Consider the following 55492-nt stretch of genomic DNA (forward strand, 5'->3'; position numbering starts at 1 on the left):
CTCATGAGTCTGGCCCTACGGGAGTTTCAGCAGGAGGTGGACCCAGAGGGGCGGAAGGTTCTGGTGCTGCTTTTGGACAACGCAGGCTGGCACCGGGCCAAAGACCTCCAGGTACCGCCCGGTCTGCTGCTGCTGCACTTACCGCCCTACACCCCCGAGCTCTCCCCGGCAGAGCCGGTGGTGCCTTTGCTGCGGGAAGCGGTGGCCAATGAGAGTTTCCCCAGCTTGGAGGCTTTGCAAGAGCGTCTGGCAGAGCGGTGTGTCTATCTCCAGGAGCACCCCGAGGTCATCCGGGGGGTGGCGGGGTTCGGGTGGATTCCTGAAGAATGACTATCTATCTAAGGTTGGTATTACTTATTCGCGAAAGCAGAGGGGCGTTATTCAAGCTGGCAGGGGGAATTTATGCACATTAGCAATGCTCATGAAGAGAAGCTCGAGCAAAAAAAGGGGCAAAGCCTTGGCAAGCTGAACTTGCCTTGGTTTTTGGGCCAGATCAGGCGTCTGGCCCATTTGCTATAGCCCCTGAACAAAAATACCAGTTATAGGCTTGGTGGGCAAAGCCCAAAGACATCAGACATCTCTGGTTGGACTGTCGGTTTGTTTCTAGCAAATCTTTACATTCGAAATACCTGGGAGAGGTATCTATGTCCGAGTTTATTGGGGCAATATTGGTGTTGGTTTGCTTTGGCTATCTTGTTGCCATCTTCGACGACCTGATCTTTGACCTGACCTATCTTTTGCGACGACGTCGTTTTCAAAAGGCCAGTCTCTCGAGAGAAGAACTGGAGAGCGATAACCCCAAGCGCATAGCCGTTATGGTAGCGGCCTGGCAGGAAGCAGGGGTGGTTGCCGAGATGGTGAGGGCTACGCTCCGCCTGATGCACTATCCGGAGGATCGGGTCGAGTTCTTTATTGGGGTCTACCCCAACGACGAGGCCACTTTGCAGGAAGTGCGTGAACTGGCGAGGAGCAACCCCCACGTTCACTGCGTGGTCAATCAAAAGCGGGGGCCAACCAGCAAAAGCCAGAACCTGAATGAGGTTTTTGCCTTTATTCAAGACCTGGAGAATATCCGCAACCGGGAATTTGACATCATCGCCATTCATGACGCTGAAGATGTGATTCATCCCTATGCTTTCCGCTTCTACAGTGCCCTTCTGAGCCACAAAGACATGGTGCAGCTACCCGTCATTGCCATGTTTCCCAAGCTGCCCTGGTGGCGATGGCTCAACCGCATGGTTGCCGGTACCTACGCCGATGAGTTTGCCGAAAACCACCTTCATCACATGCCGGTACGTGAGTCGTTTGGTTTGTTTGTGCCTAGTGCGGGCACCGGTTTTGCTTTACGGCGCGATGTGGTGAGCTTTTTGGCGGCCGAGGGGCCCATTTTTCGCGAGGGTAGCCTGACCGAAGACTACGATATGTCTTTGCGCTTGTGGCAAAAAGGCTTTAAGGTGCACTTCCATGTGCAGCGGCTCAAGCGCATTGATGATCGGGGGCGTATTCGCAACGAGGTTGTGGCCATTAAGGAATACTTTCCCTCGGAAATACGCGCGGCCATTAAGCAAAAAGCTCGCTGGATATACGGCATTACCATGCAAAGCCCCAAGGAGATGGGCAAAAGAAGGCTTTCCTTCAAGGATCGCCTGGTGCTTTGGCGAGACCAGAAGGGGAAATATACCAACCTGATTCATTTCGTGGGGTATCCGCTGGCCCTGTACTCCGTATTGAGCTATTTCCTCGACTGGCCACATGCCGATCCCAGGCTAACGCTGTGGTTGAGCGGAGGCATCTTAGCCATTACCCTCGAGCGCCTCTTAATGCGCTTTGCTGCCATAAAGTCTGTTTACGGGGTTTCCGAGGCTTTGCGAGCGACTTTGGTGCTGCCTTTATTCCCCCTACGCTGGTTTGTGGGCAACATCATTAATGCCCTGGCTACCTTGCGCGCCTGGCGAATGTACTTCTGGCCTGCTCGAGGGGCCCGCAGAGGCACTGCCCCAGCCTGGGACAAAACAGAGCGCAAGAGCTATGTGCCCATGGAGGTGCTCGAATCGGTTCGCCGACGCCTGGGCGATGTTTTGTTGTTTTACGAAGACGTGAGTCCACAGGTGCTGGCTCGAGCCCTGCGCGAAAAGCCACCCGGCACACCATTGGGCGAAGTTTTACTGCGTGAACAGGTGCTCGACCCCTACCGGCTGAGGCTGCGCATTACCGAAACCCAGGAACGCTTGCGCAACGAACCCAACAGGTCGGCCATGGCGATGGATTATAGCGACTGATTTTCGTTTGGATTGACTCGAGTTTGACAAAGGAGTGGTTTTATGAACGCAATAAAGTGGCAGGTGTTCAACCATTACGGTAAGGCTTTGCTATTGCTGGCAGGGCTACTGATTTTTGCGGCCTGTGGTACTTCCTCGAGCCCTCAAGCAGAAGGAAAACAGGGTAGTGGGGTCAATGCACAGGCGGCAACCTCGGTGCTAATCCTCTATCCCGATGGCCCGGGTACTTTTTCTGAATCCAATGGGGTCTCGCTGCAAAGAAAGTCCAAAATTGGCTCTGTGCAGCTTAAACCGGGCCTCGCTTACGATAAATCTACCCGCTCAAAAAAGGGCGGTAAGGACAAGCCTGGCCAGACCGGAGCGCAATCTATGGGCGAGGTTCAAACCCAGGCCTACTCTTACCCCGATGCAGCCCAGATTTATGCGATCATGCTGACCAACCTGCTGGGTCGCTACGCTGATGTGGCCGTAACCCGTAAGGCGGTTTCGGCCTATACAGCCGGAGAAGCCAACCAGTACTACCGCACATTTTACATCGGTAGCACCTACGAAGACCCGATTCCCACCGCCCTGATCAGCGATATTATGGGCGGCGCTAGGGTAACCTGGCTCAACTACAACATTTGGAGGCTGGACAACCCGGCCATGGGGGCCAGCCTGAGCCAGCTGGGCCTGCGCTATGTAGCTTTGTATCCAGAGTATCAGCCGTCCGAGTTCTCGGTGGGCTTTAACAGGATTGACTACCGGGGCTATACCTTCAAGAAGTACATCCCGGGCTTGCTGGAAGTTCCCATCGAGATGATGGAAGTGGCCCCTGAGTCCCCCAGCGTGGTGGTACATGCCTGGGCCAAGAACAGCGCAGGGCGGCAGATTCCATACGCGCTGCAAAGCGGTAATTTCTGGTACATTGCCGACAACCCCTTTACGTATATTCACGAGCAGGATCGCTACCTGATTTTTGCAGATCTGATTGCGCCCATGATGGGGCGTGATGTTACCTGTACCCCCAGGGCCCTGGCCCGCATGGAAGATTTGAGCCCGAACGATGAAGGCGCTGACCTCAAACGGATGCTGGATAGCATTAATCGGGTAGGGATTCCGTTCCTGGCTACTGCAATACCCCTGTATGTGGACAACAATACTGTGCCAGTCACCCAGATCCGATGGACGCAAAACAGTGGGGCCCTGACTCAACTTCGCCGCATACCCAGAATTCGTGGCCGGATATTCCAGCACGGCTACACCCATCAGTTTGAAAACCTCAAGAATCCCTCAGGTATTTCAGGTGATGACTGGGAGTTCTGGCGGGTTGAGCTCGATGCCAATGGTAACCGCATTACCAGCTCACCCATTCCAGGCATGACAGCCAGCAGTGCGCTACAGCGCATTCAGACCGGCCGCTCGATCCTGGTGGGTCTTAGCACCTCGACCGCCAACCTTACACCGGTGGGCTGGACAACGCCCCATTACGAGGCCGACCCTGGTTACTATGCCACGTTTAACCAGGTCTATAGCCGGGTTATGGAGCGGCGCATTTACCGAGTGGGCACGGTAATTGCAGGGCAGTTCTTCCCCTACCCTGTGCGGGATGTGAACGGCACCCTGATGCTCCCTGAAAACCTGGGTAGTGTACAGCCCAACTACCTGCTGCCCATGGTAGAAGAGGCCGCTCGAGCCAACCGGGTGCTGCGCTGTCCCTGGGCGGGCCACTTCTTCCATGCCTACACCATTGACCCTACCTATGACGGCCCCAATGCCTACTCGGCAGCTCAATTTGAGGGTTTTTTGCGCTATGTGCGGAATACCCTGGGTTATACCTATGTAGACCCCACTACCGTAACCACACAGTAGAGATATGGCTCGTTATGAGCAAAAGAAGGTTCTTGTTGGTTTTGCTGGTGCTGGGAGGGTGTCAAAACTTCACCCTCCCGGCTCCACCGGTGGATCCTGGCCCACCCGCTAAGAGGATAGGGGTTCCCCCCCCAGGCGCGTATTATCATGGGGTTTATCCTGGACAGAAAAATTTGGAGGAGTACCAGATTACACCGGCTGCGCTGGATGCTTATGAGCAAGCGGTTGGGCGTAAGGTGGCTTGGGTTTACTTCTCCAACGACTGGTTTGCCAGCCGGGCTTTTCCACTGGCTACAGCCCAGTGGATACGCTCCAGGAACGCAGTCCCGTTCATCCGGTTAATGCTGCGAAGCAGCAGCGAGACCTATGTAGCCGAGCCTTTGTATAGCCTCGAGGCTATTCTTAGGGGCGACTTTGATTCAGACCTCAAGGCATGGGGGCAGGCGGCCAAAGCTTTTGGCACGCCAGTTCTGGTGGAGTGGGGTACAGAGGTTAATGGACAATGGTTTTCCTGGAACGGCAGATGGAACGGAGGCCCGACCCTGGGCCCCCAACGCTTTCGAGATACCTACCGCCACATTGTCCAGACCATTAAATCGGTTGGGGCAGACAACCTGACCTGGGTCTGGCACGTCGATGCCTACGATGACCCCGAGGCCGAGTGGAACCGCCTGGAAAATTACTATCCTGGCCACGACGTGGTGGACTGGATTGGGGTCTCGGTGTATGGTGCCCAGGAACCCGCCGAGAACAATACCCAAACCTTTGCCGATGGAATGAACTCAGTCATGCCCCGTTTGGCACGGCTGGCCCCGGATAAGCCGGTGGTGGTGGCAGAATTTGCGGTGACGGCGGGTAACCCTAGGGTGAATGCTGTGCAGTGGGCCGAGGCCGCTCTAAGCGGAATCCTGTCCAACCAGTGGCCACAGCTACGCGGCTTTGCCTGGTGGAACGAGGCTTTCGACACAACCGAGATGCGAGTTCAGGTGATACCTGGCCTCAAAGAAGTGTTTCGTCAAAAGCTGGCTTCGCCGCAGGTGCTGGATCGCCCTCTGTGAGGCCATCTTTTCCTGCCGGCGCTGCTCAACTGGCGCCGCACCACAGTTCCCACATTTGCCCGGTCAAAACTGCTGCAAGGGGTGACCGTCCCTTTTTGGTGAACAGCCGCGCCAGCGGTCTGTCCCGAAGGGGATCGTCCTGCTGGTGAACAGCCGCGCCAGCGGTCTGTCCCGAAGGGGATCGTCCTGCTGGTGAACAGCCGCGCCAGCGGTCTGTCCCGAAGGGGATCGTCCACTTCTCGGTTTCGTGCAGCGGCAAAAATAGCGAAGACCGCGATAGAGTAGGGTTTATGAAAATAGCGTTCATTGGACTGGGAGCGATGGGTTATCCGATTGCTGGGCACCTGGCCAAAAAATACGAGACCCTGGTTTGGAACCGCACCTTTGAAAAGGCCCTGGCCCATGCCAGAGAGTTTGCTTCAAAGGCGGTTGATCTAGCCGACGTTGCCCAGGCCGATATGGTGTTTACCTGCCTGCCTACCTCCCTCGAGGTGGACGAAATGGCCCGCAGGTTGCTGCCCTACCTGCGCCCCGGGATGCTTTGGGTGGACCACACTTCGGGCGAGCCGGAGATGGCTAAAAAGACCGCCCGGATGCTTCAGGAAAAAGGGGTGTCGTACCTGGATGCTTGCCTGTCTGGGGGGGTAGCTGGCGCTATTCAGGCCAGAGCTACCGTAATGGCCGGGGGTTCTGCAGAGGACTTTGCCAGGGCCAGGCCGGTGATGGAGGCCTTTGCTGCCAAGATTGTTCACGTAGGGCCGCTGGGGTCGGGGCATGCCGTCAAGGCGGTCAACAATGCCCTGCTGGCGGTAAACCTGTGGGCCTTGAGCGAGGGCATGCTGGCCCTGGTTCAGCAGGGGGTCGATGCCAGGCTGGCGCTCGAGGTGATCAACGCTTCCTCGGGGCGCTCGAATGTGAGTGAGAATCTGTTTGGCCAGCGGGTACTTACGCGCCAGTTTCCCAACACCTTTGCCCTGGGTTTGCTGGCTAAGGACATGGGTATCTGTGTCCGGGTGCTCGAGGCCGCCGGAACCCCTGCGCCCATGCTAAAGCAGGTGCGGGAGTTCTTCGAAATAGCCAAACGCGAAGTGGGCAGTGCCGATGTGGATCACACCGCCGTGGCAAAGCTGCTCGAGCGGTGGTCGGGTGTCGAAATTAAATGAAAGCTGCGCTCGTTTTGGGGATGAGAAATTCCGGCTGCAAACGTGGGGCATTCTCAGATTGAACCCAGTATTGCACCATAAAGTAAAGCATGGAACAGCTCAGGCCTGGGTGGCTGCTCAAACCGCTTGCGGTGACGCTGCTGGCGCTGGTTTTGTTTGGTATGGGGTATTGGCTCGGGCTGCGCTCGGCCCTGGTGCAGGTGGTGGCTGGGACGGGGCCGCAGGCGGGGCCGCTGCGATGGGTGCAGTTTGACCCACAACAGCAGCTACAGCCTGCGCCCGACCCCCGCGAACTCATCCCGCTTCAGCCGGGGCCAGGACAGGGCCCAGGGCAGGGCCCGGGCCAGGGGCAGGCTGAGGAATGCCCCCTCCTGATTTACCAGGACGGCCAGTTGTTCCGCTTCGAACTGCCGCAGCCGATGCCAGGGCCGGGTGGCCCTCAACCGGGGCCGGGGATGCCTGGGGGCTCACCCGAGCTTATTCCGCTTGATCCCAGTGTGCCTTCCCTGCCAGCACCGCCTGCACCACCCGATAGCCGGCCCGGTCAATCAACCTAGCTGTGTCTGCCACCCTGGCTTGCCCGATTTCCCAACAAGCCAAAACCCCCAAGTTGCAGAGGTTTATATGAGCGAGATGCAAAAACCCTCCCTCGAGCCCCAGGCCGTTATGGATGCTGCCGCCAAGTTGCGCACCCTCCTGCTGGAAGTCAAGAAGGTCATTGTCGGCCAAGATTTGATGCTGGAGCGAATGGTGGTGGCGCTCCTGGCTCGAGGCCATATCCTGATCGAGGGGGTGCCGGGCCTAGCCAAAACCCTGGCCATCAAAACCATGGCCGAAGCCATTGGGGCCAGTTTCAAGCGCATCCAGTTCACCCCCGACCTGGTACCCGCCGACCTGGTGGGCACCCGCATCTACAACCCCAAAGAAGCCAACTTTGAAGTCGAGCTGGGGCCGATTTTTGCCAACCTGATTCTGGCCGACGAAATTAACCGGGCCCCGGCCAAGATTCAGTCGGCTTTGCTCGAGGCCATGCAGGAGCGCCAGGTGACCATCGGTCACGAGACCTTCAAGCTGCCCGACCCCTTTTTGGTGCTGGCTACGCAGAACCCCATCGAGTCGGAAGGCACCTACTTTTTGCCCGAGGCCCAGGTAGACCGGTTTATGTTCAAGGTCTGGATAGACTACCCCGCCTTCTACGAGGAGATGACGGTGGTGGAGCGGGTCTCGACCAGGTTTGAACCGGTGCACAAGGTGCTCAGCGGCGATGAGCTGCGCCACCTACAGGCCATGGCCGACCAGGTGCATGTACACCAGGCCGTGACCGAGTACGCTGTGCGCCTGACTCGAGCCACCCGCGACCCCGGCGAGGTGGGGCTAGCCAACCTGAAGAAATACATCAGCTTTGGCGGCAGCCCCCGCGCCAGCGTGAACCTGATTTTGGGGGCCAAAGCCCTGGCGATTGTGCGGGGCCGCGAGTATGCCCTGCCCGAAGACGTGCGCGACCTGGCCCCCGAGGTTCTGCGCCACCGCATCATCCTGTCTTACGAGGCCCTGGCCGACGAGGTGAAGCTCGAGGATATGGTGCAGAAGATTATTGCCGCTACCCCACTGCCCAAGGTGCACATCGGCGATCCTTACCGCGATACCAGACCGGCGGCTGCGGAGAACCCATCGGCCTGAGCCTTTGGAGGCTGGTTTATGCCTTGAGCCTGGTGATGCGCCACCCACGGGAGGCCTATGCTGTTTCGAAGATCCAGCAAAAATAAAATCGAAGTGACGCTGGAGGCCGAGCCCCGCCCAGCGATGCCCAGACAGCGCGAACTCCCCGCGGAGTTGTTGCGCAAGCTCGAGTTCCGGGTTTTGAGGCGGCTGGACGGTTTTTTGTTTGGCGACTACACCGGCTTTTTCTATGGCCCCAGCCTGGACCTGGCCGAGGTGCGCGAGTACCAGCCCGGCGACGAGGTACGGCGCATAGATTGGAACGTGACCGCCCGCACCGGCAAAATCCACATCCGCCAGTACCGCGAAGAGAAAGAGGTTACGGTCTGGCTGGTGGTGGACCTTTCCGCCTCGATGCGGTTTGGCACCCGTCGGGTGCTCAAGGCCGAAGAAGCGCTGGAGTTTGTGGGCACGGCGGCGGCCATTGTGGGGCGGCATGGCGATAAGGTGGGCGCGATTGGTTTTTCCGAGGCTGGGATGCGGGTGGTGCCACCTGGTACGGGTCGGCGGCAGGCCTTGCGGGTGCTGCACCAGCTTTATGGCCTGATGTCACAGCCTGAACCCCACGGTAAAAAGGATGGGCAGGGAAAGGCCCACTCGGCCTCGCTTGAATATGCTCTCGAGTACGTCGCCAAAACCCTCAAACACCGGGCTTTGCTGTTCGTGATCTCCGACTTTCTCAACCCCCAGCCCGAGCAGGAGCCCCCCTGGGCCAAACAACTGCGACGGCTGGCCTACCGCCACGACGTGGTGGCGGTGCGCATCTTCGACCCTGCCGAAAAGGAGCTGCCCAACGTGGGTGAGCTGCGTATGCGCGACCCCGAGAGTGGCGAGGAAATCTGGCTGGACACTAGCGACCCCAGGGTGCGCCGGGCCCATGCGCTGCTGGTGCAAGCCCGCGAAGCCATGCTCGAGCGTACCCTGCGGGCGGCCCAGGTGGACGTACTCAATTTGTCCACCGCACAGGAGATTGTCGAACCGCTACTCAAGTTCACCTTGCGCAGAAGGGGGCGAAGATGAGCTTTACCTGGCCGGTATTTTTGTGGCTGATGTTGCTTTTCCCCCTATTTATCGGTTTTCTGGTCTGGGCCAGCCGACGGCGAGAGCGCACGGCCCAGGCCTTTGCCGATGCAAGGCTGCGCGCGGTGGTGGTGCGTCAGCCGCCCAAAGCCCACCTGCGCTGGCCCCTGGCCTTGCAACTGCTGGCCCTGTTTCTGCTCCTGCTTGCTGGAGCCCGGCCGGTAGCCAGCCTACCCCTGCCCAGCAACAAAGCCGCGGTGGTGCTGGCGGTGGATACCTCGCGCTCCATGCTGGCCTCAGATCTCAATCCTAGCCGCCTGGAAGCCGCCAAGGCCACGGCGCGCAAGTTTATCGAACTGGCCCCGGCCACCACCCAGATTGGGCTGGTCAGCTTTTCCGACTCGGCCTCGGCCCTGGTGATGCCCACCACCGACCGAGTAAAGCTGCTGGAAGCCATAGACCGCCTCAAACCAGCCCAGAACACCTCCATCGAGAACGCCATCGTGACTGGGGTGCGAATGCTGCCGGGGCGCCGAGAACTCAAACCCCCTGCCGAGTTGCAACCGCCCGGCCTGAGTCAGTCCGACCCTTTGCAAGGCATACCCGACCTGCCTGTGCCAGAGCAGCGCCAGCCTCCAGCCGACCTACCGCCAGGGAGTGTGGTGATCCTGTCGGATGGGGCCTCCAACGTGAGCACCAACCCTAGCCTTCCCACCCGTAACCGCCTCGAGATCGCCGCGCGTTTTGCTAAAACTGCCAACGTTAAACTTTATACCTTTCCCATGGGCCAGCCAGGCGGAACCGTAATGCAGATTGAGGGCCGCAGCTACTATGTTCCCTTTGAGCCCAGGAACCTCGAGCAACTGGCCCAGGCCACGGGCGGTAAAAACACCTACCCACCCACGGAGGAGGCCCTAAAAGCGATTGTTAAAGAGCTGGGCGTGGTTATTCGCTGGGAGGGCGTCAAGACCGAGATTTCTTCGCTGCTTTCGGCCCTGGCTGCTTTACTCATGATTATGGGTGCTGGCCTGAGCCTGCGCTGGCAGCGGCGGGTGCCGTAGAGAAGGTGGGGTTTCCGATGGCTGTTTTGGCAGAAAACCTTAGTGGTATGACCTGGAGTTGGTAAGAAGACGGTAGGTGGTCTGAATGGTTTTTATGTGGCCTTGGGCGCTGATCTTGCTGATGCTGCTGCTGCTGCTGGTCTGGTGGTACCTGAAGGGCCTGCGCCTGCCAAGCGAGGCTGTGGCGTTTTACCCGGAGCTGGCTTTACTGCGAAAGGCTAGCCGCACAACCCAACGCTGGTACCAACACCTACCGGCCGGGCTCTACCTGCTGGCCTTGCTGGCCGCGCTCTTAGCGCTGGCCCGCCCCAGCCTAATGGTGCCGCAGGCCGACCCCAGGGCGGCGGTGGTTCTGGCGGTGGATATTAGCCGCTCAATGCAAGCCACCGATGTGCAACCAAGCCGTTTTGAAGCAGCCAGAGCGGCCCTGCGTACCTTCATCCGCGAGCTACCGGAAGGTACACGGGTGGCCTTAGTGACCTTTTCCCGCGATGCCCAGCTGGTGGTACCCCTCACCACCGACCGGAGGCGCTTGCTGGAAGCGGTAGATTTCTTAGAGCTCAACCTGGGCACCGCCATAGGCGACGCTATCCTGGAAAGCATTGCGGCCCTGCCCCCCCTTTCTGAGCGGGCCGATGCACCTGACCCCAAGAGTCTGGCTACCATTATTCTGCTAACTGATGGCCGTAGCCTGGCTGGGGTGGATCCGATCGAAGCAGCTTACGAGGCAGCCCGATTGAAGATTCGTGTCCATGCGATAGGAATTGGCCGCACCACAGAAGGCCCGGTTCCGGGACTGCCCGAACATTATGCGCTGGCCGCACAGTTCGATGAAGAAGTGCTCAAGGAGATTGCCCGGGTGGGCGAGGGGGAGTACTTCTATGTGGACTCCGCCAGCAAGCTCAAGGATGCCTACCGCAACCTGACCCGACAGATGACCTGGCGGGTGCGTCAGGACGAGGTGTCCGCGCTGTTTGCTCTGCTGGCAGGGGGCTTCCTGATGCTCAGCCTGGGGCTGTCCCAGCTCCGCCGCAGGGTGAGTTGACCCAAAGGCGGCCTCAGGCCTCTGCGCTGCTACCGGAAAACGAGCCCTGCCGCATGAGGGCCTGGGCCAGCTCGAGCCGCGCGACCAACGAAGGCGCTTCCAGCAACGCCTGCCGGTCTTGAGCGGGAACCCGCAGGTTCACGCACAGAAAAGAAGCCTGGTAGAGGGGATCGTCGGGCAGGTTGGCGATGGCCTCTTCCAGCGCCCCTGGATCGGCGACCCCGGCCATATAGCTGCGGAAAGCGTCCATGGCATCCCAGGCTGCCACAATTTCCTCGCTGCGGGCGTTGCGCTCGAGCGGATAAGGAATATCCAGGGTGGTTTGGTAAAGGTTTTTCTCGAACACGCCTACCCCCTCCACGCGGCAGCGCTCACCCCCTCGACACACGATGTTGAAGGTGCCGTCGGGATTTTCCGAGGCTGCCAGCAAGTCCACGTAGCCCCCCACCTCCCGAATGCCGTCCTGGGTTGCCAGGGTAATCACAAATCGGCGCTGCTCCTCACCCTGGGCCAGCAAGTCCCGTACCATCTGCTTGTAGCGCTCCTCGAAAATATAAAGGGGAATCAAGAGCCCTGGAAACACCACGGTCTCGGGAAGGGGGAAGAGGGGAAGGCGCTTCACGGTATCAGATTAAGGGATGCGAGGCTGGGCTTGCAAAAAACAGGTCTCTAGTTGCGGTGTTGTTGCCAACGCTCCTCGAGCTTCCCGAAAATCCGCAGCAGCTTGGCCTTGGGCAGAATCACCTGCTCGGTGGAGCCCTCGCCAATCCGGTCGCCTAGCTCGTTCCAGGCGGTGCAACGGGCATATACGCGGTTGCCTTCGGTGTGGGTGTGTTCTGCTATGATCCGCACCTTCATGCCCGGCAGGGCCGAGGCCAGATGATCCACGCTCACCTTGGAGCCAATGCCCTCCTCGCCCTCTTCCAAAAAGGGCAGGATGATTTTGCGCCCGGCCAGTTCCATGTGCTTGGCCATCCAGTAGGTGGCATAGACCGGGTGCAGCTTGCCCAGTTGGGGGTCGTCGGGATGCTCGAAGTCTACGGTCATCTCGTCGGTGACCACCGTCTCGAAAGTGGCCTGGTAGCCAGGGGGAATGGGTTTCATAGTTTACGCAGGTCGGCCACCCGCTTGAGCTTGCCGCCCTCGCTGCGGGGGGCCGTGCCGGGGTTGATGAGCGAGACCTTGACCGAGATGCCCACATTGTCCTTGATTTTTTTGGCTACCTTTTCGCGCAGCTGGGCCAGGCGGTGGTCAGCCTCTACAACCGCGTCGGAGAGCACCTGCTGGCCTACTTCCCGGAAGAAAGGCTCGGCCACCTCGAGCTTCAGTTCCACCTCGTCCAGGGTGCCCTCGCGGGTGAGCACAATCTGGTAATGTGGCACCACCTCGGGAATCTCCTTGAGCACGGCCTCGATCTGGGTGGGGTAGACGTTCACCCCCCGCACGATCAGCATGTCGTCGGTGCGGCCCCGGATCTGGGCCATGCGGGCGTGGGTGCGCCCCGAGGGGCCCTTTTCGCGGGTGATGAAGGTCAGGTCGCCCGTCCAGTAGCGCAGGATGGGCATGGCTTTCTTGGTCAGGGTGGTCAGTACCAGCACCCCCACCTCACCCTCGGGCAGGGGGTCGCCGGTCTCGGGGTCTACCACCTCGGGGTAGAAGTGGTCTTCCCAGATGTAGCTGAGCCCCTCGCGCTCCTCTACGTCTTCGTTAGCGACCCCTGGCCCGATGATCTCCGAGAGGCCATAGATGTTGGTGGCCTTGACCCCCAGCCCAGCGTCTACGCTCTGGCGGATGGCCTCGGTCCAGGGCTCCGCGCCCAGGATGGCGTACTGCAGGCTGATTTCCTCCGGGCTAACCCCCCGTTTTTTGAACTCCTCGGCCAGGGTTTGGGCATAGGAGGGTGTGCAGGAAATCATCTCGGGCTTGAAGTCCTGGATGAGCATTATCTGGCGGTCGGTCATGCCGCCGGAGATGGGCACCACCACCATGCCCAGCTTTTCGGCGCCGCCATGCAGACCTAGCCCGCCGGTAAAAAGCCCGTAGCCGTAGGCGTTGTGCAGCATCATGCCAGGCCGACCCCCCGCCGCCGCCAGTGAACGGGCCACCACCTCGGAGAACACTTCCAGGTCGCCCCGGGTGTAGCCCACCACGGTGGGTTTGCCGGTGGTGCCGCTGGAAGCGTGGATGCGGGCCAGCTCTGTGCGCGGCACGGCAAACATCCCAAAGGGATAGGTATCGCGCAGGTCTTTCTTTTTGGTGAAGGGGAGCTTATGCAGGTCTTCTACCCCCCGGATATCGCTGGGTTTGAGCCCCCTTTCGTCCAGGGCCTGGCGGTAGAAAGGAACCCGCTCATACACATAGGCCACCTGCTCGCGCAAACGCTGGTTTTGCAGTTCGGTTAGCTTGGGACGGGGAAGGGTCTCGAGTTCTGGTTGAAACATCGGCATAAGCACCTCGAACTAGAGCTTGAGCTTCATGCCCTCGTGGCTGGAGATGAAGCCCAGGCGTTGATAAAAACGATGGGCGTCGCGGCGCGACTTATGGGTGGTGAGCTGCACCAGGGTACAGCCGCGCTGCCGGGCCTGCTCGATGGCCCATTGCATGACCACCCGGCCCAGGCCCTGGTTGCGCAGGCTGTGGTCAATCCGTACCGCTTCGATCTGGGCCCGCCAGGCACCCTGTAGCGACATGCCGGGAATAAAGCTGAGCTGAAAGGTGCCCACGATGCGGCCCGCCTGCTCCACCACCGCCAAAAACTGGTGGGGGTCAGCCTCGATGGCCTCGAAGGCCTGGTAGTAGCGCTCGGGCAGGGGTTGGGTGAGGGCTTCTCGAGTACGTCCCAGCGGGTCGTCGGCCAGGAGCCGGACGATCTCGGGTACGTCATCCCGTCGGGCCCGGCGAATCAGGCCGTGGCCTTCGGGCAAGGGAAAGACCTCGCTCATAGGGCGGTCATCCCTCCATCTACGGCCAGCACCTGCCCGGTCACATAGTCCGAGGCCGGGCTGCACAGGTACAAAGCGGCGGCAGCCAGCTCACCGGTCTGGCCGATGCGGCCCAGTGGGGTGCGCTCCCGCACCAGCTGCTCGGTGCGGGCCAGCAGCTTCTCGGTCATGCGGGTGGGGAAGAACCCCGGCGCCAGGGCATTAACCCGGATGCCAAAAGGCCCCCACTTGACCGCCAGGTCGCGCGTAAGCGCGATGAGCGCGCCCTTGGAGGCCGAGTAAGCGGCGGCGTCCATTACCTCGCTGGGGCTTCCGGCCAGGCCCGCGACCGAGGCGATGTGGAGGATTTTGCCATAGCCTCGAGCCTTCATACCGCGGGCGGCGATCCTCGAGGCCAAAAAAGCCCCGGTGACGTTGATGTCCAGCACCTCGCGGATTTTTTCCACCGGCACTTCCAGCGCGTCCTGGCCCCAGGTCACCCCGGCGGCGTTGACCAAAATGTCCACCGGGCCCACACGGGCAAAGGCGGCCTCGAGGCTCCCTTCATCCTGTACGTTGCCCACCAGGGGGATGGCGTCGGGGATGAGCTTCAGGGCCTCGGCAAAAAAGCTTTCGCGCCGGGCCAGCAAGGCCACTTTGGCCCCGGCCTCCCGTAGCCCATAGGCGATTTCCAGACCCAGGCCCCTCGAGCCCCCGGTCACGAGGGCGGTTTTACCTTGTAGATTAAACTGCTCCAGGATTTTCATATATTCCGATGATACGCCGTAGGCTGCGTTTTCGGGATGAGGTGTCTGATATGACCCCGCCTGAATCGTTGCGTTAGGGACAGGTCGCGGCACCATCGTTTTTCAGGCTGCTGCTACCCGCGCTTCAGGCGGGGGCCCCAGAAGGAGAATAAACCACATTTCTTACTGACAGGAAATCTGCTTAATTTGTTCTTTTTGCTGGGGTTCATTAGACCTGCTCCACCACCATGGCGATGCCCTGGCCCACCCCGATGCACATGGTGGCCAGGCCAAACTGCACCCCACGCTGCTGCATCTCGTGCACCAGGTTGGCCAGGATGCGGGCCCCCGAGCAGCCCAGGGGGTGTCCGATGGCGATGGCCCCACCGTTCACGTTCAGCCGTTCGTCTTCGGCCTCGAGGCCCCACTCCTGTAGCACGGCCAGGCTCTGGGCGGCAAAGGCTTCGTTGAGCTCGATCAGACCAATCTCGTCCAGGGTGAGACCGGCCCGTTGTAGGGCTTTCTGGGTGGCTGGCACTGGCCCGATGCCCATGATGCGGGGCTCTACCCCCGCGACCGCTATGGCACGTACCCGGGCCATAGGCTTTAGTCCGTGGGCTTCGGCATAGGCGCTGGAGGCCAGCAAAACCGCAGCAGCCCCGTCGTTGAGGGAGGAGGAGTTCCCCGCGGTTACGCTGCCCCCGGCCCTAAAGACCGGTTTGAGCTGGGCTAAGGCCTCGAGGCTGGTATCGGCCCGGGGACCTTCGTCGGTTTGTACGAGGGTGGTCTTGCCCTTGCGGTCTTTGACCTCCACCGGCACCATCTGGCGGGCATAGGCCCCGCTCAGCTGGGCCCGGATGGCTTTTTGATGGGAGTGCAGAGCAAACCTGTCCTGGGCCTCGCGGCTAATTTTGTACTGCTCGGCCAGGTTTTCGGCGGTCTCGCCCATGGAGTCGGTTCCGTAAAGCTCCTTCATCCGGGGGTTCACCAGCCGCCAGCCGAGGGTGGTGTCGTAGAGGGTGACGTTGCCGGTGGCGAAGCCCTTTTCGGCTTTGGGCATCACCCAGGGTGCGCGGCTCATGCTTTCCACCCCGCCCCCCAGGTACACCTGACCCTCCCCGGCCCAGATGGCCCGTGCGGCGCTGGCTACGGCGTCCAGCCCGCTCCCGCACAGGCGGTTGATGGTGGAGCCGCCCACGCTGATAGGCAGCCCGGCCAACAACAAGGCCATGCGGGCCACGTTGCGGTTGTCCTCGCCGGCCTGGTTGGCGCAGCCCATGTACACGTCTTCCACGTCGTCGCCGGGGATGCCGGTGCGCTCGAGCAACGCCTTGAGCGGGATGGCGGCGAGGTCGTCGGGGCGCACCGAAGCTAAAGCGCCGCCGTGCTTACCTACGGGGGTTCGAACAGCGTCCAGAATGTAGGCTTCCATCTTGGTCATGTGTTTTACCTTACTGGATTCTTGTGGGCAAGCGCCTTCTGCGAACGGACTAGCGCTCGGCCACGAAGCGAAAGACCGTGCCGGTAAACAGCGCCACCACGCGCTCTTGGTTGCGAATCTCGATGCGGTAGGTGGCGGTGCGCTGGCCCAGGTTTTCTTCGCTGGCGTGGGCTTCTAAGTGTTCACCCGCTTTTACCGCTTTGAAGTACTGCATCTGGGTGGTAAGGGCTACGGCTGGGGTGCCGTGTGAGTTGGAGGCCAGGGCAAAAGCCGCATCGGCCAGGCTGTAGAGAAAACCGCCGTGGCAGTTGCCGTGGATGTTGAGGTGCTCGGGTTTCACCTGGGCCGTCACCACCGCTCGGCCAGGCTCGAGCAACCGGGTCTGTAGGCCCAGTAACTGCATATAGGGGTCGATAGTTGCGCGCATGGTCAGGCTTCGGTTTTGCTGCGGATGCCCAGGTACGACTCAATTACCCGGGGGTCGTGGAGCAGATCCTGGCCGCGGCCCTCCATGACCAGCTCGCCGGCCTCGAGCACATAGCCCCGGTCGGCCAGCTTGAGAGCCATGCGGGCGTTTTGTTCCACCACCAAAATGGGCGTGCCCTGGGCCTTGAGTTCGCCCAGGATATGAAAAATCTCCTGCACGATCAGGGGGGCCAGTCCCAGGCTGGGCTCGTCGAGCAAGAGCAGTTTGGGCCGGGCCATCAGGGCCCGCCCAATGGCCAGCATCTGCTGCTCCCCCCCGGACATGGTGCCGGCCAGCTGTTTGCGGCGCTCTTTCAAGCGAGGGAAGAGGGTATAGACGCGCTCGAGGTCCTCCCGGATGCCCTTTTCGCGCCGCTGGAAGCGGGTAAAGGCCCCCAGCAGCAGGTTGTCTTCCACCTCCATCGAGGCGAACAGCTCGCGTTTTTCGGGTACCATCACCAGGCCCTGGACGGCCAGGGCCTCGGGGCTGCGACGGGTCAAGCTCTGTCCTTGGTAGCGCACCGTTCCGCTGCTGCTGGCCAGACCCAGAATCCCCTTCAGGGTGCTGCTCTTGCCCGCCCCGTTGGGGCCGATCAGCGTGATGGCCTCGCCGGCACCCACCGAAAGCGAGAGGTGGCGCACGGCTTCCACGGCCCCGTAGCGCACGGTCAGGTTCTGCACTTCCAGCACGCTCATGCGGCCTCCCCTAAGTAGGCCTCGATCACCCTGGGGTTCTTCTGCACTTCGGCGGGGGTGCCTTCGGCCAGCTTTTCCCCATAATGCATCACCACCACCCGGTCTACCAGCCCCATCACCAGGTCCATGTCGTGATCCACCAAAAGCACCGTCACGCCTTCATTCACCAACTTGCGAATCAGGGCGGCAAACTGGCGTTTTTCGCCAGCCCTGAGCCCGGCGGCGGGTTCGTCCAGGAGTAGCACCTCGGGCCTCGAGGCCAGCGCCCGGGCAATTTCCAGCAAGCGCAGCTGACCGATGGCCAGCCCCTCGGCTTTCTGGTGGGCAATCTGGGCCAGGCCTACCCGCTCCAGCGCCCGGTAGGCTTCCGCCAAAGCGGCCTCTTCTTCGGCTCTGGATAGCCCAAACATGGAAGCGGCAATGCCGCTTCTGGTACGCGCGTAGGTGCCCAGGGCTGCGTTCTCCAGCACCGTCATCTCGGGGAAGAGGTGGGGGTGCTGGAAGGTACGGGCGATGCCGAGCCGGTGTACCTCGTAGGGCGTGCGGCTGGAGATGGTCTGGCCCCTAAACCGCACCGTGCCCTTGCTGGGCGCATAGACCGAGGTAATCATGTTAAAGCAGGTGGACTTGCCCGCCCCGTTGGGGCCAATCAGGGCCAGAATCTCGCCCCGGCGAAGCTGAAAGCTCATGCCATTGACGGCCAGCAGGCCGCCGAAACTTTTACTTAAGTTGTCCACCTCGAGCAGCACCTCACCCGGCTGGCCCGAAGCGACCCGAGCGGGAAGACCACTACCGCTTGGGTTTTGTGGTCTTGCGCGAGGCAAGTAACGCTCCAAGAAAGGCCACAGCCCCTTGGGGGCGAACATCAGGATCAGCACCAGGATCAGGCCATAGGCAATGATTTCATAATTGCCGGTGCGCCCAAAGATGCGCGGCAGCAGGCCCTTGAGCACTTCCTCGAGGCCCGTCACCAGCCCCGCACCTAGGATGACCCCCGGAATGCTACCCACCCCCCCGGCCACCGCGGCAATCAGGTATTTGATGGAGGCATCCAGGCTAAACGGTGTGGGGTTGATGAACTTCTGGTAGTGCACGTAAAGCCAGCCCGCCACACCGGCGTAAATGGCCGAGAGCACGAACACCTGTAGCTTGAGTACCGCCGGATTGACGCCAAAACTGGCCGCGGCGATGGCGTCGCCCTTGGAAGCCCGCATGGCCCGCCCAGTTCGACTGTTGGTCAGGTTCCAGGCCACCCAGGCGCCCAGCAGCACAAAAGACCAGGCCAGATAGAAGTAGCTTCTGCTGTCGTTCAAGCTCCAACTAAACACAGAAATGCTTGGAACCCCGCGCAAACCGGTGTGCCCTCCAGTAAGGCCGATCCAGCTCCCCATGACAATATAGAGGGCCATACACCAGGCAATGGTGGAGAGGGGTAGATAGTGCCCCTTGAGGCGGGCTGTAATGCCCCCCAGCACCACCGCACCCAGCACCGCAACCAGCACCCCTAGCGGCAGGGTCAGCCAGGGGTTCCAACCCTGGCCGATGGTCAGAAGGGCGCTGGCGTATGCAGACAACCCCATAAAGGCAGCCTGACCAAAGCTGGTCATGCCCGAAAGGCCCGTTAGCAGATAAAGCCCCAGGGCCACCAGTGCGCCAAAAGCAATGTAGTTGCCCACGGTCAGGTAAAACGAGGTGGCGGGCAGCAACAGCGGTAACAGCAGCAAGATGACAACTGCCGCCAGGGTGAAGGGGGATACCCTAAAGTTCATCACTCCTCCTCCCCAATTTCGTGGCTCTGCAGGCTGCGCCACAGGAGAATGGGCAATAGCAGGGCAAAAACGATGGCGTCTTTGTAGGCGCTGGCCTGGAACGAGGCCCAGGACTCCATGGCGCCCACCAGCAGGGCCCCCACCACGGCCAGCGGGTAGCTGACAAGGCCACCTAGAATGCCGGCCACAAAGCCTTTGAGGCCCAGCAGGAAACCCTGAAAGTAGGCGGGGGAGATCAGGGGTGCTAGCAGCATGCCGCTGATGCAGGCGATGAGGGTAGCAATACCAAAAGAAACATAGCCGGCCTGGCTGGGGCTAATGCCCAGAAGTCTGGCCCCATAGCGGTTTACAGCGCAGGCCCGCAAGGCCTTGCCATAGATGCTCTTGGTAAAAAACAAGTACAGGCCTGCCATGGTAAGAAAGGCAAAGCCATAGACCAGAAAAGCCTGGTTGTTGACCGGCACCAGCCCGATGGTGGTCTGGCCCTGGAGGATGGCAGGCAGGCGGAACTGCTCAGGGCCAAAAAACACCAGCCCCAACCCCATATAGGCAAAGTGCAGGCCTACCGCAATAATCAGATACGTGAGCACGCTTGCATTTTTGGCGGGCTCGAAAAAGAGCCGGTAAGAGGCTGGGCCAATGGGCAGCACCACCAGGATGGCAAAAAGCCAGCCCAACCACATCGGTACCCCCTGGGCACCCCACCAGGCTACGCCCAGGACCCCCAGCGCGCCCAGGGCCAGCAAGCCCGCACGTCTGAGATTTGTTCGGTCTAAAATTGCCCACCACAAGAGCATGGCTGTGGCCAACCAGGCCGTGCCGGGTATCTGGCCTTCCAGGCTGAGCCCGCTTACCTCGCTGGGTAGAAACCATACGTAGGTCAGGGGCGCAAAGACCAAAAACTCGCCCAGTGGAACCATGATTACCCGGGTAACGGCAAAAACCAGCACCAGTGACAGCCCTAGTAGGGCGTAGATAGTGCCGTTTTGTAGGGCATCGGCGGTAAGGAAAGAGAAGATGGTCCAATCCATAAGAAAAGAGCTGGGGGGGAGGGGGTGGGGGAGCTAACTCCCCCCGATTTGTTAAAACCCCTGCCCCCGGCCCGCTACCTGAAGGTTCGCAGAAGCTTCCACTCGAGCTTGCCAGCTGGGTTCTTCACGATCTCAACCATGACCGCAGCCTCGTTGAAGCGCAGGCCCAGGTGGTCGGTGGGGGACATATTGAAGAGGCCGTGGGTGCCTACCACATTGCGGGTGGCCTCGAGCTCATCCCGCAGCGCCCGGCGGAAAGCGGCCAGGTTGCTAGGCTGCTCGCGCCGCAAGGCCCGCTCGAGGGCCGGGCGCAGAATGGCCCAGGCGTCGTAGGCGTGGCCGCCAAAGGTGGAGTAGCTGCCGATGCCAAAGCGGGCCTCATACTGCTGCACATAGCTGGTGGCCACCTGCCGGTTGGGGAAGTCGGGGGGGAGTTGGTCGAAGACCAGCACTGGGCCTGCTGGCAGGCGGGTACCCACCACCACGTCGCCGCCTACCCGCAAAAAGTCGGGGTTGGCCACGCCATGGGTCTGGTAGATGAGGCCCCTATAGCCGCGCTCGCGCAGGGTGCGCTGGGGCAGTACCGGCGCAGTGCCCGAGCCGCCGATCAAGACCGCATCAGGGTTGCGGGCCAGGATGCGCAGCACCTGTCCAGCCACCGAGGTATCGGTACGGGCAAACCGCTCGGAGGCCACCACCTGGATGCCGGCCTCACGAGCGGCTGCCTCGAAGGCCCGGGCCCAGCCCTCGCCGTAGGCATCATTGAAGCCGATGTAGGCCGCCGTCTTGACCCCGGAAGCGGCCATGTCCCGCACGATGGGCTGGCTCATCTGCTGCTCGGTCTGGGGGGTTTTGAACACCCAGCGACGCTTCTCATCCACTGGGAAGACAATCTCGAGGTTGGCCGCCAGAGAGATTTTGGGCACACCCGCCTCGGCTACGGGGTCAATCATCCCCAGGCTGGCGGGGGTGGTGGTGGTGCCGATGATGGCCAGCACCTGGTCTTCTTGAATCAGACGACGGGTGGCGCGTACAGCCTGGGTGGTATCGGAAGCATCGTCAATAATCACAAACTGCACTGGGCGCCCTGCCACCCCGCCGCGGCGGTTGACCTGCTCTTCCAGCAACACCAGGGTGTTGCGCTCGGGGATGCCTAGGCTGGCTGCAGGGCCGGTGGCAGAGACCACCACCCCGATCTTGAGTGGTGCCTGCTGGGCCAGGCCCAGCCCCAGTCCAAGTGCCAGAAGTCCTACCAAAACTTGCTTCATACTGCCTCCTCTTCGCGGGTTTGCAAATCTCCCTTGGTGTAAGGAACCAAGGATAGATTTCCGAAATTTTCCAGACCTGCGGCCACCATGCGCCGCAACAGGGGGTGCGGGCGGTAGCGATCCTCGCCCAGCTCGGCCTGGAGGCCTTCCAGGGCCCGCAGCACCGGCTTGAGCCAGAGCTGTTCGGCCCACTCCAGGGGCCCCAGCGGGTAGCCCGTGCCCAGCCGCATGGCGCGGTTCAGGTCGGGCGGACTGGCTACCCCTTCGGCTATTGCCGACAGGGCCTCGTTGATGAGCAGGGCCAGGATACGGAAGGCTACCCCGCCAGGCTGGTCGGGTAGTATCAGGGTGTTGTACCCGTGGGCTGCGAAATAGCTCTGGGCCAGCTTTAGGGCCTCGTTGCCACCACTTAAGGGCGCATACAACTCGACCACGGTCGCTGGGCTGATGGGCGGCACCAGGCTAAACCCGGCCACCGGGCGCCCCCGGAACTCGGCCTGCACCGCGCTGGCGGAGTGTCCCCAGACCAGCGAGACTACCGGCAGGTTCTCGAAAAAATCGTGCTTGCGCTCGAGCTTGACCCGGCAGTCCAGCACGAACTGGGCCTCAGCCACATTTTCGGTGTGCTTGAAGCGTGCCCGAAGCTCCTGGGCTACTGGATTGGGGCCAATGATGAGGGGGAGGGGGATATCCTTGGTTTGCGCTTTAGGCGGGGTGGGCGGTGGTGGCGGCCCCGGTGGGTAGATGTACCAGCCCTGACCGGTCTTGCGCCCCAGCAGGCCCGCAGCTACCCGCTGGTACTGCAAGGGATGAGGACGGTAGCGGGGTTCGCCATAGAAGGCCTGGTAGACCGAGGTGGAGGCAGCGTAGTTGATATCCAGCCCGATTAAATCCATTAGCTCGAAGGGGCCCATGGGAAAGCCCATGCCCTTCAGAATCCAGTCGATGTGCTCTTTGGCAAGGCCCTCGCCGTAGAGCCTCAGGGCCTCGCCGTAGAAAGGCCGGGCCACCCGGTTGACCAGAAAACCTGGGGAATCCGCTACCTGCACAGGTTCCTTGCCCCAGCTTTGCATCAGGGTCTGCATGCGCTTTAGCAAGCCGGGGTCGGTCTCTAGGCCGCCCACCACCTCGACCAGCTTCATGCGCTGGGCGGGGTTGAAAAAGTGTAGCCCGAGCACACGGGCGGGGTGCTTGACCCTGGACGCAATGGCTGAAACCGAAAAGGTAGAGGTGTTGGTGGCCAGGATGTTGCTCTCGTTGAGTTCACCCAGTTTGCCCAACAGTTCTTGCTTGAGCTCGAGCTTCTCCGGTGCCGCTTCGATGACCAGCCCGGCCTGGGCGCAATCCTCGAGCGAAGCGGTGGTCTGGATGCGGGCTAGAATTTCTTCTATGCCCGTCAAGCGCCCCCGTTCATGCTGCTTTTGCAGGTCGGCGCGAATCTCCCGCAGGGCCTGCTCGAGGGCTTGCGGGTAGGGGTCGTAGAGCCAGACCGCATGACCGGCCACAGCGGCCACCTCGGCGATGCCCCGGCCCATGGTGCCAGCCCCCAAAATCGCCACAGTTTCCTTCACCAAGCCTCCCTATACCAAACAAACACTCGTTTGTTTACCTTTGCGTTGGGTGTCAGTCTAAAGGCAGGTTTTCCTGCTGTCAAGAATGTTGAATAGGGCCGCTGCTCAACCGTTTGGATGTTCTGGGGCCAGCCTTTTGGTGAAGGCAGGCGCAGAAGTGGTGGGCCCCCAGGCAAAGCGCCGGGGGGAGCACCCAAGCCCGGCGGCCTGGCCTCGAGGCATCCTTCGGGTAGGGTTTATATGACGTGCTGGGGCAGCCCCTCGAGCTCCGATTCCTGGGGCGGTACCCAGCCTCCCCCGAAGGCCTCCAGCAGCGAGGCTTCCAGAAACCAGCTTTTGGGGGTCTTGGCGCCCCACAGGGTCTGGCGGCGGGGGTCGTTGAGGCTCCAACGGATGGGTTCGAAGTCGGGGTCTACGGTGCTGTAGTCGGAGGTGTATAGCTCGATGCGGTGGCCGTCGGGGTCGCGCAGGTACAGGAAGAAAGCGTTGGAAACGCCATGACGACCCGGGCCGCGCTCGATGGCCTCGGTCTGTCTGGCACCGGCCAGGATGTCGCAGGCTTTGATGATGCTCATGGTATCGGGCATCCAGTAGGCAAGATGGTGCAGCCGGGGGCCGGTGCCGTTGGTGAGGGCCAGGTCGTGGACGTTGCCCTTGCGGTGAATCCAGGCCGCCCAGATTCTGCCGTCGTCGCCTTCGGTGTACTCCGACATGCGGAAGGCCAGTTTGTCCATGTACCAGCGGGTCATGGCCTCGACCCAAGGGGTCATCACGTTGATGTGGTCAATGCGCTGGAGGCCGGGACCTTTGTGCAGGTCGTAGCGTTGCAAAAGCCAGGGGTATTTCTGGCTCTCGGCGTAGAAGGCCACCGGTACGCCAAAGGGGTCTTGCAGGCGCAACATCTTGGGCCGGTCTTGCTCCTGCTCCCAGCGGTGGGGCAGGCCCAGGGCTTCGGCCAGCTCGACCAATAGCTGCAAATCCAGTTCGCCGGCCACCCGGTAGCCCAGGTGCTTGATGCCGGGTTCTGGGGCCAGCTCGAGCTTAAGGGTCCACTCGCGGTCCTCGGTGCCGCGCAGGTATAAGGCCCCCTGGCTTTCGTGGAGCACGTTCAGGCCCAGCAAATCCACGTAGAAGTGGCGCGAACGCTCGAGGTCGGTCACGTAAAAAACCCCGTGGCCGATGCGGATTATATTGGGAACCTGGGTCATAAAGTTTCACCTCTCTAAGTGCTCTGGTAACTTAATGCCTGGGATGGATTTAGCTCCTCTAATGTCTGGGAGTTGATTTGAGCGCCTCATTTGGGGGACTTCATTGCACATCACCTTTTAACTCACCAGACTACTAAGGCAGTTGCCGGTAGCTTCGGTTCCAGTACACCAACGGCTTGCTTTCCTCGCCCAGGGCTACTTTTTCGACCTCACCCACCACAATCTTGTGAGTGCCCCCCGGATAGACCGCCCAGGTTCGGCAGAAGAGGGTAGCCAGAGCCCCCTCGAGGGCCGGGGGATCCTCGTTGGTCAGGGGCTGGTAACCCTCGATGACTCGCCCGGCAAAATGGTCTGAGATGTGCTCGTGACCCTCGGGCAGGAAGTTTACGGAAAACTGTCCTGCTTGTTCCAGGACGGGCCAGAGCTGGGCGGTTTGGTTGACGCAGACCAGGACTAAAGGGGGCTCGAGGCTCACGCTGGTAAAACTGCTGGCGGTCATGCCTCGAGCCTCCCCCTGAAAGCGGGCGGCGATCACCGTAACCCCGCTGGGCCACAGGCGCATGACCTGACGGAAGGCCTCGGAAAGGGTGGGTTGGGTAGCTTCCATAGCGTTTCACTGGTTGTAGGCGTTAGTCACTCGCGACGACCTCTGGCTGGGCCTGGTTTTGCCAGCCTAGATACGCCCGGATGCGCTGTTTGTAAGGCTCCTTGTCGTAGACCGAGTAAAGGGTCTGGTACATGCGCACCGGGTCGCCGAAGAAGAAGCGCTCGTAGAGGGTCTGGCGTGCGCCGAAGCCGCTCATGGTCATGTCCCAGGCCAGCCGGAAGAGCTGTACCCGCTCGCGTGCGGGCAGGGTGGCCGACTGCAAGAACTTTTCCAGGTGTGGCCCGACGGGCGAGTCAAAGTCGGCCTCGGAGGGTAGGGTGATCATTCCGGAAGCACCAATCTGCTGAACAATCTCGTTGATGCGCGGGTAGAGCCGGGGATAGAGGTTGCGGGCCCCATCAATGGCCCCGCGGTCGGGGCAGAATAGGCCGTATTTGTTGGGTTTTGCGTCCCGCTCGGCCCTGGCCCAGAAACCCTTCATGGCCTCGAGGTACACGATCACCTCGGCGATTTTTTCCTGCACGTGGGGGAAGGTATCGGCCCCGATGGTCTCGCCTATGAGCGAGACCAGACCCAAAAAGGCCTCGGTCTTGGCGTTTTTGAGCACCACCACCTGGTGGGCCATGTGCATCAGGGCCCCGGTCTCGGCATAGGCGGTGTTGCAGCGCTGTAGGTCTTTGTAGATGAAGACCCGCTCCCACGGTACAAATACGTCGTCAAACACCGTCAGGCAGTCCATCTCCTCCAGCCGGCTGCTCAAGGGGTAGTCGAAGCTCGAGTCCCCCACGGCCATGCTCTCGCGGCTGATGAAATGGAGGCCGGGGGTGTTGGTAGGGATGGCGAAGGCGATGGCATACTTGTCGGCCCCCGGGCCTTCCTTAAGGAGGGTGGAGGGGAAGACCAGCAGTTCGTCGGCGGTGGGCAGGGTAGAAAGCATCCGGGCCCCCCGCACCACGATGCCTTTTTCGTTCTCGCTCACTACCCCCAGGGGGATGTAGGGGTCGGGCTGCTCGAGGTTGCTTTTGGCCCGGTTGACCTGGGGGTTGGTGAGGCAGTGGGTGGTGGCGAGGTCCTTTTCGCGCACGTGCTGCACGTAGCGCCGCACGTTGTCGGCATAGGGGCCAAAAAACTCGGCGCTCTCTTGGAAGGCCATCAACACGGCGTTGAGGTAGTCCGGGCTGCGGCCCATCATGCCCAGGTGGGCGTCGGCCCAGAGCTTGTAGGCCGCGCTGCGCCGGGCCAGGTCTTCTTTGCTTTTGGCCGGCAGCAGGCTCATGGCGTAGCGCTGACCATTCTGCTCATAGGTCAGGGTATCGCGGTAGCGCGGGTCGTGCTGCATGTCGTACATCTGCGCCAGCGCGTGGACAATGCCCCTAAAGACCGGGTGGGCGGTGGGGTCTTCGACCTTCTGGCCTTTGTACCAGAGGTTGGGCGGGTTTTCCTTCAGGGCCTGTAGGTATTCCTTGCCGGTTCTAGCCATGGCTGCCTCCTTTACCTGCCAAATTTGGGAATCGGATGCTCGATGAGCGGCACCGCGATATGCTTCAGCTCGGTGTAGAACTCCAGGCTGTGCTCGCCGCCCTCGCGGTGGGTTCCGCTCATCTTGACCCCGCCGAAGGGGGTGGGCAGGTGCCGCACGTTGTGCGAGTTAATCCAGGTCATGCCCGCTTCCAGGTGCAAGGCCATGCGGTGGGCCCGCGCCACGTCCCGGGTCCAGACGTAAGAGGCCAGGCCATATTTGGAGTCGTTGGCTTTTTGCAGCGCGTCGGCTTCGTCCTTGAAGGGGATGACGGTCAGAATGGGGCCAAAAATCTCTTCCTGGGCGATGCGGTGGTGGTTTTCCGCCACAAACAGGCCAGGCCGAACGTAGTTGCCCTCGGTGCCTACCCGCTCGCCGCCGAAGATGTGCTGGGACTCCTGCTTGCCAATCTCCACATAGCCCAGCACGCGCTTTAGGTGCTCGGGGTGAATAAGGGGCCCCACCTCGGTCTCAGGGTCAAGGGGGTGTCCCACCCTGACCCTGGCGGCCCGCTCGGCCAGGCGACTTACAAAAGCCTCAAAGATGCTTTCCTGCACCAGCGCGCGGGAGTTAGCGGTGCAGCGCTCGCCGTTGAAGCTGTAAATCTGGAACACCGTGGCGTCCAGGGCCCGCTCGAGGTCGGCGTCTTCGAAGATGATGGCGGGGGACTTGCCCCCGAGCTCGAGGGAAAGCCGCTTGAGGTGCTCTGCACTGTTTCGCGTAATGATGCTGCCGGTGGTGGTCTCGCCGGTGAAGGCAATCAGGGGAATATCCGGGTGCCGCACCACGGCATCGCCGGCCTCCTCGCCGAAGCCCTGCACCACATTGAACACCCCTGGGGGCAGGTCGGCTTCCTGAATAATTTCGGCCAGCTTCCAGGCGGTGAGGGGCGACCACTCGGCGGGCTTCAAGACCACCGTGTTGCCAAAGGCCAGGGCCGGGGCAATGCGCCAGGTGGAGAGCATCATGGGGGCATTCCAGGGGGTGATGATGCCGCAAACCCCCACCGGAACCCGGATGCTGTAATTGAGCCACTCGCCGTCCACCGGGTAGCTTCGCCCGTCCATTGAGCGCTCGGCGTACTCGGCATAAAAGCTAAAGTTCTCGGCGGCCCGGGCCACCTGGGCCCGCACAATCCGCAGGGCCTGCCCGGCGTCCAGGCACTCCATCACGGCCAGTTCGTCGCCGTGTTTCTCCAGCACCTCGGCGATCTTCAAGAGGTACTTCTTGCGGGCTTTGGCGCTTAGCCTCCACTTGGCGAAAGCGGCCTTGGCGGCCTTAGCAGCCTTGTCCACGTCCTCGGCGTGGCCTTTGTAGGCCCTGGCCAGCACCTGGTTGTTGGAGGGCTCGAGGCTTTCGAACAACTCGCCCCGCACCCCCGCCACAAACTTTCCGCTGATAAAGTGCATCACCGTACTTTTGGCAATTTTCTGCCGTACCAGAGCGATGAACTCCGGTCTGATGGCTTGGGCTTTCTCGAAAGCTTTCACGTTTACTCCCCAACGGCTTCACCTGGTTGTGAAAGGCCTTGCACAAAAGCTGCGTAGAACGCCCTGCAAATTGCGAATTGGTAGGCTTTGGCAAAGGTTTCGGTGCTCATAGTTGTACCTGATACAATGAGGTTATGGCTGTGGTGCTGCCTGACCTGGTTGCCAAGCGCGAGGCGATTCTCGAGCTTGCACGTAAGCATGGCGCTTCAGAGGTACGCGTTATTGGGTCGGTGGCACGTGGAGAGGCTGACGAGCGCAGCGATATCGATTTTCTAGTTCGTCTCGAGTCGGGCCGAAGCCTTTGGGATTTGGGCGGATTAATTGCTGACCTCGAGGATTTACTGGGTTGTAAAGTAGATGTCGTGCCAGAGGACTGGCTACGCCCACAAGTGCGAGAGCGAGCATTAGAAGATGCAAGACCGATATGAGGGATGATCGTCTGCGGTATCAGGATGTACTGGATGCAGTTGGTCAGATTCGCAAATATGCCTCGGTCAGTCAAGAGACCTTTTTTGCCGATGAGATGCTGCAGGTCTGGGTGATTCACCATTTGCAAATCGTGGGCGAAGCCTTGGCCGGCTTGTCTGAGATGGAACGTGCCAACAATGAGAGCTGGGCCAGGCCGGTTATTGCTACCCGCAACGTGCTGGTGCACCGATACTTTAAGGTGAAGCCGGAAGTGATCTGGAACATTGTCAAGAATCACCTTGACGACCTCGAGGCTCAAGTTCGGGCCGCGATGGCCAAGCTGCCACCAGAATAGACTCATAACACTAAACTCCTATCGCCCTCTTCAGAGATTAGTGGCTCGGCTTCCTCGGTCTCCCACTCGATGGGGTTTTCCAGCGCGCCCAGCCCCTCGATTTCCATCCGCATCACGTCGCCTGGATGTACCTGGGAGATGCCCTTGGGGGTCCCGGTCAGGAGGACGTCGCCTGGCTCCAGGGTCATGAAGCGGCTGATAAACTCGATGATCTCCGGAATCGAGAAAATCATGCCCTGGGTGCTGGCCTCCTGGCGCAGCTCATTGTTGACGTAAGCCCGCATCTTCAGGTTGTGGGGTTCGGGAACCTCGTCGGCGGTAACGTAATAAGGCCCCAGCGGGCCAAAGGTATCCCAGCCCTTGCCCCGGATGGGCGGGCGGAAGGTGTTGGTGACGTAGTCCCGCACCACCAGGTCGTTGGCGATGGTGTAGCCGCCCACGTAGTCCAGGGCGTCTTTGGCCTTAACCCGGCGGGCATGGCGCCCCATAATCACGGCCAGCTCGCACTCGAAGTGCATGAAGCGGGCCCCCTGGGGGTAGATCACCGTGCCCTTATGGGGCAGCAGGCTGGTGTTGGGCTTCCAGAACAAAGCCGGTTCGCTGGGGCGCTTGAGGCCAAATTCGTCGGCGTGCTCGGCAAAGTTGAGCGCCAGGGCCATCACTTTTCCGGGCTGTACCGGTAGCAGCCACTGTACCGCCTCGGGGTGGTGGGCTTCACCGGCATGGTCTACCAGCATGCCGTCCTGCAAACGCCCTTGCAGAAGGCGGCCTTGGGAGAGAAAACGGGCGAGTTTCATAGTGTGCTAGACATACTGCTTTCCAGAGGGGTCGGGAAGCACGGGCGGGTGTCCTTCCTTGGCAGGAATCAGGCCATACGACTCGGCCATGCGGCGCAACCGGGCCTCGATCTCGGGGGTGGTGGGGCCCAGGGGTTCGCGCCACTCCTTCTGGCACAGGCCCATCCAGGACAACACGGTTTTGAGGGGGATGGGGTTGGTGTCCCAGAAGACTGCGTCGTTGGCCTCGAGGCCGTAGTAGTGGAGCTCGAGGGCCTCCTTATAGCGGCCCTCCAGGGTGAGCTGGCACATCTGAGCGGTTTCCTTGGGCAGCCAGTTGGCCGTAGCGGCGATGGTCCCCACCGCCCCCACGCACATCATGGGGAAGGTCAGGGCCTCGAGGCCGCAGTACACGCTAAAGTCCCGCCCCACCCGGCGCAAAAGCTCCGAAACATACTCCACGTCCTTGGAGGAGTGCTTGAGGCCCACTACGTTTTTGAAATCCCGCCGCAGGCGGGCCACTGTCTCGACCTTGATCTCGATGCCGGCCCGGCCCGGAATGTTGTAGAGCACGATGGGCATCTGGGGCACGGCCTGGGCCACCTGACCAAAAAAGCGGTAGAGCCCTTCCTGGTTGGGCTTGATGTAGTAGGGGGTGATGACCAACGCACCCTGCGCCCCCATCTTGTAGGCTGCGGTGGTGATGTCCAGGGTCTCGTCGAGGCGCAGGGTTCCGGTGCCAGCCAAGAGGGGTACGCGCCCCCGGATGAAGCGCAGCGCCAGCTCAATCAGGTACTTGCGCTCCTCCACGCTCAAAGTACCGGGCTCGCCGGTGGTACCGCCCACGCTCAGGGCGTGGGAGCCGGCCTCAATCTGCCGCTCGATGAGCCGCTCGAACGCGGCCTCGTCGATTACACCGTTTCTAAACGGTGTTACCAGGGGTACGATGCTGCCTTTGAACTCGACCATTGCACTCCTTTATGGATATGTAGCCCAGGTTGCTTACTGCCCGACTTCAGATAGTTAATATGTTAAGTAAAACTATAGCATAGTTTGCAAGCCCCGGTACACCGGTACAATTGTCCCTTCCAACGATTATGGCCACGATTCTTCCCCCAGACCCCTCCACCCGACTGCTGCGCGACCTCACACACTCGCTGCCGATGGCCCTGTTGCGTACCCGCGAGGCGGTGGTGCAGCGCTTTCGCTCCGTGCTCAGCCGCCACGGTCTGACCGAGCAACAGTGGCGCATCCTGCGGGCGCTGGATGGGCGCGATGGACTCGAGGTATCCCTCCTGGCCGAGCAATGCCGGATTCTACTGCCCAGCATGACCGGCATTTTGAAGCGTATGGAAAGCCGGGGTCTGGTTCGGCGGGATGCCAACCAGGCCGATGGTCGCAGCACGCTGGTGCGCCTTACCGAGGCATCGCAGGCCCTGGTAGAGGGGATCAAGCCCGAGGTGGTAGAGGTTTATAAAGAGATCGAGCGCATCCTGGGTAAACGCAAGCTCGAGCAGCTCTACGCCCTGCTGGAAAAGCTCGAGGCGGGTCTGCTCGAGGGCCAGCGCTAACTGCGGCCCCTAAGACTGTGAAGTGAAGGCCAAGAGCCAGGCTTCATCGCGTGGCGGCTGGAACTCTCCCTTTAGCATGCCAAACAGGTGCACATCCTCTTTGATGCCCTGCCGGGTTTCGTGCTGGCGCAAAACCCCTTCCCGCTTGAAGCCCAGTTTCTCTACCAGGCCCAGCATCCGGCTGTTGGAGCTGTGGACTTCGGCGGTGATGCGCTCCAGGCCCAGCTCGCTAAAGCCGTGCTCGAGCATCTGTAAGCCAGCAGCATACCCCACCCCCTGCCCCCGGTGGGTTTCGTCGCCGATGGCAATACGCAGGCGGGCCCGTTTTTCCAAGGGGTTGAGTTCGCGCAGATCCACAAACCCCACCAGATGGCCTTCGGGGTGCTCGGGGGTCGCGACCACGATGCCCTTGCGCACCAGGTCTACGGGGGGGTTGTTGAGCAGCCGCACGAACCAGTCCTGCAACTGTTCGGCGGGGAGACCCACCGGCCAGCCGTTGGCCAGGCAAAAAGCCTCGTCGCGGCTCCACTCGAGCACACGCGGCAGGTCGCTCATGACCAGGGGGCGCAGGTGCACTTCTAGCATAGTTCCTCTACCTTACACTGCCCGGCGTCGTTCTAGGGTGAACCTTACCAGTATTTACGCCAAGTCCCGTGGTTTTATGTTGAGGTTACGCCAATTCTAGCTTTTTAGAAACGCCACCCGAAAGCGGCTTTGACCTTTGGCCCAGCCCGCGCTAGGCTTGAGGGGTTGTGTCGCGACCTCGAGTCCTGTTGCGCTTACACCAAGCCGAGAAGGCCTATGGCGAGCGGGTTTTGTTCAAAAAGGCCGATTTCTGGCTGACCTCGCTCGAGCGGGCGGCCCTGGTGGGGCCTAACGGGGCGGGGAAGAGCACCCTGTTTCAAATCCTGAGCGGGGGTCAGCCCCTGGATCAGGGGCGGTTACTGCGTCTGTCGGATGTGCGGGTGTTCTACCTGCCCCAGGACTTTCGCCCCCCTGCGGGAACCGTCTATGGCCTGGCTTATGCCACAACCCCTTTGCACCGGGCCGAACTGGAACTTCAGCACACGCCACCCGAATACGCGGGCGAGGCCTGGAGCCGTATCCGGGAGCTGTCTTTCTGGAAAGGCCGGGTGGCCCGTACCCTGGCCGAGTTTGGCCTTAGCGAACTGTGGGATCAATCCACCGAAAAGCTATCTGGCGGCGAGGCGGTGCGGCTGGGCCTGGCCATGGCCTTTCTCTCCGGGGCCGAGGTGCTATTGCTTGACGAGCCAACCACCCACCTGGACTTGCGTATGCGGTTGCGCCTGGAAGAGCTGCTGCTGGCCTATCCTGGGGCCGTAGGGCTGATTTCCCACGACCGGGCCCTCTTGCGCCGGGTGGCTTCCACGGTCTACCACCTGGAGGCCGGTCAGCTGCTTCGCTTGCCGGGCGGCTACCGGGCCTATCTGCAGGAGCGCGAGCGTATCCGGCGAACCCTGGAAAAAGCCCGCTACGAGGCAGAAAAAGAGCGCGAACGGCTGCTGCAAGTGCTGCCCGACCAGAGGCGTCCCGGTGTGGATCGTCGCAAGAGCGAAAAGGCGGTGTTGCAAACCCGGGCCGAGCGCATACAAGTACCCGAGCCGCTTCCCCCCGAGCGCCGCTGGAGCCTGGAAATGGCCGCCGAGGGAACCCCCAGACTGGTGCTCGAGGCCAGAGGATTGACGAAATCGTATCCGAGCCGCGGGGTGGTGATCCGCCAGGCCACCCTGCGCATCTTCCGGGGCGACCGGATCGCCTTAGTAGGGGCCAACGGGGCGGGCAAGACCACCCTGCTACGCTTGCTGCTTTCCCGAGAATTCCCGGATGCAGGAGAGCGGACGCTGGGCTATGGGGTGAGCACCGCCTACCTCGATCAGCTCTACCACGGCCTGGAGCCCGACCTTCCGCTTTTTGAGCAGTTTGCCGCGCGATTTGGCGAGGCGCGCGCGGCGGCCTTGCTGGGCCGCATGGGCTTCAGGCCGCCTCACTGGCACGACATACCCCGAAGTTTTTCTGGGGGCGAGCGGGCCAGGGCCGGCCTGGCCTTGCTGGGGGCTTTGCGGATCGGTTTGCTGGTGATGGACGAGCCCACCAACCATATCGAGCTCGAGCTCCTAGAGGCCCTCGAGCGGGCCCTGGCCGACTACCCCGGTACGCTGGTTTTTGTCTCCCATGACCGGGAGCTCGTCCAAAAAGTAGCCACCCGCTTCTGGGGCCTCGAGGACGGGGTGCTGGTGGAGTACCCCACCTACACCGAGGCCGAGGCGGCCATGCTGGGCAAGCCCGCTGTGCGGCTAAACCCCTTCGGCGAGATGGCCCTGGAAGAAGAGCCGCCCATCGAGGAACAGGACCTCGAGCAAGCGCGCGTGGCTTTGATGGAGCGCCTTTATGAGCCTGGCCTGACCGAGCGCACCCGCGCTCGGCTGCGCGCCGACCTGCTGGCGCTGGAAGAGATCCTCTTTCAGCAGTATGCCCGCGACTATTTTCGGCCCTACCCCTACCGCCACCGTGCACGGCAGGAGGGCCTGGAGGTGTTTGCCGAGGAAGAGTTGGGTCTGTGGCAGTTTTGGAGCCGCGAAGAGGTCTGCTGGGGCCAGCTTTCCCAGGGCGTGCTGCTGCTGGAAGACCTGCCCAGCCCTAGGCTCTTACGGTCGGTGTTACGGATAGCCTTTGAGCTCGAGGACATCCAGGTGGTGCGTGTGGGCCGTCGGAGCTTTGGCCGGAGTGGCTACCTGAAGCAGTGGGCCGAACAGGGCTCGCCTGTTCCGAATAAGCCGAGCCCAGCAAACAAGCTGCGCACTCCTCGCAGAAGGCGGAAGGGCCACAAGCCCTAGCTCTGCGCTTCGCGCACCTGACGTTTGATGCGGGTCAGCACAGCCTGCAAACCTCTGAGCCGCAGGGGGGTGATGATCTCCTCAAGCCGGGCCAGGGTATAGAAGTCCTCCGGCACGCCCAGCACGGCCTCGGGGCTTTCGCCCTCCAGCCCTTCGGCCAGCAGCCCAGCAAAAGCCCGCACGGTGGGGGCTTCTTTGGGGGCGTCAAAAAACAGGTGCACCTGGTTGTCCTTTAGCTCGGCGTGTACAAAAAAGGGTGTGGTGCACTCGTGCACCTGCTCGAGCTTGCCCTGCATCCCTTCCGGCAAGGAGGGCATCTTCTTAGCAAACTCCAGCAGCATCTCGGTTTTGATGACCTTCGGGACACTTCCCAGCATCTGCACGACGCTTTGAAGTTTGGGGGGCAACTGCGCCAGGCGCTCTTCAGCAGTCATAGGTATCAGGCTATCGGATGGGGGATAAAGGGTCTAGGGTTTTGTGCACGAAGCAGGGGTTATACGCTCTGCTGCACCAGCTTGAACAAATCCCGGCCCAGGTCGGCATAGTTGCGCACGTGCCCGGCCTGGCTGCCATAAGCCAGGTATAGGACACGGTGAATGGCGGCGGCAGCCTCCTCAGCGGAATGTACAAGAGCGAGCTGCTCTACCACCTCGGCCACCACCGGCCCATATAACTGCTCGAGCGGGGCCAGCTCCCCTAAGCCCAGGGGGTCGTAGATTTGCAGATAGGTCTGAACCTGCGCGGCCAAGTCTGGCATGGCTGGATACCTCTGACCCTATGGTGCGGGGCTGACGGAAAAGTTGGCGCTCTCGCCCAGCGCCATGTTGAACTTGCCCCCAGGAACCACAGGGGGATCGGCGGCGATGTTGCTGCTGGCAGCATAAACTTCCACCCCGTATTGGTCGCTAGGATTCAAGTTCAGGCTGCTAAAGGTGGTGCTGAGCGAGGTCACCCTGGCACTGGCGACCACGGCGTTGGTGGTGCGGTTGACCAGCCGCACCAAAAACCCGCTGGCCCCCAAAACCGCGTTCCAGGAGGCCGTTACCGACTTGGTGGTGGGATTAGGGACGATGCTTACGGTGGGCTGCGCTAAAGTGCTGTTGGCGTCTACATTCACCGAGACCTGTTCGGTCTGGCCGTCAATAACTGCAGAAATCATATAGGTTCCGCTGGTTAGGGTTTGAGCGGCATTCCATCCCATCTCCCACCAGACCCCCGAGGGGGTGCGGGCTGAGGCGCTTTGCAGGGTGATGCTCTCGCTGTAACCGCCTGGACCGCTTACATTTACGGTGATGCTCGTAGGCTGCTGCTGGGGCCGTAGAACCAGCACATACGAGCGCCCCGTGGTAGCGGCTTGGTAGGTTCCGATAGAGGCCTGAAGCTTAGCCTGGGGGGCGCTCGAGCACCCGCTCAATAAACCCAACGCTGTGATTCCGGCGAGCAGATAATGTTTCACGCGACACCTCGAGCTCGTAGACTAAAACATTATTGTGAGAGCTGCCAAACAATGCGCTCACATCGTGGGAAATCTCTGGCGATCAATCCAGGAAGTCCCGCAGCTTGCGGGTGCGCGACTCGTGGTATTTGAGCTTGCGCAGGGCCTTGTTTTCAATCTGGCGGATGCGCTCGCGGGTCACGCCGAAGTAGGCACCCACCTCTTCCAGGGTGTGCTCGCGCCCGTCAATCAGGCCTTTGCGTAGCTTCAAGACCATAGCCTCGCGCTCGGAGAGCTTGCCCAGGGCTTTTTCCAGCTCTTCCGAGAGCATGCTCTGGGCGGCGGAGTCTACCGGCGAGGCCATGTGCTCGTCGGGGATGAAGTCGCCGTAGAAGCTGTCTTTTTCGTCGCCGATGGGGGTTTCCAGGCTTACCGGCTCCTGGGCAATCTTGAAGGTTTCCTCCACCTTTTTGGCGTCCCAGCCGGGCCCCATGGCTTCGGCAATTTCTTCGTAGGCCGGTTCGCGGCCCAGTTCCTGCTGCATCTGGCGGGCGGTGCGGGTCAGCTTGTTGATGGTCTCCACCATGTGCACCGGGATGCGGATGGTGCGGGCCTGGTCGGCGATGGCCCGGTTGATGGCCTGCCGAATCCACCAGGTGGCATAGGTGGAAAACTTGAAGCGGCGCTTGAATTCGAACTTCTCCACTGCCCGGATCAGGCCCTGGTTGCCTTCCTGGATCAAATCGAGAAAGCTAAGGCCACGACCGGTGTATTTCTTGGCGATGCTCACCACCAGCCGCAGGTTGGCTTCGATGAGGTGCTGGCGGCAAATTTCCCCGTCCCGTGCAATGTGCAAATAGCGCTTGGCCTCGCGGGGTAACGCCCGCAAGCGGGCATCCACTGCCGCTACGGTTTCGGGGTCGATGCGCAACTCGGTGCCGGGAATGTTGGTGACGCGGCTGCTGCCCTGCACCTGGCTACGCAGCACATGCCGAATCAACTCGGCGTCCAGACCTGTTTCCTCGGCCAGACGTTGCGCAGCCGCCACCCCCTCCTCGACCCGGCGGGCCAGGTCAATCTCTTCTTCCAGGGTCAGCAAGGGCACCTGGCCAATCTCGTGCAGGTACTGCCGAACGGGGTCGGAAGTCGAGATGCGGGGGAGGGGGAGGTCTTCCTCGATCTCCTCCTCGGCCTCCTCGATGGGCAGGGTGCCGAGTTCAAAGTCTGGCTCGAGGATCTCGATGTCCTCGAGGTCGGCCTCGAGAATCTCCTCGGCGATCTCGTCGTCGGCAAGAGCAACTGCTGCCAGAGCGCCCACTTTGGGGGTCGGCGCAACCAGATCGTCGAGGTCGGGCCCGACCTCCAGGTCTTCTACCTCGACAATTGCCAGATCGGGGGCCTCGAGTTCATCGGCGCCAATGGCCAGCTCCTCATCCAGCTGAACCTCGTCGTGCTCCAGGATCGCAGCACCTTTGGCCTGGGCCTTTGAACTCGCTGCGCTCTGGGCCTTGGGCTTGGAGTCTGCTGGCTTCTTGGCAGGCTCTTTGCGCTTCGGCTCGCCTGCCCGCTTAGCCTCGGGCTGGGCTGACTCGGTTTTTCCCATGCTTTTTTTAGCCTTGGCGGCTTTTCCCCCGGTTTCGGGCTTATTGGAGGTTGCGGTCGGTTTGCTGGTGGGCTGCGACGACTTTTTAGACATAGATTTGGTAGCAGGTGGGGTAGGTGCCTTTTCTGGAAGGGTTTTGGCCGATGAACCGCTGGCTTTATCGGACTTTGGGGCAGGCTGGGCTTGTGTCTTGGGGGGTTTGGCCTGGCTTTTGCTGGTAGCGGCCTTGCTTTTTGAGGATGCAACAGATTTGTCTTTGCTTTTATCTGCCTTTTGGGCCTGGGTAACCCGGGAAGCGCTTTTCTCCCTGGGCGCAGGGGACGCGCTCGGTTCTAGAGGGGTCTTGCTGCTTGCGGCATTTTTTCTTTTGCTCAAGCTGTTCACCTCCCAGTGAAGGGCCCTAAGCCCCCGGCAATGCCGGTACTACGGATGGGTTTAGCCCAACTTATGGGCCATCAGAACTTTGTGGCTGTTCACGGCCACGGTGCGCACGGTGGCAAAGCGCGCTTCGAGAAGGGGTTCGTAGGGGAGAAAGCGGTTTGCCACGAGATAAAATTTCCCGCCCCTCTCCAGGCGGGCGTAGGCGGCTTCGATAAATGCGGCGGCGGTTTCTAACACGACAAGCCCCCCCACGTGAAACGGGGGGTTCGAGACAATAGTAGCGAAAGTCTGGCCTGGTGTCAATGCGCTGTCCACATCGGAGTGCAGCACGGTGGCCTGTTCACCCAGATTCCTTTGGGCGCACAGCACGCTGGCCCAATCGTCCTCGAGGAGGGTCAGGCTCTGGGCCCGGTCTACCAGGGGGCGGCTGAGGGCGCCATAACCCCCGCCGATATCCAGCACGTGGCCGAGATCATGGGGTAGCTCGCGCAGCAGCATGGCGCTACCGGGGTCAATGTGTCCACCCGAAAAAACGCCTGGCAGGTAGTAAAAATGCCAGGTTTTGCCCGAGAATTGCCATTCAAAAGACTGCCAGACCGGCGGCAGGTCTGGGGCAGGTTTTTCTTTTTCCAGCACGGCCAGGCGAAAAGCCCCCTCGCGGCGAACGAGGACACCATAGCCCAGCCATTCCTGGGCCAGCTTGAAGTAGTGCTCGAAGCCCTTATCTTTGCTACCGGCAATCCACAGTCGCCCTCCAGTACGCAGGGCTCGAGCTGCACCCAGTAAGGATAGTTCCACATAGCGGGTGCCCCGATTGGCAGGAAGAACCAGGGCCACCAGGTCTGCCGAGTGGGGCTCGGTTTCCCAGGGCAGGCCGCGCGTCACCCGCACGGAAGCCCCAAAACTGGCTTCCAGGCAGCGCAGGGAAGCCCTCGAGGTCTCGATGGCCTGTACTGTGAGCTCCTGCCGACGCAGGGCATGAGCAACTAGCCCGATGCCCGGATTGAGGTCGAGGGCGGTCTGGCCGTGGGGCTCCAGGTGGCCTGCCAGCAGCTCATAGGCAGGCTCCTGGGTGCCCCGTGCACCGGCTTTGGTATACAGGAAGCCACCTTTTACAGGGGTTTTGTGCAGGGTGTGGTAGACCTCGAGGCTCATAAATACAAAGGTTCAACCTGAACACGCCCGCTCTGCAGGGCAGCCTGGCCCAGCCTGGCCAGGGCCAGGCCGGAAGGGGGTTCGTCCACCACCAGCAATCCGTCCGGCTGTAGCTCGCCCAGCCGGGCACGCTTGGGAGACTGCAAGACTGCAAGCTGTTTGCCCTCGATGCGGTAACTGCCCGTGTAGCAAAGCTCGTTGCGGGTGCGGTGGACTACCGTAACCGGCCCCTGGTAGCGCAGCGCCACGGCTTCCAGCGTGTCGACACCTGTTACCGGAATGCCCAGGCCTCGAGCCAGCCCCAGCCCGGCGGCAATGCCCACCCGCAGCCCGGTATACGAGCCCGGCCCCCGCCCTACCGCAATGCCGCCGAGTTCCTTGAGCCCGACCCCAGCCTGCTTCAAGAAGACCTCGAGCTCCTGCCACAGCACCTCGGCATGGCGGCGTTCCAGACGGATGGCGCGCTCGGCATGGGGTAAACCCAGCACCAGGTAGGGGGTGGCGGTGTCCAGCGCAAGTACCAGCACCACAGGAGTATAGCAATATGCCGCAGCTTCAGCACGGCTTCCCCCTGTCCCGTTGGGTCAGCTTGCTGCTAAACTTGGGGCCATGAAATTGGCCATTGTGGGTGTGGGCAAGATGGGCAAGAGCATTTTGGAGGGCTTGTTGCGGGCCGAGATACTCGAGCCCAGCGATATTGGCATCCTCGATACCCCCGCGCGCATGCAGGAGGTGGCCCACGCGACCGGGGTCAACCCCCTGCGCCTGGAGGACTTGCGCCGCTGTGAGCGAATTCTGCTTAGCGTGCAACCCAAAGACCTGGCGGCCCTGGCGCCCCAGGTGGCCCACCCCAACGTGGGGTACATCTCCATTATGGCCGGGGTTTCCACGGCGGTACTGTCCCGCCGTCTGGGTACCCGGCGGGTGGTACGCTGCATGCCCAACCTGGCGGCCACCATAGGCAAAAGCTCCACCGCCATTACCGGCCCCCGCGAGGCCGAGGAGGCCGGCGACTTAGAGTTCACGCGGGCTTTGTTTGCAACTGTCGGCGATGTCTACGAGCTGCCGGAGCGTCTGTTCGATGCCTTTACTGGGATGTCGGCCTCGGCCCCGGCTTATGTGGCGCTGGTAGCGGAAGCCCTGGCCGATGGGGGGGTCAAGCAGGGCATCCCGCGGGCCCAGGCGCTGCAGCTTGCAGCCGATGTGCTGATTGCGACCGGGGAGCTTCTACGGAGAAAACACCCCGCGGTGCTTAAAGATGAGGTCAGCAGCCCTGGCGGAACCACCATATACGGTCTGGCGGCCCTCGAGGCCCGCGGTGTCCGTGCAGCCCTGATGGAGGCCGTAGAAGCCGCCACCCTGAGAGGGCACGAGCTGGGGAAAGACGAGTAACGGTTCCCCTGACTAGAAGTCAGGGGCTTTCAGGAGCCCTGAAGATGCACGAGAGCAACTCCGAGCCACGAGGCTGCGTTACGGTCAGCCCCACCAGACGAATCACCTGAGCGCCATTATGGTCAGCATCCCCCACCCACCCACAGTTCCCACAGGCAAAGCGCTTGCCCTGCCGCTTGCCGATGTGCAGGCAGTGGTGGCAGGTCTGCGAGGTGTAGGCGGGGGGTATGGGAATGACCCGCACCCCGGCCAAAGCCGCCTTGTACTCCACAAACCCGCGCAGTTGGTGGAAAGCCCAACTGTTGCTGCGGCGGCGCTCCGTGGAGTTCCTGGGCTGGGTGTTGGTGCGCTCCCGGATGCCCGTCAGGTCTTCCAGCGCGATGGCCGCACCCAAAGCCTGAGCTTCCGAGACGACGGCCTTGCTGACCACGTGGTTCACGTGCTTCTGAAAACGCTTTTCTTTGCCCGACAGCCGTCTCAGCAGCGCCCCAGCCCTGCGGCGGGTGCTGCGCGTGCCTTTCGAGCGGTTCTTCTGCACCATCTGGCGGGTACGGGCGTAGCGGTCGCGCACTTTTGTTACCGCCTGGCCCGACCAGCTTTTGCCGGTGCTGGTTACGGCGATGTCAGTTCTCCCCAGGTCCACCCCGATTACGTCCTGGGGTTCAGCCGCCGGGGGAACCTCCCGCTTGACCTGCACATGAAGCCACAACTTGCCTTTGGAGTCCACCAGCGTGGCGCTGGTGGGTTGAGCGCCTTGCAGCTTTTGCAGGTGGTATTTGGAGAGTCGAAGGTCAACCCGAAGCCGACCCTTGACCGTGGTCAGGCTGGCCGTCTCATCCCGCAAACGGAGGTCAAAGATGCGCGCGTCGTAGTCCACCGATGTGGGCTTGAAGGCCTTGACTTTGCTGCCCAACTCCTTTGCCGCCTTGCGGTTCATGGAAACGCGGGCAATGGCCCTTACCGCGAGGTTGGCGCTCAACCCGAACCTCTGCCTTACCTCTTTGTAGGTCAACTGCTGTATCCGGGCGCTGTTGCGGATGTTCTCAGGCACAGTCGTATGGATGTGGTTGCAGGCGTCCGCGAAGGCGACCAGCGTAGACCTCAGAGCCCTTTCCTGCTCCGGGGTCGGAGCCAGCCTGATTCTCACGGTAAGTGCCTGCTGCACGAGAGGAGTACACCATAAAATGCCACTTTATACAACCAATAGCTCGCGGGGATTCCAGCGGCGTATTCACGCCGCCCTTGGGTTCCTCCCCGCTCTGAAGAGACGGGGCATCCCCGAAGGAGTTTTGTGAAATTAACCCCGTGGATGCTTGGCGCATTAATGCACCACACATCCCGTGAAGAGGACGTAGCATAAAAACGATGAAGCGTAACCTGACCCTTGGGCTGCTGCTGGCTATGGTGCTGGCAGCGCCTACCGCCTACTACCCCAACGGCATCGGTTACTCCTGGACTTACTCCTCTGGCATGGAGCAGGTGTTTACCCGCGAGCAAAACGGCCTGCTGGTATTCGAGCGGCGGCTGGCCAAGCAGCCGGTGAGCGCCGATCTGCTCCGCTATACAGAAAATGGTGTGTTTTTGGAGGGCTTGATTATCGGGCAAGCAGTGCAGCGCTACACCCCGCCCTTGCAGCTATACCCTGCTCCGCCGCTGGTGCTTGGTCAGGAATGGGGGGGCCGCAGCAGCTTTGGGGGGCAGAGCGTGGCCTTAATTGGGAAGGTTTTGCGCATCGAGGGCGTAAACGTCCCGGCAGGGCGCTTCAACGCCTATGTGATTCGCACCTCTACCGTGACCAGCGCCGGTGGTAGCCAGGTGATGGAGATTTACTTCGTGCCGGGGGTGGGCATTGTGCGCTACGCCACCCCCGATGGGGCAACAGTTGACCTGGTGAAGTTTAGTGTGCCTAAATAGGGTATGGAGCTTCAAATTGTCAAGGTGGAAAAACCGGAAAACCTGAACGTTATCCTGGGCATGAGCCACTTCATCAAGACGGTGGAAGACCTGCATGAAGCCCTGGTTACGGCGGTGCCGGGTATTAAGTTTGGCCTGGCTTTTTGCGAGGCTTCGGGCAAGCGGCTCATCCGCAAAACTGGCACTTCGGATGAACTGATTAATCTGGCTGTTAAGAATGCCCAGGCCATCGGGGCGGGCCACTCCTTTCTGATTGTGCTGGGCGAGGGTTATTTCCCTATCAATGTGCTTCATGCCGTCAAGGCCTGCCCGGAGGTGGTTCGGATTTTTGCCGCAACGGCCAATCCGCTCTCGGTGATTGTGGCCGAGCAAGACGATCAGCGCGGAATTTTAGGTGTTCTGGACGGCCACAAGCCCCTGGGGGTGGAGGCCGAAGAAGACATCCAGTGGCGCAAAGACATCCTGCGTAAGTTTGGCTATAAAGCTGGCTAGAAGCACAGCAGACTTATTTGCCCTACACGTCTCCATAAGCGAAATACAAGATGCCGTATCGAAAGTTCGCTTTGGGAATTGCGCCAGGTATGCATTGATACCGGATTCAAAAAGATAATCTTCAAATAAAAAGCGCTAAGAGGCTATCTTTTTGAATCCTAGAGCACTCCCTTCGGTCGGGTTAGTTCGACACCGTTCGGTGACGAACTAACCGAATCTGGTATGACTCATCTCGCTGGTTTTGCCAATCTGCCCTGGCGCAACTTGCATGGCGCTGGCAAGGGGCTTGCAATATAGACAACATTGACCCGGGGGGCTGTGGGTTATCATCCGGCTGCTATGCTTAAAGTTGGCGATATTGCTCCAAACTTCACCCTACCGGATCAGGAAGGCAAGCTGCACACCCTCGAGGACTACCGGGGTAAGTGGGTGGTGCTTTATTTTTACCCCAAAGATGATACGCCGGGCTGCACCAAGGAGGCCTGTAATTTTCGTGACGAAAAAGGCCGCCTGGAGGAACTCGGAGCAGTGGTGCTGGGGGTGTCGGCCGACGATGTGAACAGCCACGGGAGGTTTCACAGCAAGTATGGCCTCAATTTTCCCCTGCTGTCCAACCCCGATAAGGACATGATTCGCGCCTACGGGGCCTGGGGCACCAAGACCATGTACGGCAAAGAATATGAGGGGGTCTTCCGCTACACCTATCTGATTGACCCCCAGGGCAGGGTGGCCCGGGTGTGGGAGAAGGTTAAGCCCGACGAGCACGCACACGAGGTAGCGGAAGCGCTAATCGAGTTACGACAACAAGCGGTATAAAGCCGTGCCCAGCGCTGGGGCAAATTCGGTAAGCTTATAGAGCCTTGATCTGGGGCGCCACTACTTATGAACAGCCAGGATAACTTCAAACAACAAGCGGCCCTCGAGGCCGTCAAATATGTGCAGTCGGGTATGGTGGTGGGCCTTGGCACGGGCTCTACCGCCCGGTATGCGGTGCTGGAGCTGGGCCGCCGTTTGCGCGAGGGCGAGCTTTCGGAGGTGGTGGCTGTGCCCACCTCGGAGGCTACCGCCATGCTGGCGCATGACCTGGGGATTCCTCTGGCCGAGTTAGGGCCCCAGGGGGTTGACCTGGCCATAGACGGCGCCGACGAAATTGCCCCCGATCTTTCCCTAGTTAAAGGCTTGGGGGGAGCCTTGCTGCGCGAAAAAATTGTGGAGGCCTGCGCGCGCCAGTTTATTGTGATTGCCGACCACACCAAGAAAGTGAGCCAGCTAGGGCGTGGGGTGGTTCCGGTGGAGATTGTCCGCTTTGGCTATCGCGCCACCCTGCATGCGCTGGGGCGAATGGGGCAGCCTACCTTGCGTATGGATGGCGATGAATTTTTCTATAGCGATGGGGGCAACCTGATTGTGGATGTCAACTTTGGCCCAATTGCCAACCCCGAGCAGCTCGAGGTCGCGCTAAAACGCATCCCAGGCGTGGTGGAAAGCGGATTATTTGTGGGCCTGGCCAACTTTGCCATTGTGGCAGGCCCCGAGGGGCTGGAGTATCTGGGAACACGCCCCAACTAGCCTTGAGTGCCAGACCCTGCTCAAACAGAGCCTTGTTCGGCGCGGGTGCGGCCTTTTCGTGCTCGATGACGAACAGGATGGGTCTGGTATAAAATGCTGGTTGTGGTTGGGCGCTTTACCCGAATGATGCGAATGCCCCGACGGTAGCGGCAAGAAGCTATCGGCGGGGCGCGTTGCGCCCCCTTTTTTTGCCATAAACCAGCTTTGAACCAGTTTGAGGAGTTACCCGTGAGCAAAGTTTTCTACGAAACCGCCGCCATTGACTACGCCAACGCGGCCCCCCATATCGGGCACGTGTACGAGAAAATCATCTGTGACTTTCTGGCCCGTTTTCATCGCCTGGACGGCTACGACACCAATTTTGTTACCGGCACCGACGAACACGGAGAGAAAATCGCTCGAGCGGCCAAAAATGCAGGCCAGGAGCCCCAGGCTTTCGTAGACTATGTCTCCGAGCAGCTATTCCAGCCGACCTACCAGCGCCTGCTCATCAGCTACGACGACTACATTCGGACGACCTCCGAGCGCCACAAGCGCTACGTGCAGGAGATTCTGCGCAAGGTCTATGAGGCGGGCGATATTTACTATGCTGAATACGAGGGGCTTTATTCGGTGGGCGCAGAGCGCTTCGTGACCGAGAAAGAGCTGGTTAATGGCATTCTACCGGGCGATTCGGAGCCGCCCATCCTGCGCAAAGAGGCCAACTACTTCTTCCGCATGGAGAAATACCGCCCCTGGCTCTTGGAGTACCTGGCCGAGCACCCCGACCTCATCCAGCCCCAGGCGTACCGCAACGAGGTTCTGGAGATGCTCAAGGAACCCATAGGCGACCTTTCTATCTCCCGCCCCAAAGACCGCGTGCCCTGGGGCATTCCCATCCCCTGGGACGAAAATCATGTAACGTACGTCTGGTTCGATGCGCTTTTGGCCTACGTGTCCTCGCTGGCCAGCCGGGGGCTATTTGAGAAGTACTGGCCTTATGCCTGGCATGTAATCGGCAAGGATATCCTCAAACCCCACGCCATCTTCTGGCCCACCATGCTCAAGAGCGCTGGACTGCCCATCTATAGGCGCCTGGTGGTGCACGGGCACATCCTGGCCATGGATGGCCGCAAGATGGGTAAGAGCCTGGGTAACGCCATCGACCCCCTGGCTTTATTGGACAAGTTTGGCGTGGATGCAGTGCACTACGCCTTGTTGCGCGACACCACCCTGGGTTCGGATAGCCCCTTTGGGGAAGAGGTGGTGGTGCAGCGCCTCAACGCCGACCTGGCCAACGACCTGGGCAACCTGCTCTCGAGGGTGCGTACCATGCTGCTGAAGTACTGTGGGGGCGTTATTCCGGCTGCTTCGTCGCCAGAGTCCGATATTGCCAAAGCTGGGGTAGCCCTGGCCAAAAAGGTGCGTAAAGAGGTCGAGGCCCTGCGTATTCACCTGGCTTTGGAGGAAGTGCTACAGTACGTGCGCAGCCTCAATAAGTTTGTCAACGATGCCAGGCCCTGGGAACTGGCCCGCGATCCTGGTAAAAAGAAAGAGCTGGAAGATGCCCTGTATACGGCAGTGGAAGGGTTGCGCATTGCCAGCGTGCTTTTAGAGCCTGCCCTTCCGACCAAGGCCAAAGAACTGCGGGCGGCCCTGGGGCTTGGGGACTACACCATGGCCCAGACCGAAGTCTGGGGACTTTCGCCCGCGGGCACGCGTATTCCCGAAGAGGCCCCCATTTTATTCCCCAAGCTCGAGGTTGCCGAAGCAAAAACCGATGGCGCGAAGCCCAAAGCTACGCCTTCTGCCGAGCCTCAACCGACCAACGGCCTCATCGGCATTGACGACTTTGCCAAAGTCGACTTTAGAGTAGCTGAGGTGGTCAAGGCAGAGAAGCACCCCAAAGCCGACAAACTGCTGGTGCTGACGCTGAACGTGGGCGACCACACCCGGCAGGTGGTCTCGGGCATTGCCCAGCACTACACGCCCGAGAGCCTGGTGGGCAAAAAGCTGGTGCTGGTGGCCAACCTCAAGCCAGCCGTTTTGCGCGGGGTTGAGTCGCAGGGCATGATTCTGGCTGGCGAAGATGATCAGGGCAGAATTGTGGTGGTTACGCCCGAACAAGACCTGCCGCCCGGCGCAAAGGTGCGATAAAAATCTGCTGGTGTGTTGCGCTTAGGGCGACTACTGCGCGCTCTCCAGATCCGGGCGCAGGCGCACGGCTTCACGCAGATATACGTGTTTGACCTGTTTTTGGGGAAGGTCGGTGTTCCACAGCATCATCACCCGGATGACCCTGGACAAAGCGCCGGGAACCGGAATCTCGCGGGAGTTGATCAGGGGAACCATCTGCATCCCCAGTTGCCGCGCGGCTTCTGCCGGGAAAGCAGCCCGCAGGTCGTCGGTCAGGGTGAAGAACATGGCCCCTATGGTGTCAAAATCGGTGATCTGGTTGGCCTCGAGCATCTTTTGCAGCAGCTCGCGGGTAGCGCTCAGGATGGCTTCCCGGCTATCCTCGTCGACTGTAATGGCGCCACGAACTCCTCGCATCATTGTGTGCGCGATTTTATCCCAGCTTGCCCTTCCCGCCTAGACCTGCTATATTTAGCAAGTTGACAGCACGGCAAAATCCGTGCCCAGGAGAGAATATGAAAGAGAAAATTCACCCCAAGCTGGTTCCCTGCAAGATCATCTGCAACGGCGAGGTGGTCATGCAAACCTACAGCACCAAGCCCGAGATTCACGTCGAAGTATGGAGCGGAAACCACCCGTTCTGGACCGGTCAGCAGCGCTTTGTGGACACCGAAGGCCGGGTCGAGAAGTTCCAGAAGAAGTTCGGTGGTACTTACGGCAAGAAGGCCAAAAAGTAATAGCCTGCGGCATGCTCGAGCGGGTGAGCGTTTGCTCACCTGTTTTTTTGGCTCGAGCCCACCTTGCCAGCAACCACTAATACCAGATTCGGTTAGTTCGTCACCGTTCGGTGACGAACTAACCCGACCGAAGGGATACGCTTTCTTCGCCGAGCGCAGCGAGGGGTGTGCTCTAGGATTCAAAAAGATAGCCCCTTGATGTTTTTTGTTTGAAGAGTATCTTTTTGAATCCGGTATAACAATGCCGAGCTGTTCCGGCCCTGTTGTGGGTAGGATATGCTAGGCAGCGGTTATGAGTTTGCCCCATCTTCCGCACCACCAGGGTTGGATAGAAGTTGTGGTTGGGCCCATGTTTTCCGGCAAGTCGGACGAGCTTATTCGGCGCATCAAGCGGGCCCTCATTGCCCGGCAGCGGGTGCTGGTATTCAAGCCGCGCCTAGACCACCGCTACCATGCCACCGACGTCTACAGCCACGATGGTAGACGGGCCGAGGCCATTCCCGTGAGCAACTCCGCCGAGCTGAGGGTTCACTTATCTGACCCCCTGCCCGATGTGGTGGCCGTGGACGAGGCACAATTTTTTGATGAAGGCCTGATTAAACTGGTGCTCGAGCTTGCCGATAAGGGCGTGCGGGTAATTTGCGCTGGCCTGGACATGGACTTTCGTGGTGAGCCGTTCGGCATCATACCCCAGCTGCTCTCACGGGCCGAGTATGTGGAGAAGCTCTACGCGGTTTGTCCGGTATGCGGAGCTCCGGCCACCCGCACCCAGCGCTTCGTGAACGGCAAACCGGCCCGCTACGATGACCCCGTAATTCTGGTGGGGGCCAGCGAGGCCTACGAGCCGCGCTGCCGCAAGTGCCACACCGTTGTGACCAAAGAGGTGCAGGAGATCCTGTAGTGCAGCCCCAGTATCCTAAGCCGCGCTACCATCCGATTTACTTTTTGCCTTTGCGCGGTGTTTTGCGGGCTTTTTGTAGCACCAGCTCGAGCACCCCGCCCTTCAGCGAGGCCTGCGCCATACCTGCGACGATGGGTTCGGGCAGGGTCAGGGAGCGGCGAAATGGTCCGGCGGGGCGTTCTTGACGGTAAAACCTACCCTGCTGCGGGTGCCGCAACCCGGCCAGGATGATGGTCTGGCCCTCTTCTTGAAGTTCCAGGTCTTCGTTTTTTACACCCGGCACGTCAACTAGAATGCGAAACTGCGTGCCTTCGTCTATCACATCTATAGCCGGTACCCATTCGCCCAGGGCTTCCTGGGAAGCAAACCGCCTCGAGAGTTCGTCGAGTTGTTGCCGGATGGTTTGCAAGCGTTCAATCGCATCGAAGTGTTCAATGGTCATGGTCTCGAGAATATCATGATTGCAGCGGAGGGCCAGTCCCATGGATAACGCAGATTCGCATTACGCGCCCATCATCCCGCTATTAACCGGCCCCACTGCAACTGGTAAGACCGAGCTAGCCTTGCGCCTGGGGCGACTTTTCCCAGTTGTGGTGGTTTCTGCCGATGCCAGTATGGTGTACCGGGGGATGGACATTGGGACTGCCAAGCCCAGCCAGGCCGAGCGGCTCCAGGTTAAGCACTACCTCATAGACGTAGTCTGGCCCAGCCAGAGCTTCAGTGTGGCGGATTATCTTGGCCTGGCCGAGGAAGCCATTCAGGAGGTCCTCGAGCAAGGCCATACACCGCTGGTTGTGGGCGGAACCGGCTACTACATCCGTGCGCTTTCGGAGGGGCTCCACCAGCTCCCCGAGCCGGATGTGGCGCTTCAGGCCGAACTCTGGCAGGCGCTGGAGGTTGGCGGAGTTGAACCGCTGTTGGAAGAACTTCGGGCCGCCAGCCCCGAGGATGCCCTGCGGGTGCAGCGTAACCCCCGCCGCATTGTACGGGCCCTGGAGGTGCTGCGCCGTACTGGCCTGCCCCCGGCCCGGTTTCCCAAGCGTACGCCCCGGTTTCGCTATCGCAAGCTGATCTTGTGGCCTTCCTGGGGATGGCTCGAGCCCCGCCTTGCCCTCCGCGTGGAGCGCATGTTTGAGCAGGGGCTGGTGCAGGAGGTGGAGCATCTGCTGCGGGCGTATCCGCAGATGCCTACGGCTTTGCAGAGCATTGGCTACAAAGAGGTGGCCGCGCATTTGCGGGGCCAGATGACCCTCGAGCAGGCGCGGCAAGCCACCATTCGGGCCACCCGGGCCTACGCCAAACGCCAGTACACCTGGTTCCGCAAGGAGCCTGGCGAGGTGGCCTTTCTGCCCCATGGCGGCGACGAAGCGTGGCCTGGTGTGCGGGATTGGTTTGAGCACTTTCTCCAGTCGTAGAGCCCTGCAGCAGACCAAAGGATTTAGGTTTTTCCCGAGCCTAAGCGACCATGCTATCCAGTCCGGCAAGCTTTTTACCGGCGTGAGGCCAGCCATTCACGCAAAACCCGCAGGTTGTGGGCATCTTCCCGGGTGCCCCGGGGGGTTTCCATAATGAAGACCTTATCGCGAAGCCTGGGATCCAGGGTAAAGCGCTGGAGTTCTATCCCAATCTGGCCTTCCAACAGGTTGGCGTGGTGGTCAATTTGCGAACCCCGTTCGCCCACCGAGTCGTTGAGGTGGATAACCGGAACCTGCTCCAGGCCAACGGACTGCTCGAGCTCCTCCAGGGCCTCCTCGAGCTGGTATCCTGCGGCAAAAGCGTGGCAGGTATCGAAGCAAACCCCCAGCCGGGTACCCTCAATCATCTCGGCCAGGGTGCAGAGCCTGGCGCCCAGTTTTTCACCGCCCCCAGCCGTGTTTTCCAAGAGCAGGCGAGGCCCGGCTTTGCTTACGCGCGCCAGCTTTAGGGCCTCGAGGGCTGCTGCCCTGGCTTTTTCGGCAGGCCCCGAGCCCGGATGCACCACCACATACTCGACGCCCAGTACCTGGGCTTTGGCCAGGTCGTCGGCCAGGCTGAACACACTCTTTTCTCCCAACTCACCTTCGGCAGCCAGGTTGACCAGATAAGACGCGTGGATAACCGCAGGCAGGCCGCCCAGATTCTCCTTTCGAGCCCGGAAACCCTCCACTTCGCCCGCCTTCAGGCCGCGGGTTTTCCAGCTACGTGGGCTCTTGGCAAAAATCTGGATGGCGCTCAACCCCAGGAGCTGGGCTTCCTCGGCAGCTCCGGCGATTCCCAGCTTGCCAGCGATGGACATGTGAAAACCGTATTTCAATCGAGTATCTCCACTTTTACCAGCACCACCCCGTGGGCGCGCATCCCAAGTAGCCTTGCAGCCGCATACGACAGGTCAATAATACGGCCCCGAACGTAGGGGCCACGGTCGTTGATACGAACCACCACGCTCTTACCGTTTTTCAGGTTGGTCACCCGCACCCGGGTGTTGAAGGGCAGGGTGCGGTGGGCGGCGGTAAAATGAAACTTGTTGAAACGCTCGCCATTGGCGGTACGACGCCCATGAAAGCGAGGCCCATACCAGGAGGCCAGACCCTGCTGATAAACCTGCGCGGGTTTTGGCGGCTCTGCTGGGGCTTGCGGTGGGGGGATAAATATCCAGGTGGGAGGCTCCTCGATGGCTTCGGGCAGGGGCAGCACCTCCAGGTTCATGGGATCCCATTCCGAAGCTGGAATTGCTATCTCCAGACCCACAGGCAAGGGGTCCTCAATCAGGCCGTTGAGCAGCATCAGGTTGGGAACACTAACCTGAAAAAGCCGCGCGATGCGCTCCAGGGTATCGCCGGGTTGCACCACATAGCCCTGGCCCCAGGCCAGACCAAAAAACAGCAATAGCGCAAACCATCGCTTCATAGTTCAATCAGGTGTTTGGGGCTTTGGGACAGCACCTCATGCCCCTGCTCGGTTACCAGTACCAGGTCTTCGATGCGGCAACCCCCCAGGTTGGGTATGTAGACCCCCGGCTCGATGGTCACGACGTTGTGGGCCTCGAGGGTATCTTCCGAGGCCTGGCTCAGGCTGGGCGCTTCGTGGATAAACAGGCCCACCCCATGCCCCAGCCCGTGGGTAAAGTGCTCCCCATAGCCCAGCTCTGTCAGGTGGTTTCGGGCCAGGGCGTCCAGCTCCTGGCCTTTCTTACCCGGCCCCACGGCCTGTAGCGCCAGTTCCTGGGCTTCCAGCACGGCCTGATAGATGGCGCTGAGCTCATCTGAAACCCTGCCCACCGCCACCGTGCGGGTCATGTCGGAGCAGTAGCCGCCTACCACGCAACCAAAATCCAGTGTGACCAGCTCCCCCGACCGGATTTTGCGGTTGCTGGCACCCCCGTGGGGCATAGCGCTGCGCTCCCCCGAAGCCACTGTGGTGCTAAAAGCTAGCCCCTCTGAGCCATTACTACGCAGGAAAAACTCCAGCTCCAGGGCCACCTCAATCTCCCGTACCCCTGGCTTTATGAAAGGCAGAATGTGCGCAAAACCCTGGTCGGCCAGATGGGCCGCCTGCCGGATGAGGGCAATTTCCTCAGGACTTTTCCTACGGCGCAGGGTTTCAAAAATGCCCCTGGTGGAAACGAACTCGAGGTCGGGAAAATCCTGCTTGAATCCTTCCAGGGTCGCAACGCTCAAGTGCTCTGCTTCGATACCCACCCGGCCCTGGAAAAACTCTGCGAGTAAGCTGTTCAGCTCGCTGCGGCGGGACAGGATGCGGTGGGGTAAAGGCTGTTGGGCGGCTTCCACAAGGTAGCGGCCATCGGTGATGAGGGTTGGGCCGCTCCGGGTGATAACGATTCTGGCATCCTTGCCCTCTACAAACCCCGAGAGGTACCGAACGTTGTGGGGGTTAGAAACAAAAAGCACGTCGAGGTTGTGTTCGTCGAGTAAGCGCTGAAAGTCCACGAGGGGAACTTTACTCTACCGGGCCATTCTCGAGCGAATATTCTTTTCACGAACTGTTTATCGTGAAATAAAGCACTTATACTCATGGAAGTGAAACCTGCCCATGCTAAGGTCTTCCACAGGATGATTACGCGCCTTATTGCTTCTGTTTGGATGGCCGTTTTTGGTTTGGTCTGGGCCCAGGTCTCGCCCGAGGCGGCGCAGCTCCTCGAGCGTGGCCGTAATGTGCTGGGCGGTGCGGCCCTGGCCAACCTGAAAACCTACCGCGAGGTAACCACCAATATCTATTACACGCCCGACGGCAAAGAGGAAAGCCGCATCGTGACTTTGCTGTTGGTGGATTTTACCAACAGCCGCGTCCGGCTCGAGCTCTACGATCCCCAAAGCGTGAATAGCCCCAGCCCAATTCCCCTGGCGTTGCAGCAGTACAGCCCTCAGGAGAGCTTTTTTTGGAGCCGTGAGACCTCTTTGCGGCCCCTTCCCTCAGACCAGCGGGAAATCTTGCGCTCGAGCCTCTACACCGGCTGGCTGGGCTTGAAGTACGGCAGCAGCAATCGGGAGCGGGCCAGTGTGACGCAGGGCAGCCTGCGCAACCAGACCGGCCGTCTGCTCACCGTGAGCACCCAGGGCTGGGTCAGCACCTATTTGTTTAATGCCGATGGCCTGCTGCTGGGCGAACGACTCACCATTCCCGGGGTGGGGGAGAGCATTACCTTTTTTTCCAACTACCAGACCGTGCAGGGGGTGCGCCTGCCGCAAAAGTGGGAAAACTACGTGGGCGGGGTGCTGGCGGCGCGGGGTGAACTGATGGAAGTGGAAATCAACCCCGTTTTTACCGAGGCCGACTTTTTTAAGCCGGTCAGGTAGGCCCACTCAGGGCAAAAGCCCAGCACAACGTTTTGTGTTGTGCTGGGATGAGGGTTTGTCTAGGCCTTGCTCAGACCAAACTTGACGGCTCCTTCCTCGTCGGAAAGCTCGGTCACAAAGCCAACCGGCTCGCCCTGCTCCAGCGAGAGGGCCAGGGTTTCTTCCTGGAGTCTTCTGCCAAACCTCGCGAGCGAAAGGGCATACTTTCCATCGGCCAGGTAGGTCAGGTGAATGCGATCCGAGACATTCAGGCCCATCTCTTTGCGGGCTTGTTGCACCAGTCGAATCAGGTCACGGCTAAGCCCCTCGAGCAAAAGCTCCTCATCAAGCCGAACCTCGAGCGCGGCCATGTAACCCCCATCCTCCTGGGCTGCAAAACCTTCGGGCGAAAGGGCCTCGAGCAGCACCTCTGTGGGTTCCAGCACGATGCGCTCGCCCTCAATTTCCAGGCTCAGTCCTCGCCCGGCCTTGAGGGTTTGGGCCACCATCTGGCTGTCAAGCTCGGCCAGGGCCGCCCGGATGGCAGGAACCCGCTTACCGTATTTCTTGCCCAGCACCGGCAGGTTGGGCAGCACCCGGTAGGTGAGCAGCTCTTCGCCCAGGCCCAGCACCTCGACCTGTTTTACGTTTAGCTCATCGGCAATTTCATCGGCGAAGTGGCGCAAACCGGCCAGCTCGGCTTCGCTGGGGGCTGTTACCAGCACCCTGGGTAGAGGAATGCGGGTTTTGATGCCGCTCGCAGCCCTGGCGCTGCGGGCCAGACCCACCACCTTGACCACAGCGCCCATCTGGGTAAGAAGGGCCTGATCAACCAGGCTGGGGTCGGCCTGGGGCCAGTCCGAGAGGTGCACCGACTCGGCGGCCTGGGGCTGGACGGAGCGCACCAGATTTTGCCACAGGGCCTCGGCAATGAAAGGGGTGAACGGTGCGGCAAGCTGGCTGACTGTTACCAGGGCTTCCCACAGGCTGGCATAGGCCGATTCACGGTCGGTGGGGTTCTCGTTTTTCCAGAAGCGGCGGCGGTTGCGCCGCACATACCAGTTGGACAGCTCCTCCACAAACTGCTCGAGGGCCTTCCCGGCACCCCGGGCGTCGTAGGCGTCCAGGGCAAAAGTAACCTGCTCGATGAGCTGCTGCTGGCGGGCTACCAGCCACCGATCCATTTCCGGGCGGTCCCGTACGGGGGGCCGCTGGTTTAGGTTGGGCTTGTCCAGGTTGGCGTACAGCACGAAGAAGCCATACACATTCCACAAGGTGCCTAGGAATCCCCGCTGAGCCTCCTGCACCAGCCGCTCCGAGAAGCGCTTTTGCTCGCCTGGTTCGGAGCCGGTAAACAAATACCAGCGCACCGCGTCGGCTCCGTACTTATCGAACATGGGCAGGGGCTCGACCACGTTGCCCTTGCTTTTGGACATCTTGTGGCCTTTTTCGTCCACCAGGTGCCCCAAGCAGATCACGTTTTTGAAGCAGGGCTGGTTGTACAGCAGGGTAGAGATGGCGTGCAGCGAGTAGAACCAGCCGCGGGTCTGGTCGATGGCCTCGCAGATGTAATCGGCGGGAAAGTGCTTGCGCCACAGCTCGAAGTTTTTCTCAAAACCCGGCAACGGCTTGCCTTCTGGGTCTACCATCAGGTGCCACTGGGCATAGGGCATGGCCCCTGAGTCGAACCAGACGTCCAGCACCTCCGGTACCCGGCGGAAGGTTTTGCCGTTTTTAACAAAGGTAATTTCGTCCACGTAGGGCCGGTGCAGGTCGAGGTCGCTTAAGTCACGGCCCGCCAGCTCGGAAAGCTCCTGTACGCTGCCCACGCAGATGTACTCTGAGCCGTCCTCCGCGACCCAGAAAGGCAGCGGGGTACCCCAGTAGCGCTCCCGGCTGATGGCCCAGTCGACGTTATCCTTGAGCCAGTTGCCAAAGCGTCCGTACTTGATGTGTTCGGGGATCCAGTTGATTTTTTCGTTGTTGTCGTAAAGCGCCTGGCGGAAGTTAGAGGTTTTGATGTACCAGCTGGGCTTGGCGAAGTACAGGATGGGGTCGCCGGTGCGGTCGTGGAAGGGGTAGCGGTGGCGAATCTGCCCGGCATGGTACATGACCCCCCGCTCTTTCATGATGCGGATGAGGCCCTTATCGGCATCCTTAAAGAACTTGCCGCGCTCGTCGGTTACCTGCATGAGGCCGTATTCGTTGGTGCCAAAGAGTAGCGGGGTGCCATACTGACGGGCCAGCTCGAGGTCCTCTGCACCGTAGACCGGGGCCTCGTGGGCCACGCCCGAGCCGTCCTCGGCACTGACAAACTCGGCCAGCGCCACAAAGTGCATCACCGGCTTACCGTCGGGGCGCTTTTCCCCTTGCTGCTGCACCACTCCCAGCTCCACACACACCTCGGGGAAGGGAGGGGTGTACTCCCACCACTCCATGTCAGAGCCCTTGAGGTGTGCGACCACCTCGAGCTCCTCCTTATGCAGCTCCTTCAACCGCTCTAGGGCCTCACTGGCAAAAATCAGATAGCCCACCGAAGGCGACTTAACCACAGCGTAGTCCATCTGGGGGTTCACTGCGGCCATGGTGTTGGAGGGCAGCGTCCAGGGGGTGGTCGTCCAGACCAGGATGGCCAGGCCCTCCAGATCCTCCAGCCGCACCCCCTGGGCCTGGAGCTTTTCCCGCACGGCCTGAGGGGTGGTTTCGAGCTTCAAAGGAAAACGCACGTACACGCTGGGGTCGTCTACTTCCCGGTAGCCGTCAGCAATTTCGTTTTGTGAGAGGGTGGTGGAGATGCGGGGTGAAAGCGGCACCACCTTGTAGTCCTGCACCACCATGCCCCTATCCCACATGCGCTTCAGGAGGTTCCACACCGACTCGATGTAGCTGTTGTGGTAGGTCACATAGGCATTCTCGAGGTCTACCCACATGCCCATGCGCTCGGTAAAGTAGTTCCAGTCCTCGATGTTGGCAAAAACCCACTCGCGGCACTGCCTGGTAAACTCGGCAATTTCCTCACTGTTTAGGGTTTTGCGCCCCAGCACACCCAGTTTTTTCTCCACGGCAATCTCTACCGGCAGGCCGTGGGTATCCCAGCCTCCCTTGCGGGTGACGTGATAGCCCTGCATGGTTT

At 60.8% G+C, this 55492-nt stretch carries 57 protein-coding genes (1 of these 57 cut by a window edge); 25 read left to right on the forward strand and 32 right to left on the reverse strand.

All coding sequences use genetic code 11. The features are described from left to right. The 10 genes from Q355_RS0108230 to Q355_RS0108280 form a co-directional block, all read left to right on the forward strand. The coding region (locus Q355_RS0108230; protein WP_027877364.1) for a transposase at positions 1-330 on the forward strand (330 nt) is incomplete at its 5' end. Positions 331-644: 314 nt separating this feature from the next. After that, the gene (locus tag Q355_RS0108240; protein ID WP_027877365.1) at positions 645-2279 is read left to right on the forward strand and encodes a glycosyl transferase family protein; all 1635 of its coding nucleotides are present in this window, start codon (positions 645-647) and stop codon (positions 2277-2279) included. 42 nt (positions 2280-2321) lie between these two features. Beyond that, positions 2322-4130, forward strand: a complete 1809-nt coding sequence (locus tag Q355_RS0108245; RefSeq protein ID WP_245597533.1) for a polysaccharide deacetylase family protein — start codon at positions 2322-2324, stop codon at positions 4128-4130. A 173-nt stretch (positions 4131-4303) separates the two neighbouring features. Continuing rightward, positions 4304-5188: a glycoside hydrolase family 26 protein gene (locus Q355_RS0108250; RefSeq protein WP_245597534.1), complete on the forward strand. Its 885-nt coding sequence runs from the start codon at positions 4304-4306 to the stop codon at positions 5186-5188. Positions 5189-5478: 290 nt separating this feature from the next. Continuing rightward, positions 5479-6351: an NAD(P)-dependent oxidoreductase gene (locus Q355_RS0108255; RefSeq protein WP_027877368.1), complete on the forward strand. Its 873-nt coding sequence runs from the start codon at positions 5479-5481 to the stop codon at positions 6349-6351. An 89-nt stretch (positions 6352-6440) separates the two neighbouring features. Next, on the forward strand, positions 6441-6908 hold the full coding sequence (locus Q355_RS16435; protein WP_084496085.1) for a hypothetical protein: 468 nt from the start codon (positions 6441-6443) through the stop codon (positions 6906-6908). A 76-nt stretch (positions 6909-6984) separates the two neighbouring features. Next, positions 6985-8031: an AAA family ATPase gene (locus Q355_RS0108265; protein ID WP_036259078.1), complete on the forward strand. Its 1047-nt coding sequence runs from the start codon at positions 6985-6987 to the stop codon at positions 8029-8031. A gap of 57 nt (positions 8032-8088) precedes the next feature. Then, a complete protein-coding gene (locus tag Q355_RS0108270) occupies positions 8089-9090 on the forward strand; it encodes a DUF58 domain-containing protein (RefSeq protein WP_027877370.1) in 1002 nt (333 codons plus the stop codon). Beyond that, a complete protein-coding gene (locus Q355_RS0108275) occupies positions 9087-10151 on the forward strand; it encodes a VWA domain-containing protein (RefSeq protein ID WP_027877371.1) in 1065 nt (354 codons plus the stop codon). Before Q355_RS0108270 ends, Q355_RS0108275 begins: the two co-directional genes overlap by 4 nt. A 94-nt stretch (positions 10152-10245) precedes the next feature. Continuing rightward, positions 10246-11196: a vWA domain-containing protein gene (locus Q355_RS0108280; protein WP_245597535.1), complete on the forward strand. Its 951-nt coding sequence runs from the start codon at positions 10246-10248 to the stop codon at positions 11194-11196. A 13-nt stretch (positions 11197-11209) separates the two neighbouring features. On the opposite strand, the gene Q355_RS0108285 is transcribed toward Q355_RS0108280, so the two are convergent. The 16 genes from Q355_RS0108285 to hpaE all read right to left on the reverse strand — a co-directional run bounded on the left by Q355_RS0108285 (position 11210) and on the right by hpaE (position 27928). Then, positions 11210-11818: an LON peptidase substrate-binding domain-containing protein gene (locus Q355_RS0108285; protein ID WP_027877373.1), complete on the reverse strand. Its 609-nt coding sequence runs from the start codon at positions 11816-11818 to the stop codon at positions 11210-11212. A 47-nt stretch (positions 11819-11865) separates the two neighbouring features. Continuing rightward, positions 11866-12300 (reverse strand): thioesterase family protein, encoded by a 435-nt coding sequence (locus Q355_RS0108290; RefSeq protein ID WP_027877374.1) that lies wholly within the window; start codon positions 12298-12300, stop codon positions 11866-11868. Further along, complete coding sequence (locus Q355_RS0108295; RefSeq protein ID WP_027877375.1) at positions 12297-13637, reverse strand: phenylacetate--CoA ligase family protein; 1341 nt, start codon at positions 13635-13637, stop codon at positions 12297-12299. The genes Q355_RS0108290 and Q355_RS0108295 overlap by 4 nt, the downstream gene beginning before the upstream one ends. An 18-nt stretch (positions 13638-13655) precedes the next feature. Beyond that, a complete protein-coding gene (locus Q355_RS0108300) occupies positions 13656-14138 on the reverse strand; it encodes a GNAT family N-acetyltransferase (RefSeq protein ID WP_051529357.1) in 483 nt (160 codons plus the stop codon). After that, positions 14135-14884 carry an SDR family oxidoreductase gene (locus Q355_RS0108305; protein WP_027877377.1) on the reverse strand — a complete coding sequence of 250 codons (750 nt, stop codon included), beginning with the start codon at positions 14882-14884 and terminating at the stop codon, positions 14135-14137. The genes Q355_RS0108300 and Q355_RS0108305 overlap by 4 nt, the downstream gene beginning before the upstream one ends. A 208-nt stretch (positions 14885-15092) precedes the next feature. Beyond that, positions 15093-16295, reverse strand: coding sequence for a 3-oxoadipyl-CoA thiolase (locus Q355_RS0108310; RefSeq protein ID WP_425411857.1), 1203 nt, complete (start codon positions 16293-16295; stop codon positions 15093-15095). A gap of 58 nt (positions 16296-16353) precedes the next feature. Further along, on the reverse strand, positions 16354-16731 hold the full coding sequence (paaI, locus tag Q355_RS0108315) for a hydroxyphenylacetyl-CoA thioesterase PaaI (protein WP_027877379.1): 378 nt from the start codon (positions 16729-16731) through the stop codon (positions 16354-16356). A 2-nt stretch (positions 16732-16733) separates the two neighbouring features. Continuing rightward, positions 16734-17465, reverse strand: a complete 732-nt coding sequence (locus tag Q355_RS0108320) for an ABC transporter ATP-binding protein (RefSeq protein ID WP_027877380.1) — start codon at positions 17463-17465, stop codon at positions 16734-16736. Then, positions 17462-19234 carry a branched-chain amino acid ABC transporter ATP-binding protein/permease gene (locus Q355_RS0108325; RefSeq protein WP_051529358.1) on the reverse strand — a complete coding sequence of 591 codons (1773 nt, stop codon included), beginning with the start codon at positions 19232-19234 and terminating at the stop codon, positions 17462-17464. Before Q355_RS0108325 ends, Q355_RS0108320 begins: the two co-directional genes overlap by 4 nt. Next, the gene (locus tag Q355_RS0108330; RefSeq protein ID WP_027877382.1) at positions 19234-20265 is read right to left on the reverse strand and encodes a branched-chain amino acid ABC transporter permease; all 1032 of its coding nucleotides are present in this window, start codon (positions 20263-20265) and stop codon (positions 19234-19236) included. The genes Q355_RS0108325 and Q355_RS0108330 overlap by 1 nt, the downstream gene beginning before the upstream one ends. Before the next feature lie 74 nt (positions 20266-20339). Beyond that, a complete protein-coding gene (locus Q355_RS0108335) occupies positions 20340-21533 on the reverse strand; it encodes an ABC transporter substrate-binding protein (protein ID WP_027877383.1) in 1194 nt (397 codons plus the stop codon). After that, a complete protein-coding gene (locus tag Q355_RS0108340) occupies positions 21530-23104 on the reverse strand; it encodes a 3-hydroxyacyl-CoA dehydrogenase NAD-binding domain-containing protein (RefSeq protein ID WP_027877384.1) in 1575 nt (524 codons plus the stop codon). The genes Q355_RS0108335 and Q355_RS0108340 overlap by 4 nt, the downstream gene beginning before the upstream one ends. 236 nt (positions 23105-23340) lie before the next feature. Then, complete coding sequence (hpaD, locus tag Q355_RS0108345) at positions 23341-24312, reverse strand: 3,4-dihydroxyphenylacetate 2,3-dioxygenase (RefSeq protein ID WP_027877385.1); 972 nt, start codon at positions 24310-24312, stop codon at positions 23341-23343. A 133-nt stretch (positions 24313-24445) separates the two neighbouring features. After that, positions 24446-24919, reverse strand: coding sequence for a 4-hydroxyphenylacetate 3-monooxygenase reductase subunit (gene hpaC, locus Q355_RS0108350; protein ID WP_027877386.1), 474 nt, complete (start codon positions 24917-24919; stop codon positions 24446-24448). Positions 24920-24941: 22 nt separating this feature from the next. Beyond that, positions 24942-26399: a 4-hydroxyphenylacetate 3-monooxygenase, oxygenase component gene (gene hpaB / locus Q355_RS0108355; RefSeq protein ID WP_027877387.1), complete on the reverse strand. Its 1458-nt coding sequence runs from the start codon at positions 26397-26399 to the stop codon at positions 24942-24944. A gap of 11 nt (positions 26400-26410) precedes the next feature. Continuing rightward, entirely contained in the window at positions 26411-27928 is a 1518-nt protein-coding gene (gene hpaE, locus Q355_RS0108360; RefSeq protein WP_027877388.1) for a 5-carboxymethyl-2-hydroxymuconate semialdehyde dehydrogenase, read from the reverse strand. A gap of 134 nt (positions 27929-28062) precedes the next feature. Between hpaE and Q355_RS0108370 the strand changes: the two genes are divergently transcribed. Next, a complete protein-coding gene (locus Q355_RS0108370) occupies positions 28063-28356 on the forward strand; it encodes a nucleotidyltransferase family protein (protein ID WP_084496086.1) in 294 nt (97 codons plus the stop codon). Further along, positions 28353-28691 carry a HepT-like ribonuclease domain-containing protein gene (locus Q355_RS0108375; RefSeq protein WP_027877390.1) on the forward strand — a complete coding sequence of 113 codons (339 nt, stop codon included), beginning with the start codon at positions 28353-28355 and terminating at the stop codon, positions 28689-28691. Before Q355_RS0108370 ends, Q355_RS0108375 begins: the two co-directional genes overlap by 4 nt. Before the next feature lie 2 nt (positions 28692-28693). On the opposite strand, the gene Q355_RS0108380 is transcribed toward Q355_RS0108375, so the two are convergent. Both Q355_RS0108380 and hpaI read right to left on the reverse strand, forming a co-directional pair. Continuing rightward, a complete protein-coding gene (locus Q355_RS0108380) occupies positions 28694-29488 on the reverse strand; it encodes a fumarylacetoacetate hydrolase family protein (RefSeq protein ID WP_027877391.1) in 795 nt (264 codons plus the stop codon). Positions 29489-29494: 6 nt separating this feature from the next. Then, positions 29495-30436, reverse strand: coding sequence for a 2,4-dihydroxyhept-2-ene-1,7-dioic acid aldolase (gene hpaI / locus Q355_RS0108385; protein WP_027877392.1), 942 nt, complete (start codon positions 30434-30436; stop codon positions 29495-29497). A gap of 128 nt (positions 30437-30564) precedes the next feature. Between hpaI and hpaR the strand changes: the two genes are divergently transcribed. Then, positions 30565-31038, forward strand: coding sequence for a homoprotocatechuate degradation operon regulator HpaR (hpaR, locus tag Q355_RS0108390; protein ID WP_051529359.1), 474 nt, complete (start codon positions 30565-30567; stop codon positions 31036-31038). 9 nt (positions 31039-31047) lie between these two features. Here hpaR and Q355_RS15625 read toward each other — a convergent pair whose 3' ends face one another. Next, positions 31048-31623 (reverse strand): GNAT family N-acetyltransferase, encoded by a 576-nt coding sequence (locus Q355_RS15625; RefSeq protein ID WP_051529360.1) that lies wholly within the window; start codon positions 31621-31623, stop codon positions 31048-31050. A 167-nt stretch (positions 31624-31790) separates the two neighbouring features. On the opposite strand from Q355_RS15625, the gene Q355_RS15630 reads away from it, so the two are divergent. Continuing rightward, positions 31791-33893 carry an ABC-F family ATP-binding cassette domain-containing protein gene (locus Q355_RS15630; RefSeq protein ID WP_084496087.1) on the forward strand — a complete coding sequence of 701 codons (2103 nt, stop codon included), beginning with the start codon at positions 31791-31793 and terminating at the stop codon, positions 33891-33893. On the opposite strand, the gene Q355_RS0108405 is transcribed toward Q355_RS15630, so the two are convergent. The 4 genes from Q355_RS0108405 to rpoD form a co-directional block, all read right to left on the reverse strand. Beyond that, entirely contained in the window at positions 33890-34327 is a 438-nt protein-coding gene (locus tag Q355_RS0108405) for a SufE family protein (RefSeq protein WP_027877394.1), read from the reverse strand. The two genes, Q355_RS15630 and Q355_RS0108405, sit on opposite strands and share 4 nt — an antisense overlap. Positions 34328-34386: 59 nt before the next feature. Then, the gene (locus tag Q355_RS0108410; protein ID WP_027877395.1) at positions 34387-34650 is read right to left on the reverse strand and encodes a hypothetical protein; all 264 of its coding nucleotides are present in this window, start codon (positions 34648-34650) and stop codon (positions 34387-34389) included. An 18-nt stretch (positions 34651-34668) separates the two neighbouring features. Continuing rightward, on the reverse strand, positions 34669-35349 hold the full coding sequence (locus Q355_RS0108415; RefSeq protein WP_027877396.1) for a hypothetical protein: 681 nt from the start codon (positions 35347-35349) through the stop codon (positions 34669-34671). An 82-nt stretch (positions 35350-35431) separates the two neighbouring features. Then, positions 35432-37024 (reverse strand): RNA polymerase sigma factor RpoD, encoded by a 1593-nt coding sequence (gene rpoD / locus Q355_RS0108420; RefSeq protein WP_027877397.1) that lies wholly within the window; start codon positions 37022-37024, stop codon positions 35432-35434. On the opposite strand from rpoD, the gene Q355_RS0108425 reads away from it, so the two are divergent. After that, positions 36930-37325: a hypothetical protein gene (locus Q355_RS0108425; RefSeq protein ID WP_169735539.1), complete on the forward strand. Its 396-nt coding sequence runs from the start codon at positions 36930-36932 to the stop codon at positions 37323-37325. The genes rpoD and Q355_RS0108425 overlap by 95 nt on opposite strands. Positions 37326-37366: 41 nt before the next feature. On the opposite strand, the gene Q355_RS0108430 is transcribed toward Q355_RS0108425, so the two are convergent. Next, entirely contained in the window at positions 37367-38467 is a 1101-nt protein-coding gene (locus Q355_RS0108430) for a methyltransferase (RefSeq protein WP_027877399.1), read from the reverse strand. After that, positions 38464-38994, reverse strand: coding sequence for a tRNA (adenosine(37)-N6)-threonylcarbamoyltransferase complex dimerization subunit type 1 TsaB (gene tsaB / locus Q355_RS0108435; protein WP_027877400.1), 531 nt, complete (start codon positions 38992-38994; stop codon positions 38464-38466). The genes Q355_RS0108430 and tsaB overlap by 4 nt, the downstream gene beginning before the upstream one ends. 82 nt (positions 38995-39076) lie before the next feature. On the opposite strand from tsaB, the gene proC reads away from it, so the two are divergent. Then, positions 39077-39859 (forward strand): pyrroline-5-carboxylate reductase, encoded by a 783-nt coding sequence (gene proC, locus Q355_RS0108440; protein ID WP_027877401.1) that lies wholly within the window; start codon positions 39077-39079, stop codon positions 39857-39859. Between the two features lie 19 nt (positions 39860-39878). On the opposite strand, the gene Q355_RS0108445 is transcribed toward proC, so the two are convergent. After that, positions 39879-41024, reverse strand: coding sequence for an RNA-guided endonuclease TnpB family protein (locus Q355_RS0108445; protein ID WP_027877402.1), 1146 nt, complete (start codon positions 41022-41024; stop codon positions 39879-39881). Between the two features lie 200 nt (positions 41025-41224). Here Q355_RS0108445 and Q355_RS0108450 point away from each other — a divergent pair, with 200 nt between their 5' ends. The 5 genes from Q355_RS0108450 (at position 41225) to metG (ending at position 45970) form a co-directional block, all read left to right on the forward strand. Beyond that, positions 41225-41773: a hypothetical protein gene (locus Q355_RS0108450; RefSeq protein WP_027877403.1), complete on the forward strand. Its 549-nt coding sequence runs from the start codon at positions 41225-41227 to the stop codon at positions 41771-41773. A 3-nt stretch (positions 41774-41776) separates the two neighbouring features. Continuing rightward, positions 41777-42265: an adenosine diphosphatase gene (locus Q355_RS0108455; RefSeq protein ID WP_027877404.1), complete on the forward strand. Its 489-nt coding sequence runs from the start codon at positions 41777-41779 to the stop codon at positions 42263-42265. A gap of 339 nt (positions 42266-42604) precedes the next feature. Then, complete coding sequence (bcp, locus tag Q355_RS0108460; RefSeq protein ID WP_027877405.1) at positions 42605-43081, forward strand: thioredoxin-dependent thiol peroxidase; 477 nt, start codon at positions 42605-42607, stop codon at positions 43079-43081. A gap of 66 nt (positions 43082-43147) precedes the next feature. Then, the gene (rpiA, locus tag Q355_RS0108465; RefSeq protein ID WP_027877406.1) at positions 43148-43834 is read left to right on the forward strand and encodes a ribose-5-phosphate isomerase RpiA; all 687 of its coding nucleotides are present in this window, start codon (positions 43148-43150) and stop codon (positions 43832-43834) included. Between the two features lie 228 nt (positions 43835-44062). Further along, a complete protein-coding gene (metG, locus tag Q355_RS0108470) occupies positions 44063-45970 on the forward strand; it encodes a methionine--tRNA ligase (RefSeq protein WP_027877407.1) in 1908 nt (635 codons plus the stop codon). Between the two features lie 30 nt (positions 45971-46000). Here metG and aroH read toward each other — a convergent pair whose 3' ends face one another. Beyond that, positions 46001-46369 carry a chorismate mutase gene (aroH, locus tag Q355_RS0108475; protein ID WP_027877408.1) on the reverse strand — a complete coding sequence of 123 codons (369 nt, stop codon included), beginning with the start codon at positions 46367-46369 and terminating at the stop codon, positions 46001-46003. Positions 46370-46464: 95 nt separating this feature from the next. Between aroH and rpmE the strand changes: the two genes are divergently transcribed. Continuing rightward, positions 46465-46686, forward strand: a complete 222-nt coding sequence (gene rpmE, locus Q355_RS0108480; protein WP_027877409.1) for a 50S ribosomal protein L31 — start codon at positions 46465-46467, stop codon at positions 46684-46686. Between the two features lie 292 nt (positions 46687-46978). After that, entirely contained in the window at positions 46979-47587 is a 609-nt protein-coding gene (locus Q355_RS0108485; protein ID WP_416338658.1) for a thymidine kinase, read from the forward strand. Positions 47588-47624: 37 nt separating this feature from the next. Here the strand turns inward: Q355_RS0108485 and Q355_RS0108490 are convergent, their stop codons facing one another. Continuing rightward, positions 47625-48029, reverse strand: a complete 405-nt coding sequence (locus tag Q355_RS0108490; protein WP_027877411.1) for an Hsp20/alpha crystallin family protein — start codon at positions 48027-48029, stop codon at positions 47625-47627. A gap of 40 nt (positions 48030-48069) precedes the next feature. On the opposite strand from Q355_RS0108490, the gene miaA reads away from it, so the two are divergent. Beyond that, on the forward strand, positions 48070-49002 hold the full coding sequence (gene miaA, locus Q355_RS0108495; RefSeq protein WP_027877412.1) for a tRNA (adenosine(37)-N6)-dimethylallyltransferase MiaA: 933 nt from the start codon (positions 48070-48072) through the stop codon (positions 49000-49002). A 74-nt stretch (positions 49003-49076) separates the two neighbouring features. Here miaA and Q355_RS0108500 read toward each other — a convergent pair whose 3' ends face one another. From Q355_RS0108500 to Q355_RS0108510, 3 genes are read right to left on the reverse strand one after another with little or no spacing between them, the layout of a single operon-like run. Next, positions 49077-49862 (reverse strand): deoxyribonuclease IV, encoded by a 786-nt coding sequence (locus Q355_RS0108500; protein WP_036259070.1) that lies wholly within the window; start codon positions 49860-49862, stop codon positions 49077-49079. 14 nt (positions 49863-49876) lie between these two features. Further along, complete coding sequence (locus tag Q355_RS16440) at positions 49877-50473, reverse strand: septal ring lytic transglycosylase RlpA family protein (protein WP_027877414.1); 597 nt, start codon at positions 50471-50473, stop codon at positions 49877-49879. Further along, positions 50470-51513, reverse strand: a complete 1044-nt coding sequence (locus Q355_RS0108510) for a M24 family metallopeptidase (RefSeq protein WP_027877415.1) — start codon at positions 51511-51513, stop codon at positions 50470-50472. Before Q355_RS0108510 ends, Q355_RS16440 begins: the two co-directional genes overlap by 4 nt. Positions 51514-51603: 90 nt before the next feature. On the opposite strand from Q355_RS0108510, the gene Q355_RS0108515 reads away from it, so the two are divergent. Then, positions 51604-52380, forward strand: a complete 777-nt coding sequence (locus tag Q355_RS0108515) for a hypothetical protein (protein WP_245597538.1) — start codon at positions 51604-51606, stop codon at positions 52378-52380. Between the two features lie 59 nt (positions 52381-52439). Here Q355_RS0108515 and ileS read toward each other — a convergent pair whose 3' ends face one another. After that, on the reverse strand, positions 52440-55492 hold the 3' portion of the coding sequence (ileS, locus tag Q355_RS0108520; protein ID WP_027877417.1) for an isoleucine--tRNA ligase. 229 nt of this gene lie beyond the right edge of the window; 3053 of the gene's 3282 nt are visible here — the last part of the coding sequence; its start codon lies beyond the right edge, outside the window — the gene reads right to left on this strand; its stop codon occupies positions 52440-52442.

Origin of the sequence: Meiothermus cerbereus DSM 11376 (assembly GCF_000620065.1) — a bacterium.
Lineage (GTDB): Bacteria > Deinococcota > Deinococci > Deinococcales > Thermaceae > Meiothermus > Meiothermus cerbereus.

Bases quoted from the DNA above. Each gene is read 5' to 3' on its own strand.
- hpaI (WP_027877392.1), bottom strand. From the start codon at position 30,436: ATGGTCGAGTTCAAAGGCAGCATCGTACCCCTGGTAACACCGTTTAGA.
- Q355_RS0108290 (WP_027877374.1), bottom strand. From the start codon at position 12,300: ATGAAACCCATTCCCCCTGGCTACCAGGCCACTTTCGAGACGGTGGTC.
- Q355_RS0108280 (WP_245597535.1), top strand. From the start codon at position 10,246: ATGTGGCCTTGGGCGCTGATCTTGCTGATGCTGCTGCTGCTGCTGGTC.
- Q355_RS0108270 (WP_027877370.1), top strand. From the start codon at position 8,089: ATGCTGTTTCGAAGATCCAGCAAAAATAAAATCGAAGTGACGCTGGAG.
- Q355_RS0108275 (WP_027877371.1), top strand. From the start codon at position 9,087: ATGAGCTTTACCTGGCCGGTATTTTTGTGGCTGATGTTGCTTTTCCCC.
- Q355_RS15625 (WP_051529360.1), bottom strand. From the start codon at position 31,623: ATGCTAGAAGTGCACCTGCGCCCCCTGGTCATGAGCGACCTGCCGCGT.
- Q355_RS0108405 (WP_027877394.1), bottom strand. From the start codon at position 34,327: ATGACTGCTGAAGAGCGCCTGGCGCAGTTGCCCCCCAAACTTCAAAGC.
- Q355_RS0108500 (WP_036259070.1), bottom strand. From the start codon at position 49,862: ATGTCCATCGCTGGCAAGCTGGGAATCGCCGGAGCTGCCGAGGAAGCC.
- rpmE (WP_027877409.1), top strand. From the start codon at position 46,465: ATGAAAGAGAAAATTCACCCCAAGCTGGTTCCCTGCAAGATCATCTGC.
- Q355_RS0108425 (WP_169735539.1), top strand. From the start codon at position 36,930: ATGCTTTTTTTAGCCTTGGCGGCTTTTCCCCCGGTTTCGGGCTTATTG.
- Q355_RS0108485 (WP_416338658.1), top strand. From the start codon at position 46,979: ATGAGTTTGCCCCATCTTCCGCACCACCAGGGTTGGATAGAAGTTGTG.
- aroH (WP_027877408.1), bottom strand. From the start codon at position 46,369: ATGATGCGAGGAGTTCGTGGCGCCATTACAGTCGACGAGGATAGCCGG.
- Q355_RS0108305 (WP_027877377.1), bottom strand. From the start codon at position 14,884: ATGAAAATCCTGGAGCAGTTTAATCTACAAGGTAAAACCGCCCTCGTG.
- Q355_RS0108370 (WP_084496086.1), top strand. From the start codon at position 28,063: ATGGCTGTGGTGCTGCCTGACCTGGTTGCCAAGCGCGAGGCGATTCTC.
- rpoD (WP_027877397.1), bottom strand. From the start codon at position 37,024: ATGTCTAAAAAGTCGTCGCAGCCCACCAGCAAACCGACCGCAACCTCC.
- Q355_RS0108490 (WP_027877411.1), bottom strand. From the start codon at position 48,029: ATGACCATTGAACACTTCGATGCGATTGAACGCTTGCAAACCATCCGG.
- Q355_RS0108455 (WP_027877404.1), top strand. From the start codon at position 41,777: ATGGAGCTTCAAATTGTCAAGGTGGAAAAACCGGAAAACCTGAACGTT.
- Q355_RS0108325 (WP_051529358.1), bottom strand. From the start codon at position 19,234: ATGAACTTTAGGGTATCCCCCTTCACCCTGGCGGCAGTTGTCATCTTG.
- proC (WP_027877401.1), top strand. From the start codon at position 39,077: ATGAAATTGGCCATTGTGGGTGTGGGCAAGATGGGCAAGAGCATTTTG.
- Q355_RS16440 (WP_027877414.1), bottom strand. From the start codon at position 50,473: ATGAAGCGATGGTTTGCGCTATTGCTGTTTTTTGGTCTGGCCTGGGGC.
- Q355_RS0108300 (WP_051529357.1), bottom strand. From the start codon at position 14,138: ATGAGCGAGGTCTTTCCCTTGCCCGAAGGCCACGGCCTGATTCGCCGG.
- Q355_RS0108320 (WP_027877380.1), bottom strand. From the start codon at position 17,465: ATGAGCGTGCTGGAAGTGCAGAACCTGACCGTGCGCTACGGGGCCGTG.
- Q355_RS0108240 (WP_027877365.1), top strand. From the start codon at position 645: ATGTCCGAGTTTATTGGGGCAATATTGGTGTTGGTTTGCTTTGGCTAT.
- hpaC (WP_027877386.1), bottom strand. From the start codon at position 24,919: ATGGAAGCTACCCAACCCACCCTTTCCGAGGCCTTCCGTCAGGTCATG.
- Q355_RS0108310 (WP_425411857.1), bottom strand. From the start codon at position 16,295: ATGGAAGCCTACATTCTGGACGCTGTTCGAACCCCCGTAGGTAAGCAC.
- Q355_RS0108375 (WP_027877390.1), top strand. From the start codon at position 28,353: ATGAGGGATGATCGTCTGCGGTATCAGGATGTACTGGATGCAGTTGGT.
- Q355_RS0108335 (WP_027877383.1), bottom strand. From the start codon at position 21,533: ATGAAGCAAGTTTTGGTAGGACTTCTGGCACTTGGACTGGGGCTGGGC.
- hpaD (WP_027877385.1), bottom strand. From the start codon at position 24,312: ATGACCCAGGTTCCCAATATAATCCGCATCGGCCACGGGGTTTTTTAC.
- Q355_RS16435 (WP_084496085.1), top strand. From the start codon at position 6,441: ATGGAACAGCTCAGGCCTGGGTGGCTGCTCAAACCGCTTGCGGTGACG.
- bcp (WP_027877405.1), top strand. From the start codon at position 42,605: ATGCTTAAAGTTGGCGATATTGCTCCAAACTTCACCCTACCGGATCAG.
- Q355_RS0108330 (WP_027877382.1), bottom strand. From the start codon at position 20,265: ATGGATTGGACCATCTTCTCTTTCCTTACCGCCGATGCCCTACAAAAC.
- Q355_RS0108430 (WP_027877399.1), bottom strand. From the start codon at position 38,467: ATGAGCCTCGAGGTCTACCACACCCTGCACAAAACCCCTGTAAAAGGT.
- Q355_RS0108245 (WP_245597533.1), top strand. From the start codon at position 2,322: ATGAACGCAATAAAGTGGCAGGTGTTCAACCATTACGGTAAGGCTTTG.
- miaA (WP_027877412.1), top strand. From the start codon at position 48,070: ATGGATAACGCAGATTCGCATTACGCGCCCATCATCCCGCTATTAACC.
- Q355_RS0108265 (WP_036259078.1), top strand. From the start codon at position 6,985: ATGCAAAAACCCTCCCTCGAGCCCCAGGCCGTTATGGATGCTGCCGCC.
- Q355_RS0108410 (WP_027877395.1), bottom strand. From the start codon at position 34,650: ATGCCAGACTTGGCCGCGCAGGTTCAGACCTATCTGCAAATCTACGAC.
- paaI (WP_027877379.1), bottom strand. From the start codon at position 16,731: ATGCGCGCAACTATCGACCCCTATATGCAGTTACTGGGCCTACAGACC.
- Q355_RS0108450 (WP_027877403.1), top strand. From the start codon at position 41,225: ATGAAGCGTAACCTGACCCTTGGGCTGCTGCTGGCTATGGTGCTGGCA.
- hpaR (WP_051529359.1), top strand. From the start codon at position 30,565: ATGGCCACGATTCTTCCCCCAGACCCCTCCACCCGACTGCTGCGCGAC.
- hpaB (WP_027877387.1), bottom strand. From the start codon at position 26,399: ATGGCTAGAACCGGCAAGGAATACCTACAGGCCCTGAAGGAAAACCCG.
- rpiA (WP_027877406.1), top strand. From the start codon at position 43,148: ATGAACAGCCAGGATAACTTCAAACAACAAGCGGCCCTCGAGGCCGTC.
- Q355_RS0108380 (WP_027877391.1), bottom strand. From the start codon at position 29,488: ATGAAACTCGCCCGTTTTCTCTCCCAAGGCCGCCTTCTGCAAGGGCGT.
- Q355_RS0108295 (WP_027877375.1), bottom strand. From the start codon at position 13,637: ATGTTTCAACCAGAACTCGAGACCCTTCCCCGTCCCAAGCTAACCGAA.
- Q355_RS0108255 (WP_027877368.1), top strand. From the start codon at position 5,479: ATGAAAATAGCGTTCATTGGACTGGGAGCGATGGGTTATCCGATTGCT.